Below are 57,671 nucleotides of genomic sequence, written 5' to 3' on the forward strand. Positions count from 1 at the left end.
CTTTATGCTTATTATTTAGATATAATACTGCTCCGCTGCGGAAACACTCAATAATCATAATCTGCAGTACTTTGACCAATAAACTGGTCGACCTAGGTGATAAACGGCTTTGTAAGGTGACATAACCAACCCATGAGTTGGTACAACTTAAACATAACCAATATAACGTGCCACTAGAAGCACACTTGATGTTTAAGTATTTGTTTACTGTTTACCATTTGGATTTCAGACATGTCATTACCACACGTAATTTTAACCGTTCTAAGTACACGCGACGCTACTGGTTACGATATCACAAAAGAATTCTCTGCAAGCATCGGTTACTTCTGGAAAGCTAGCCATCAACAAGTTTACCGCGAGCTAAATAAAATGGCTCAGAACGAACAGGTAACTTGCGTGCTTGAACCTCAAGAAGGCAAACCTGATCGTAAAGTTTACTCTATCACCGATGCTGGCCGCAGTGCTCTAGGTGAATGGTTTGAACAGCCGACTGCACACCCAACTGTTCGTGACGAGTTCTCAGCTAAGCTAATGGCTTGCGCTGTACAACCTTCTGACGCGTACCGTGTACAACTTTCTGAACTTGTAGAAGAATCTCGCAAATTGGTTTCTCATTACCGTGAAATCGAAGCGGCTTACTACTTAACACCAGCAACGCTAGACAAGCAAGCTCGTCTTGAGCGTCTAACACTTCGTCGCAACCTACTTATCCGTGAAGCATGGATTGTATGGGCTGAAGAAGTACTGCTTGAACTTGGCGCTCTTGCTTAAGTTAAGCTAGAAACTAGAAACTAGAAACTAGAAACTAGAAACTAGAAACTAGAAACTAGAAACTAGAAACTAGAAAAGTAAAAGGCTTGAACTCCAAGAGTCCAAGCCTTTTTTGTATCTGTAGGATTTGAATTTTACAGCGATGTTTTTACAAGAGCTTAGGCTTTACTTCTTGGTTTTTACTTAAAGCGCAGCAACCTGTGGGCGTACACCTAACGTATGGCACAGTGCGTAGGTCATTTCTGCACGGTTTAGGGTATAGAAGTGGAAGTCTTTCACACCTTCACGACTCAGTGTACGAACCATATCAATCGCTTGGCTAGCACCAACAAGCTGACGAGTGGTTGGATCATCATCCAAACCTTCAAATTGCTTCGCCATCCAACCCGGTACTTTCACGTTATTCATCGCAGCAAAGCGAGACGCTTGCTTGAAGTTAGAGACCGGTAAGATACCCGGTACAATCTCAACATCAACGCCAGCCGCTACACAACGGTCACGGAAACGTAGGTAGCTTTCCACATCAAAGAAAAACTGGGTAATAGCTCGGTTAGCACCGGCATCTACTTTGCGTTTTAGGTTGATAAGATCCGATTGAGCGCTTTTTGCTTCAGGGTGAACTTCAGGGAATGCCGCCACTGAGATATCAAAGTCGTGGCGAGATTTCAGTAGCTCAACTAAGTCAGATGCGTACATTTCTGGTGCACCACCGCCTGGTGGAATATCACCACGCAGCGCAACGATACTTTCAATACCATTTGCCCAGTAGTCGTCAGCAATTTGGATTAGCTCTTCACGGCTCGCATCAATACACGTTAGGTGCGGTGCAGCAACAAGACCGGTTTGGTTTTTGATCTCTTTAATGATTGAGTGGGTACGGTCACGCTCACCTGAGTTTGCACCGTAGGTCACTGAAACAAATTTTGGTTGCAGCGTTTTAAGACGGTGAACAGAATTCCACAGAGTCTCTTCCATCTTTTCACTGCTTGGCGGAAAAAACTCAAATGACACATTGATGTTGTCAGAAAGCTCAGCGATGTTCTGATTTAAAGCGTCGATATGACTAGCGTGTGTGTATCCCATCTTACTCTCCCTGTGGCAAAAGCAACCACTAAAATCTCAAACCCTCAAACGACGTTTAGACGTCTATATGTCCACAGAATGTATTGAATACGATTTAATGTCAACAGATCCATTATGAATTTTTCTCAAGTAGATCGTGAGCAAAACTCAAGTCGTTAGATTCGTCGCAAAGCAGAAATAAGGAAGAGAAAAGGCCGAGAAACACATCGTGCTTTCAGCCTTATTTATCTTAGTGAATAGTATGCTATTTACGTTTCATAGCAAATGATCTGAGTATTAGAACAAGCTCGACATTCGGTTCAAATCAGACTGAATTGCGCCAGCCGTTACTTCACGTCCAGCGCCTGGGCCACGAATAACCAATGGGTTATCTTTGTACCATTTGCTCTCAATCGCAAAGATGTTGTCGCAAGGCAGCAAGTTCGCCAGAGCGTGCTCTTTCGATAACGCTTCAACACCCACCGTTGCTTTGCCGTTCTTTTCTAAACGCGCGACGTAACGTAGTACCTTTTGCTGAGAATGCGCTTTCTCCAAACGCTCCGCCAACTCTTCACTCAGAACAGAGGCTTTATCAAAGAAGTCATCCACCGATAGGTCTTGCAGCTCTTCCGGGACCAGTGATTCCACTTTTACGTTTTCAGGTTCAATATCTAAACCCGACTCACGAGCCAGAATTACCAATTTACGCATCACATCGGAACCGTCGAGGTCAGCACGAGGGTCTGGTTCTGTAAGGCCTTGTTGCCATGCTAAATCCACCAGCTCGCTGAAAGGTACCGTGCCATCAAACTGTTGGAATAACCAAGACAACGTGCCAGAGAAGATACCCGACAACGCAATAATGTCATCGCCACTTTCACGCAGGTCACGTACCGTGTGGTTAATCGGTAAACCGGCACCAACAGTCGCGTTGTACAACCAATGACGACTGATCTTAGCAAATGCATCTTGTACCTGATGGTAATACTCGCTTGATGCGGAACCTGCCACCTTGTTCGCCGAGATCAAGTGAATGCCTTGCTGAGCAATCTGCAGATACTTTTCTGCAAGTGCTTGGCTCGCAGTCACATCGAGTACAACTGCTTCGTCGTATCCCTGAATAGATCCCAAACGCTCTAGCCAGTCGTTACCATTGTTAGCAATGGCTTCGTCATCAAAGCGCTCACCGACAGAGGTTGTATCGATGCCTTGGTCGTCGAACCAATAGGTTTGGCTATCCACCACGGCAACCAATTCAAAATTCATTCCGCGGCGCTTTTCAAGTTCAGCCTTTTGCTCTGCAAACAGACTCAGCCAGCTTGAACCAATGTTACCCTTGCCACACAAAGCAATCGCAACACGCTTCTGCGCTTGGAATAGTTGAGAGTGAATGCCCTTCACTAAGCTTGATGTTTCACTCTTACGGATCACCGCCACTAAGCTCAGGCCAGAGTTCGCTTCTGAGATGAACTCAACCGATGAACTCTTTAATTGCTGATAAAAACCGTAGCAGTGGTTCGGGTTCTTCGTCACACCCGCACCAACGGCAGCAATCAGAGAGAAGCCTTCTTTCAGCTTAATCTCAGCGTCAATTGCGTGATCTTGTAGATATTCCAGAGCACCACCCGCAATCTCTTCTGTGTAAGCAAGACGCAAACAGTGTTGATCAGGTTCTAGCTCATAAGCCAGCGGCTCTAGTTGAGCACGCTTAAGCCCTTCAAGCACTTCACTTTCTATACGGTCGAAATCATGTCCGTGGCCAAAGGTCAGTTGCACGATAAGCACTTCATCTAGAGAAGTAATGATTTTTGCACCGCGACCTGATGCCAGAACACGCTCAATCTGAGTTGAACCTGACTCTGGCTGGTAGCTGCAACGTAAGCTAAGGTCCATCGCACTTTGTGCGACAGGTTGTAACGTGCGGCTATGAAGCACAGGGGCGGCTAGACGAGCGAGTTCACTGGCTTCATCAAGGCGAAGCAGAGGCAATAGACACGCATCCGACACCAAACGTGGGTCAGCACTGTATACGCCAGCTACGTCACTCCAAATGGTTACGCGATCCACTTCAGCTAAAGCGCCAATCACAGTTGCTGAATAGTCTGAACCGTTGCGACCAAGCAATACGGTTTCACCATCGCTGTTTTGTGCCATAAAGCCGGTAATCACCACACGACAATGGGCATGCTGCGCTAATGCCTCTTTAATCAGAGGGTAAGAACGTGCACGATCCACTTCTGGCTGAGCGCCCACCTCTGCACGTAAGTAAGCACGAGCATCTTGCGCGACGGCTCGTAAATCATGTTGGCACAACAAAGCAGCTAACAGACGTGAAGACCAAACCTCACCATGTCCAAGCACTTTTGCTTTTTGAGATTCGCTTAAAGGAGCTGTTAGCTCACCCAAAGCGGTAAACTCTTGTTGAATGGTGTCCGTAAGTTGTGCAGCAGATTCCCCCTCAAGCAGTGCTTCAATCAGTTCAAGCTGGAACTGACGAAGTGCTTGTAGGCATTCATGAGCAATACGACCATCTTTATCAAGCGCTTCTACAAACTCAATCAAACGGTTAGTGGTTTTGCCTGCTGCCGACACAACCACTAAGTCTGTTGCTGATGAATACTCTCTAAGAATGTTCACCACACGCAGGTAACACTCAGGGTCAGCTAAACTGCTACCACCAAATTTATGTAGCTGGCGAAAGGTTGCCATTATTACCCCTCCCCTTCAGCGATAAAGCGTTGTGTCTTTTCAAACGCATGATTGAGGTCATCAATCAGGTCCTCTGCATCTTCAAGGCCAACAGAAAGACGCAGCAACTGTTGAGAAACGCCCGCTTCTGCCAGCGCTTCTTCACCCATCGCACGATGAGTCATCGACGCAGGGTGACAAATCAGGCTCTCTACACCGCCAAGTGATTCCGCTAAAGAGAACAGCTCTAACTCGCCAACAAAGTATTTGAGTGCCTCGAATGAAGCTGCAAACTCAAAGCTCAACATTGATCCAAAGCCTGACTGTTGCTTCTTCGCGATCTTGTGACCTGGATGTTCAGGAAGGCTTGGGTGATAAATCGCACCGACAAGATCTTGCTGTTGCAGCGCAGTCAAAATTTCACGCGAACTCTCTTCGTGAACGCGCATACGCGCACCTAGCGTGCGAATACCACGTAGCGTCATGTAACTATCAAATGGAGTACCGGTCGCACCAATACAGTTGCCCCACCATGCTAGCTCTTCAGCATGCTCTTCTGTTTTAGTGATCACCACACCACCAATAACATCCGAGTGGCCGTTGATGTATTTGGTCGTTGAGTGGATAACAAAGTCAGCCCCCAGCTCTAAAGGCTTTTGGAACACAGGAGTCAAAAACGTGTTGTCGACAGCAACTAGCGCACCTACACCTTTCGCCTTGCGGCAGGTTTCTGCAATATCAACCACGCGAACCAACGGGTTTGATGGTGTCTCCAATAAGATCAACTTTGGCTTAAGTGCGATCGCCGCATCTAATGCCTTTTGATCCGATTGATCAACAAACAGAACTTTGAAGTCACCTTTAAGAGAGCGAGTGTTAAACAGACGGTAAGTACCACCGTAGCAGTCGTGTGGTGCAACGATCAGATCATCGCTACCTAAGAAAGCTGAAACCCATAAGTTCAGTGCAGAAGTACCACAGTTAGTGACTACCGCGCCTTTGCCCGATTCAAGCTCAAACAGTGCTGTTTCTAATAAACCACGGTTTGGGTTACCAGAACGGGTATAATCATACTTTGGCACTTCACCAAAAGCGGGAAACCCATAGTTAGTCGAAAGATAAATAGGTGGGACAACGGCATGGTGTTGTGTGTCTGACTCGATACCAGTACGTACTGCGATTGTTGCTGGCTTCCGGCTGCTCATAGGTGCTTCCTTACAAGTTTGCGTCTGAGAGTCACAGCTGCTTGTCGGCATTTTGCGGCTGTGTTAGATATATGTTATTCACTTTACTTTCATAAATGTGAGACGTCAACACTTCTAGACGTCTACATGTCTTTGCTTATGGCGGTAAATCCCGCTAAAATCACCACTATTAATTTAATATAACAACTAAAGTGATGAAGGTACGCAATGGCCGACTGGAATGGTGAATACATAAGCCCATATGCTGAGCATGGAAAGAAAAGCGAACAAGTAAAGAAGATTACAGTTTCTATCCCTTTAAAAGTGCTAAAGGTGCTTACTGACGAGCGTACTCGCCGCCAGATCAACAACCTGCGCCACGCAACAAATAGTGAGCTACTGTGTGAAGCTTTTCTACATGCCTACACAGGCCAACCACTGCCAACGGATGAAGACCTTCGTAAAGACCGCCCAGATGATATTCCTGCAGAAGTGAAAAAGCTGATGACAGAGATGGGTATCGAGTTCGAAGCGTTTGACGAAGAATAACAATAACTCAGTCACTGCCTTCAATATTGATTCGCTTTAGCTGAATGTTCACATTACTGATTCGTCTTTTTAGTGTTCTGTGAATAAAAGATATAAAAAAACCGACTCCTGATGAGTCGGTTTTTTGTTATTTTGTTTAGCTTCTATGCCATGTAGTTAGCAGGCATTTCGATACGTGCAACGCCAGATTCAACGGCCGCTTCTGCTACTGCTTTCGCTACGCGAGGAAGTAGACGTGGATCCATTGGCTTAGGAATGATGTAACCCTTACCGAACTCAAGTGACGTCTCACCCGCTGCTTTTAGTACTTCCACAGGTACTTCTTCTTTCGCTAGGTCACGAATCGCTTTTACTGCCGCTAGTTTCATCTCGTCATTGATTTCGCTTGCACGCACATCAAGTGCACCACGGAAAATGAATGGGAAACAAAGTACGTTGTTTACTTGGTTAGGGTAATCACTGCGTCCTGTACCCATAATAAGGTCAGAACGAACTTCGTGAGCAAGCTCTGGCTTGATCTCTGGATCTGGGTTTGAACATGCAAACACAACTGGCTTATCAGCCATCAGCGTTAGTGCTTCTGCTGGTAGCAGGTTAGGACCTGATACGCCCAAGAATAGGTCAGCACCTTCGATAACATCTTCAAGCGTACGCTTATCTGTGTTGTTTGCGAATAGCTCTTTGTATTCGTTCAGATCATCACGACGAGTGTGGATCACACCTTTACGGTCAAGCATGTAGATTTTCTCACGCTGAGCGCCACACTTAATAAGTAGTTCCATACAAGCAACCGCTGCGGCGCCAGCACCTAAACAAACGATCTTACATTCTTCTAGCTTCTTACCTTGAAGCTCAATCGCGTTCAGCATACCTGCTGCTGTTACGATCGCTGTACCATGTTGGTCATCGTGGAATACAGGCACATCACAACGCTCAATCAGACGACGTTCAATCTCGAAACAGTCTGGTGCTTTGATGTCTTCTAGGTTAATACCGCCGAATGTATCTGCGATGTTCGCAACCGTATCGACAAACTCATCGATTGTGCGGTGTTTTACTTCAATATCGATAGAATCTAAACCAGCGAAACGCTTAAACAGTAGCGCTTTACCTTCCATAACCGGTTTAGAAGCAATTGGACCAAGGTTACCTAGGCCAAGAATCGCTGTACCGTTAGAGATAACTGCAACCATGTTGCCTTTACCTGTGTACTTGTAAACGTTATCTACATTCTGTGCGATCTCACGAACTGGCTCAGCCACGCCTGGGCTGTATGCAAGTGCTAGGTCTTCTGCAGAGTTTGCAGGCTTCGTCAGCTCAATGGCAATTTTGCCTGGAACTGGGAACTCATGATAATCAAGAGCTTGCTGACGGAATTGTTCTTGAGGTGATAATTCTTGAGAGGATTGATCTTGGCGGCTGTCTTCAGACATAGGTGTAGGTTCCTAGGATATTATTATTAGGGGGATCTTGTTCATGTTAATGGATGTACTTCAAAGTTCCTAGTTGGTAAAGGCCTCTGTCTCATTAAAAAACGAGATTTCACTACTAATAAGACCAGTGAGCAGTTGAAATTACTATCGCTTGTTGAACTTTCGAGCGGATTTGCAGTGATGAGTAATAAGCTAAGAATTACCCTTCAATATTGAGGTAAGCCGCTTAATACGGAAGAGAATGAAAGCTTGAAGTGAAAGCTTGAAGTGAAAGCTTGTGTTTTCTCGAATTTCAGGCAACAAAAAAGGACACCGAAGTGTCCTTTTTATGTCTAAATAGCGAGAATTACTTCTTGCTAGAAAGAGCACCGAAACGCTTGTTGAAGCGATCAACACGGCCGCCTGTATCTACGATACGTTGCTTACCAGTGTAGAACGGGTGACATTTGTCACATACGTCTAGGTGGATTGATTCTTTTGCTAGCGTTGAGTTGAACTCAAAAGTGTTGCCGCAAGAACAAGTAGCAGTAACTGCTTTGTATTCTGGGTGGATTCCAGCTTTCATGGGATAACCTCAAGTAGGCCGTGTCGCTATACGATTCTAAGCCGCACACCACACGTAGTTTAAAAAAGAAATAAAGACACCGCTTATCACTAAAGCGCGATCAAGCCATACCTTTAAGGCGCAGTATAGTAATGAATCTGTGAGGTAGGATCAACTGATTTGATACATTTTTCGCCAATATTGATATTATTTTCTTCATCAGTTGAAATTCTTTGGCAGCAGCGACTTTCAGGTACTCACTTCCCCTTGTCAGCTAAACTGTTTCTCGAATTTGAGCGCCTTATCCTTTAGACTGTTCGCTCTCGTCAACTCAGATAAAGCCGTCCCTTTATGCGTCCAATGATTGCCCGTGTGGCGCTGCCTGTTCCACTCGACAAGCAGTTCGATTACAAGATTCCAAGCCTCCTATTTCCGATTATTGGTGGTCGAGTCTCTGTGCCTTTTGGACGACAAACCTTAACTGGGATTGTCACGGCTCTGGTTAACGAATCAGAATTCGAGCTAGACAAGCTCAAACCCATTAAAGCGTTATTAGACAATCAGCCTGTTTGGCCGGAATCTGTCTATTCACTATTAATGTGGTGCAGTCAGTTTTATCATTACCCTCTTGGCGAAACCTTTGCTAACGCCCTTCCAAGCGCTCTAAGAAAAGGTAAAGCCGCCGACTTCGCGACGCTGGTTGAGTGGCAGTTAACGCCATCAGGTAAAGACCAACTGATGCAAGGCTTTGGCCGTGCGGTCAAGCAAGCCAAAGTGATGCACATGCTTGAGCACGGACCGGTTCCCCATCAAGAGTTCATTGATGAAGAAGTTGGCAGCGCCGTACTCAAGGCGCTAGAAGAGAAAGGTTGGATTGAATCGGTAGAGAAAAAGCCAAAGCGTCAGCCGTGGCCAGTTGAACTTGAGAACGACCAAGACAAACCTAAGATCAATGCTGAACAAGCCATCGCGATCGCAACAGTAAATAGCCAGACCGACTTTGGTTGTTTTTTATTAGAGGGAGTCACTGGCTCAGGTAAGACCGAGGTTTACCTGAATATGATTAAGCCGATCCTCGACCAAGGTAAACAAGCGTTAGTGTTAGTGCCTGAGATTGGCCTAACCCCTCAAACCATTAACCGCTTTAAGCGACGCTTTAATGTGCCTGTTGAAGTTATCCACTCAGGTTTAAACGATTCTGAGCGACTGAATGCTTGGTTATCAGCGCGTGATAAAATAGCGGGTATCGTGATTGGTACTCGCTCGGCTCTGTTCACGCCGTTTGCTGACCTAGGCATTATCATTGTCGATGAAGAACACGACGCATCTTATAAACAACAAGATAGCCTGCGCTACCACGCTCGCGATGTGGCCATTATGCGTGCTCATAAAGCGCAGATTCCGGTTGTGTTAGGCTCGGCGACTCCGGCCTTTGAAACTCTGCACAACGCTCAGATCGGCAAATACAGTTATCTCACCCTTACTTCACGCGCAGGTAGCGCATTGCCAACCACCAATAAGGTGTTGGATGTTAAGGGTGAATATTTAGAAAGTGGCTTGTCTGCGTCGTTGATTGCAGAGATGCAAAGGCACCTCAAAGCAGGCAACCAAGTGATGCTGTTTCTCAATCGTCGTGGATTCTCTCCCGCATTGATGTGTCACGATTGTGGCTGGACAGCCGAATGTAAACGTTGTGACGCTTACTACACCTATCACCAATACAGCAACGAAATGCGCTGCCACCATTGTGGCTCGCAGCAGCATCTTGTGCATAACTGCCAAGGCTGTGGGTCTGCGAACCTAGTGACGGTAGGTGTGGGTACCGAACAACTTGAAGCGCAACTTGGCCAACTATTCCCTGAATACAAAACTATTCGTATTGACCGCGACAGCACCCGCCGCAAAGGCAGTTTAGAAAGTGCGTTAGAGTCGATTAGAAAGGGGGAATACCAAATTCTTATAGGCACGCAGATGCTTGCTAAAGGTCACCACTTCCCGGACGTGACACTTGTGGCGCTATTGGATGTCGATGGCTCTTTATATAGCAGTGATTTTCGAGCGTCTGAACGTCTTGCCCAGCTATTCATCCAAGTAGCAGGGCGCGCAGGTCGTGCAAGCAAGCCCGGTGAGGTGATATTACAAACTCATCATCCAGAACACGGGTTGCTGCAAGCCTTGCTGCACAAAGACTATAACCACTTTGCTCAGACAGCACTGGCAGAGCGAAAACAGGCAATGTTACCGCCTTATACCTTTATGACGCTGTTTAGAGCAGAAGCCAATGACACGCGCTTGGTGGAAGAGTTCTTGCGTCAAGTTCGTCACACGTTGGAATCGCATCCACTGTTTGACCAATATTGCATGGTGCTAGGGCCAACCCCTGCCCCATTAGCAAAACGAGCAGGCAAATCGCGCTGGCAGTTAATCTTACAGACTCAAACTCGCTCGTTAATGCAGAAGCTATTAATGAGCGCTAAGCCGGCAATTAATATGTTACCGGCCGCGAAAAAAGTTCGTTGGTCACTCGACATAGAGCCACAAGATCTGAGCTAAACCCCTCCGGGTTAAAACTAATGATAAATTTGTTCACAAATATTTCATATTTCTCGTGAGCAACTTCACACTAGTCATGTGATTTTTGTTAATCTAGCCGTAACTTTACGCGGATTAAACGAATAAAATATTGCAATAAAAAAAGTGTTAGCAACACTTTCATAATATCTATTCGATTACATTTATTATTCACGCCTTAGATGCTTAGGCGACAAAGGAACTTAAAAGAGGGTTTAATTTATGGCGACAATGAAGGATGTTGCCCAGCTAGCAGGCGTCTCAACAGCCACAGTATCACGTGCATTGATGAACCCTGAGAAAGTCTCAGTTTCGACTCGTAAACGAGTGGAAACAGCAGTACTTGAAGCTGGATACTCACCCAATACATTAGCTAGAAATTTACGTCGCAACGAATCAAAAACCATCATCACAATCGTTCCTGATATCTGTGACCCGTATTTTGCAGAAATCATTCGTGGTATCGAAGATGCTGCTGTCGAAAATGATTACCTCGTCCTACTGGGTGATAGCGGCCAACAGAAAAAACGCGAGTCTTCGTTTGTTAACTTAGTTTTCACCAAACAAGCAGACGGCATGCTGCTACTAGGCACCGACCACCCGTTCGATGTCAGCAAGTCTGAACAAAAGAACCTGCCTCCGATGGTAATGGCGTGTGAGTTTGCCCCTGAGCTTGAACTTCCTACCGTACACATCGATAACCTGACCTCTGCATTTGAAGCAGTGAACTACCTAGCTCAGTTAGGCCATAAGCGTATCGCTCAAATATCAGGGCCAGTATCGGCAACGCTGTGTAAGTTCCGCCAACAAGGCTATCAACAAGCGCTGCGTCGTGCTGGAGTATCAATGAACCCTGCCTATAGTACAGTCGGCGACTTTACCTTTGAAGCCGGAGCTCAAGCGGTTCGTCAACTGTTAGCACTACCAGAGCAGCCAACCGCTATTTTCTGTCACAACGATGCGATGGCCATTGGCGCGATTCAAGAAGCGAAGAAGCTGGGCTTACGCGTTCCTCAAGACCTATCGATTGTCGGCTTCGATGACATCCAATTCGCTCAATACTGCGATCCACCGCTCACCACCATTTCTCAGCCTCGTTATGAGATTGGACACCAAGCGATGTTGATGATGCTTGATCTACTGAAAGGCAAGGATGTGCAAGCAGGTTCGCGTCTACTTGAAGCTAAATTAGTGGTTCGAGGCAGTACAGCACCACCTCGAATGTGAGCCTAAACAATACCCTTACAAATCTGCGGCACATTTTGATGTGCCGCTTCCATTTCTGCACTATTATCCTCGCGCAATCTGGATTACCATGAGGGCAGAATCAGCAACTATTGAATTGTCTTGTGGCTAATAGAGATTATGTAAAGCGCGGTCGTGGTACGAAAAAGCCGACCAAAAAACAAGTCCCTCACCGTAAACCATGGCGTAGTGGTCTTTTGGCGTTCCTCCTTGTTGGCGGGTTTGGTTACGGACTTTACCTATTAAATAATGATCCTGAGCCACCAGCACCGGCTCCAGTCGTCAGCAAACCCAAACCTAAGCCAAAACCAGCCAGAGTGATTCCGCCGCCTCCAGAAGAAAAGTGGGACTACGTTGAAACACTGCCAAGTCGCGAAATTGAAGTAAAAGCCAAAGAGCAAGAGATCTCGAAGATCCCTTACATCATGCAATGTGGCGCCTACAAAACTTCAGCTCAGGCAGAAGCACGTAAGTTGGATATCGCCTTCCAAGGTATCTCGAGTGAAATCCGTAAGAAAGATGGCAGCAGCTGGTACCGCGTGGTACTCGGACCATACAAACTTAAGCGTGATGCAGAGCGAGACCGCCATAAGCTGCAGCGTGCTAAAATCGAGCCTTGCGCTATCTGGAAAGATACCGAGTAGTTTTAAATTTAGCGGCTGTCTTAGTAAAAGCCGAAAACCAAACACCGAAAGCCTCCCACTGTGGAGGTTTTCTTCCCCCCCTCCGTTCAGCCAAATTTCCTTACAACTTCCACCGATAAGTTGTGCGACATCACTCACTCTTCCTTGAATTATCCGAGCACCATCCTCATATACTTTTTATACCCAAAGATAAGAAATATTAAGAGGCCCTACTCGTGACTACCATTGTATCTGTACGTCGTAATAATAAAGTCGTCATCGCGGGTGATGGACAAGTATCTCTAGGCAACACTGTAATGAAGGGCAATGCCCGTAAAGTGCGTCGCCTATACAATGACAAAGTACTGGCTGGTTTTGCTGGCGGTACCGCTGATGCTTTCACGCTATTCGAAAAATTTGAAAGCAAGCTGCACATGCACCAAGGCCATCTGACCAAAGCTGCCGTTGAGCTAGCGAAGGATTGGCGTAGTGACCGTGCTCTACGTAAATTAGAAGCACTACTAGCGGTAGCTGACGAAACCGCTTCACTGATCATCACAGGTAACGGTGATGTTGTTCAACCAGAGAACGACCTAATCGCTATCGGTTCAGGCGGTAACTTCGCTCAAGCAGCGGCTACGGCACTATTAGAAAATACTGATTTAGATGCACGTGAAATCGCAGAAAAGTCGCTGAATATTGCTGGCGATATCTGTGTATTCACCAACCATCACCACACTGTTGAAGAACTAGAAAGCACCGTTGAGCTGCCAAAGCCAGAGTAACAAACGCTTCTACCCAAAACTTGTATCAACAGTGATTAAAGAATTAAGGAAAAACCATGTCTGAGATGACTCCTCGAGAAATTGTTCACGAACTCAATCGCCACATTATCGGCCAAGACAACGCTAAGCGTTCAGTAGCTATCGCACTGCGTAACCGCTGGCGTCGTATGCAGCTTGAAGAGAGCCTGCGTGTTGAAGTATCGCCTAAGAACATCCTGATGATCGGTCCAACTGGTGTTGGTAAAACAGAGATTGCTCGCCGTCTAGCGAAGCTAGCAAATGCACCGTTCATCAAAGTAGAAGCAACCAAGTTCACTGAAGTTGGCTACGTTGGTAAAGAAGTTGAGACCATCATCCGCGACCTAACGGATGTTGCGATCAAGATGACGCACCAACAAGCGATGGAAAAAGTAAAATACCGCGCAGAAGAACAAGCTGAAGAGCGCATCCTTGACGCCCTACTACCACCAGCACGCGATGCTTGGGGTCATAACCAGCAATCAAGCGAAGATTCTACTTCTTCAAACACTCGCCAAATCTTCCGCAAAAAACTACGTGAAGGTAAGCTAGACGACAAAGAGATCGAAGTCGATGTAGCAGCACCACAAATGGGCGTTGAAATCATGTCACCTCCAGGCATGGAAGAGATGACGAACCAGCTACAAGGCATGTTCCAAAACCTAGCTGGCGACACCAAGAAAAAGCGTAAGATGAAAATCAAAGACGCATTCAAAGCCCTAACTGAAGAAGAAGCCGCTAAACTTGTGAACCAGGAAGAGCTGAAAGAGAACGCGATCTTCAACGCTGAAAACAACGGTATCGTATTCATCGATGAGATCGACAAAATCTGTAAGCGTGGCGACAGCTCAGGCCCAGACGTATCTCGTGAAGGTGTTCAGCGTGACCTACTGCCTCTTATCGAGGGTAGCACAGTATCGACTAAGCACGGCATGGTGAAAACGGACCACATCCTATTCATCACATCAGGTGCATTCCAAGTGGCTAAGCCATCAGACCTGATCCCTGAACTACAAGGTCGTCTACCAATTCGTGTTGAGCTTGAAGCGCTTTCAGCGAATGACTTCAAACGCATTCTAACTGAGCCAAAAGCGTCGCTGACAGAGCAATACATAGCCCTAATGAAGACAGAAGATGTGAACATTGAGTTTACTGAAGACGGCATCAACCAGATCGCTGATGCAGCATGGCGCGTAAACGAAACCACTGAGAACATCGGTGCACGTCGTCTACATACTGTAATGGAGCGTTTGATGGATGAGATTTCATTCGATGCAACAGACAAAGCTGGTAGCACGCTAGTGATCGATGAAGCTTACGTGAACTCGAAACTTGGTGAATTCGTTGAAGACGAAGACCTAAGCCGCTTCATCCTGTAGCACACGAAACTCCAACTTATTGCTCTATCTCAAAGAAATAGCAGCTAATAAGCGAATTCAAGGCCCACTTTCGAGTGGGCTTTTTATTACCTGAAAAATGGGCGTATACTCAAATCATCGCATGAAACCAATACTTACAATATAGGCGCCCAGCTAATCAAGGTGTCCTTACAACGAAATAGACTTACGATGAAACAATCTCTAATGATTTGGCTTGATGCCGCACGACCAAAAACTCTGCCTCTCGCACTCGTCTCTATTCTTACAGGAAGTAGTTTAGCGTTCGCCAATGGTCAGTTCTCTTTATCGATCGCTCTGTTGGCTTTTTTAACCGCCACCCTATTACAGATTTTGTCGAACCTGGCGAATGACTACGGTGATGCAGTAAAAGGCACAGACAACGAAAATCGCTTAGGTCCAATGCGCGCCATGCAATCCGGTGCGGTGACAGCTCAAACCATGAAGCAAGCAATCATTCTCAACATCGTGTTTACTATGATTGCTGGACTGATTTTGATTTTCCATGCCTTAACGTCAATTGAGAGCATTCTGTCTTTCATCGCGTTAGGCGTACTAGCTATTGTTGCCGCTATCGCTTACACCGTGGGTAATAAGCCTTATGGTTATATCGGCCTTGGTGACTTATCAGTGTTTATCTTCTTTGGCTTGTTAGGCGTTTCAGGTACTTACTTCCTACATACTGGTCATGTTGAACCCAGCCTCTTCCTTCCTGCATTAGGCTGTGGATTGATGGCGGTTGCAGTACTCAATATCAACAATATGCGTGATATCGAAAACGACAGTGAATGTGGTAAACGCACCATGGCGGTTCGCTTGGGGCAACGTAAAGCTAAGCAATACCATTTTGCCCTGCTTGGTTGTGCACTTGTCTCTTTCGCGATTTACCTATTGATTCAAGAAAAACCCGTTTGGATCAGCCTGCCGTTTTTACTCAGTATTATTATTGTCTACAAACATGGTAAAGCGGTTTGGGAAACAGAAAAACCAGCTCAAATTGCACCTATGATGCCTGTTATCGTGAAATGCTCGCTGGTCACTAACCTATTGTTTGCAGGGGTTGTCGTAGCTCAAACTCTATTGAGTTAATTGAGACTAATCATTGCAAAGGGATCAAGCACCGATATACTCAAAGTAAGCTCATTGTTCAAAAGGTATACTAATGGAATACAACACTTCAGCACTGTGCGACATATATTTGGATCAAGTTGATGTCGTGGAGCCAATGTTCAGCAACTTTGGTGGACGAGCCTCTTTCGCAGGACAGATCACGACATTAAAGTGCTTTGAAGACAACGCTTTGATTCGCTCGGTACTAGAGCAAGACGGCCTAGGGCGTGTGTTGTTAATCGATGGTGGTGGTTCACTGCGTAAAGCGCTGTTCGATGCCGAGATGGCCCTACTTGCCGAAGACAATGAGTGGGAAGGTATTGTGGTGTATGGCTGCGTTCGCGAAGTCGATGAGCTGGAAGACATGAACCTAGGCATTCAAGCTCTGGCTTCCATTCCCGTTGGAGCAAGCCAAGATGGTGTCGGTGAGTTAGATGTACCCGTTAACTTTGGCAGCGTAACCTTCTTACCGGAAGATTACCTCTACGCCGACAATACGGGCATTATTCTTTCGGCTGAGCCTTTGGATGTTGAACTTGATCTCGATGCTGATGAAGAAGATGTCGAGTAATTCTTGCTCTTCAAAAGTCACCCACAATAACCTAGAACACAAACAGAAACGCCCGCTACTGAGTAGCGGGTGTTTTTTTAATCTGAAGAGTGAATTACTCTACTTCATCCATTTTACCAAGAAGGTTACGGATGCGATCTTGCCATGCAGAGTGCTCTTCTTGCATCTGCTGAGTTTTTTGCTCTAGCTCTTGACGGCTTGCTTTAAGTTCACCAGCTTCTGTTGCTAGTGCTTGTTTCTCTTCTTTAAGCTCTTCCACTTCCATTTGAAGAAGTGCAATCGTATCTACTGCTGTTTGAATTTTTGCTTCTAGCTGCTCTAGTACTTCAAAAGACATTCTGGCCTACCTTTAAGTTATCCATTTGATGGTGAAGGTTCACTCCACTTATTCCCCATTCTACTCAGCAGAGCAAGGATAAACACTCAATATATTCGATATTTTGCGCCATTCGATGAAAAAAACAGCGCTTTTTACCGAATATTGACGTTAATTCTTGCAGACACACTCGTAAAGCAATTATTTTGATGAATATTAGTGAGTTTTCACTGCTCATTGATCAAAAGCAATCTGCAAAAAGCAAAAAGGCAAACGTTTCCTTTTGGATATGGTAATATCCGCCGCGAAATTTCTATTCCCCCTTTGAAAATTTTGGAGTCCGCATGAAACGCGATTTAGCAATGTCATTCTCTCGTGTCACAGAAGGTGCAGCACTGGCTGGTTACAAGTGGCTTGGCCGTGGCGATAAAAACGCTGCAGATGGCGCTGCTGTAGAAGTCATGCGTAGCCTACTAAACAAAACCGAAATCAGCGGTGAAATTGTTATTGGTGAAGGCGAAATCGATGATGCGCCTATGCTATACATCGGTGAAAACGTAGGTGTGGGCGGTGACGCTGTCGACATCGCAGTTGACCCAATTGAAGGGACGCGCATGACAGCAATGGGCCAATCAAATGCATTGGCTGTACTGGCTGCAGGCGAGAAAGGTAGCTTCCTAAAAGCGCCTGATATGTACATGGAGAAATTAGTGGTAGGCCCTGGTGCTAAAGGCGCTATCGACTTAGCTCTGCCGTTAAAAGAAAACCTAGTAAACATTGCTAAGGCTCTGGGTAAAACACTCGACACATTGGTGGTAACCACACTGGCAAAGCCACGTCACGACCAAGTGATTGCAGAGATGCAAGCGATGGGCGTTCGTGTATTCGCAGTGCCAGATGGTGATGTAGCAGCATCTATCCTAACCTGTATGCCAGACAGCGAAGTCGACGTAATGTACTGCATCGGCGGCGCACCTGAAGGTGTAGTTTCTGCCGCGGTTATTCGCGCGCTAGACGGTGACATGCACGGTCGTCTACTGCCTCGTCACGAAGTGAAAGGCGATACAGAAGAGAACCGTAAACACGGTGAACTTGAGCTAGAGCGTTGCGCTGAAATGGGCGTAACAGCTGGTATCGTGTTAAAGATGGACGACATGGCTCGCAGCGACAACGTTGTATTCTCAGCAACGGGCATCACGAAGGGTGACCTGCTAGAAGGTATTTCTCGTCAAGGCAATATCGCGACAACCGAAACCCTGCTGATCCGTGGCCGCTGCCGTACCATTCGCCGCATCAAATCAATCCACTACCTAGAGCGTAAAGACCCAGAAGTGGTTGGTCATATCCTGTAATCCTCATATCGAGTGAAACAGAATAGTCAAAGGCTGATACCAAGTATCAGCCTTTTGTTTTATTGACCTGTCAGATTCTCACCCTTGCTATTGATAGGTCAGTAAGTGTCAAAATAGTAAATGGTTTGCTTTATAAACACCTTGCCTCATAATAGTAAGGTTCATGAGGTAGGGATAGTATGAAAACAAGCGACAAAATCTTACAGACCATTAAGCGTCAAGGCGCGGTAACGGCCAAACAACTGTCAGAAGAGTTTGGCATGACGACAATGGGTGCAAGGCAACATCTGCAAAGCCTGGAAGATGATGGCATTCTCGCGTTTCATGACGTCAAAGTGAAAGTCGGTCGTCCGACCCGTCACTGGTCTCTTACTCAGCACGGCCATAGTCAATTTTCAGACCGTCATGGTGAACTTACGATTCAAGTCATTGATGCCGTAGAGAATCTATTCGGAAAAGAAGGCTTAGCTAAAGTCGCTGCCGAACGTGAACAACACACCTTAAAACAGTATCAATCTGCCCTGTCTGATTGTGACAATCTAATCAGTAAGTTAGAAAAGCTCACCCAACTTCGTGAAGACGAAGGTTATATGGCAGAGTTGAAAGAGCAGGATGATCACTACATCTTGATTGAAAACCACTGCCCTATTTGTAAGGCGGCGACTCGTTGCCCGAGCTTGTGTCAATCTGAACTCAACGTGTTCACCGAACTACTAAAAGATGAGTGCCACGTCAGCCGAACTGAGCATATTATTGCTGGCGAACGACGCTGTACCTACACCCTAGTACCTGTCACTACCGCTTAACGCTAAGTGATTGATCTTGTCTCAATATTGAGAAACCAAAAGATCGAACAAAATTTATACAGAAATCTTTCTTAAGCTTAAAGCATATGAAACATGCTTAATGCTAAGGAAGGAATGATGGCACATCCACAACCAGAGCAAAAACTGCCCCCTTTTGATGAACTGGTTCAACTTGCTCAAAACGATCCTAAAGCATTCAACCAATTCAAACACGAGATGTGTGAGCAGATGATCTGCTCCGCTTCTGAAAGTATGCAGGGCAGACTTCGCGCTCAACAAAGCCACCTCGATTTAGTCGTCAGCCGTTGTAAAAACCCTCACCACGTCAATGTCGTGCTAATGCAAGAGCTGCGCTGTCAGGTTTGTAAGTTCCAAGACGCACTCCAAGGGCGCTGTACCTTAGAAGAGTCTCAACCAGAAAATGTGGTTCCATTCAGACCTAACACTGAACCAAAAATGTATTAGTTCAGACAGTCCCAGAAAGCAAAAAAGGGAGCCTGATGCTCCCTTCATATTAATTACTGTGAACCCTTATACTGGATCTTCACCGTAATCGTTGCGGCCTTCAGTGCCTTTCAACAAACCACATTCAATCAAAATCCATAAGCCACACACTAATGCTGCAACCGTTACCACCATGTGCATTGGTGATACCGAATCCGCTGTTGTTGCAGCAGCAGGTGAAGCCAAGCGCCCTAGTACCAACGGAACATTCAATAGTAGCCAGTAGTTAGACTTGTTACGGTCATGCCAACGCTTGGCCGTTACCGCTAAGTCTGGAATCACCAGGAGCAACAAGAAGATTGGCAGTAGGATATAAGAATACGCTGGAAACAGTACCGAAATACCGGAGGCAAAACCGGTGATCGCGACATAGTAGAAAATATTCCACATCCAGTAAGTCTTACGACCAATTCTCCCTTTGAAAGAGAGCAGTAAATCTTTCATCGACATCTAAAAATACTCAAAAATTAATACGCTACCAAAAAGTTAGCAGCTAAAGTTAGGGTCTGCTGACCTTTCGCGGTTAAATTTTGTTCGAGATAGAATCGTTTTAGGCGCGGCAAGAAGTATGTAGCTTAGTCACTCTAAGTAAATTCTTCTTAACAAAGCATAAAACGATTCTAGCCGAACCCTTCGGGCAGCCTTTGTGGTTCATTTCTACTGCGTTATCGGCTTCTCATGTAGGCTAACTACACATCAAACCCTCTGCCTTGTAGAAATTTCCCACAAAACGCTGCAAAAATCAGCTCGAAAGAACAGCAGACCCTAGTTAATCACTTTCTTAAGCGAATCAGTTAATCACTTTCTGAAAACAACTTTTGTCCATATCGCGAATATTAACCGTTAGGCTTCGAATATGGCTCGCCTGTTCTTGTAAGATTTGCATTAACGAGCGTGACAATTCCCGTTTCTGTTCTTCGGTACGCCCAGAAAGTAACTCAAAGCTGATATGAATAAAGTCCACACTGTCTTCTTCATCACCCACTAGCCAGTTATGACAACGCAGAGAACGTGATTTCACAGACGGAACATCAAACAAGCCACAGTTTAATGTAACTTGATGAAGATCTTCTAGTAAACCTTGGATATTCACTCGTTCGTCCACTGAATTTGAGTACTCTAGAACTAGATTCGGCATTATTACTTCCTATTGTTAACGCAAACGTTTGTCCCTTAATACCAACTAACGATGAAAAAACCGAGAAGTTAGCTATTATTCTGTCTGTCGGATCACTGATATAAGGTCAGTATCTACTCTGACCAATCAATAAGATCCCATAAAGACATGACCACAATCATGATCTAACGCGTTTTATCTGTTATATTCTTACGAAGATTTTTTACATTAATTGATTAAATACGGAGATATTCCTATGCGTCGTCCTGTAGTGATGGGTAACTGGAAACTTAACGGTAGCAAAGCAATGGTAACTGAGCTGCTAACTGGTCTTAACGCTGAACTTGAAGGCGTTGAAGGTGTAGACGTAGCAGTAGCTCCACCAGCACTTTACATCGATCTAGCTGAGCGTCTAATCGCTGAAGGCGGTAACAAAATCATCCTAGGTGCTCAAAACACTGACCTAAACAACAGCGGTGCTTTCACTGGCGACATGTCTCCAGAAATGCTGAAAGACTTCGGTGCGACTCACATCATCATCGGTCACTCTGAGCGTCGTGAATACCACAACGAATCAGACGAGTTCATCGCTAAGAAATTCAAATTCCTACAAGAGAACGGCCTGAAGCCTGTTTTCTGTATCGGTGAATCTGACGAGCAAAACGAAGCTGGCGAAACTGAAGCAGTATGTGCACGTCAAATCAACGCAGTTATCGACGCTTACGGTGTTGAAGCTCTAAACGGCGCAATCATCGCTTACGAACCAATCTGGGCTATCGGTACTGGTAAAGCAGCAACAGCTGAAGATGCACAACGCATCCACGCTTCTATCCGTGCAATGATCGCTGAAAAAGACGCAGCAGTAGCTGAGCAAGTAATCATCCAATACGGTGGTTCTGTTAAGCCTGAAAACGCTGAAGCTTACTTCGCACAACCAGACATCGATGGTGCTCTAGTTGGCGGTGCAGCTCTAAACGCAGCTGGTTTCGCAGCTATCGCTAAAGCAGCTGCTAAAGCAAAAGCTTAATTTAGACATCACTGTTTAAATTGAATAAGAGGTCAACTTAGGTTGGCCTTTTTTATTGCTTGTTACTTATGAATCCAAGCAAACAGATACAAAAAACCGCTGATAAATCAGCGGTTTTTAAATTCTATAAGCTTACGCTCGGCGTGGCTTAGAACAACTCTTCTGCTACGCGGAACAGCTCAGAACGGTCTGGGTTCTGCATGTTTTCGATACAATCGATGATGTCGTGGTGAACAAGCTCTTCTTTCTCGATACCAACACAACGGCCACCGTGACCTTCTTGAAGAAGGTGAACAGCGTAGTTACCCATGCGAGAAGCAAGTACACGGTCAAACGCAGTAGGACGACCACCACGTTGGATGTGACCAAGAACCGTTGCACGAGTTTCACGACCCGTTGCTGCTTCGATCTCTTTAGCCAGCTCGTTCGCATCCATCATTAGCTCGGTTAGAGCGATGATTGCGTGCTTCTTACCTTTAGCAATGCCATCTTGGATGTTGCCGATTAGCTGCTCTTTATCTAGACCAGTCTCAGGTGTGATGATGTACTCACAACCACCTGCGATTGCTGACATAAGCGTAAGATCACCACAGTGACGGCCCATGATTTCAACAATAGAAATACGTTGGTGAGAAGAAGACGTGTCACGTAGGCGGTCGATAGAATCAATAACAGTGTTAAGCGCTGTTAGGTAACCGATTGTGTAGTCAGTACCAGCGATGTCGTTATCGATTGTGCCTGGAAGACCGATACATGGGTAACCCATTTCAGTCAGCTTCTTAGCACCCATGTAAGAACCGTCACCACCAATAACAACAAGTGCTTCGATACCGTGTTCTTTTAGGTTCTCGATACCTTTCTCACGAACAGCAACGTCTTTGAACTCAGGGAAACGTGCAGAGCCTAAGAAAGTACCACCACGGTTGATCACATCAGACACGCTTGAACGGTCAAGCTTTACGATACGGTTCTCAACAAGGCCTTGGTAGCCATCGTAAATACCGTAAACTTCAATGCCAAGTGATAACGCGGTACGAACTACGCCACGAACTGCTGCGTTCATGCCCGGAGCGTCACCACCACTGGTCAAAACACCGATCTTCTTAATCATGCTCACCCTCGATTTTTGGGAATCTATTATTCAATTCTTGTTCTTGCTGATTGTATATCAACAAGATTTTAAATCTATATTTGTGCGTTATGTTACATTTCCTCAACAGGAATAGCACTTAAATCGCGAAAAATTATGTAACATTTCTACTTCTGTAAGAGTATTACAGTTTTACTCAGTAACTTTGTTGATTCACATCAGAATCAACATTAATTGTTACTAAGGTGGTTTTTGAATCACCAAAGCGTTCGCAATTTCTACTCACTCTAGTTCAAAAGCCACCCACTTACCATTTGCTGCCTAGTTTTCGTGCTCGTTACCACGAATGAAATTTTTGTTGCTTCTCAGGCCCAAACACCACCGAATACGGGTCTTGGTGAATTAATACATCAGCATCAGGGAACACTGAGATAAGCTTAGCCTCTACTTCGTCAGAAATGCGATGCGCTTCAATAAGTGGCATCTCGTCTTCCAACTCTAAGTGCAATTGAATGAAACGAATCGGACCAGAACGACGAGTTCTAAGCTGATGTACACCGAGCACCCCTTCCACACTCAACGACGTCTCTTTTATCTGCTTTAGCTCTTCATCAGGCAGCTTGTGATCAAGCAGAGATTGAATCGCCTCCATTGCCATTTGATAAGCGCTATAAAGAATATAAATACCAATGCCTACCGCAAATACGGAGTCTGCCTGACCAATGCCAAACCAGCTTAACCCTAGGGCCAGCATGATGGCCGCGTTCATATACAGGTCAGATTGGTAATGCAGTGAATCCGCAGCAATAGCCTGGCTGCCCGTTTTCTTGACCACGTGTTTTTGGAATCGAACCAGACCAAACGTCATCACTATCGCAAACAAGCTGACGTAAATACCGATTTCCGGCGAGTTGAGCTCATGAGGTCTAAAGAAGCGCTCGATACCATTAAGAATGAGGAAACAGGCAGAGCCCGAGATAAACATCGCCTGTGCTAATGCCGCGAGTGATTCCGCCTTACCGTGACCAAAGGTATGTTCTTTGTCGGCAGGCTGAAGAGAGTATCGGACCACCAATAAGTTAACGACCGAAGCGGCAATATCTAACATGGAATCGACCACGGAAGCCAACAGGCTCACCGAACCTGTCACCCACCACGCCGCGACTTTCACTATTAACAAAATAGTGGCAATGGTGGTCGCAGCCCAAGCGGCCAGCGTAACTAAACGTGCGTATTCTTGTTTCATAACTTGGCTATAAAGTGACTGATAGTACAAAGTATAACCTGCAAACCATCAATTGAATATGACAGCTAGGATGTAAGACATTCATTTTTAGGGATCAAAAAAGCGGCTCTCGGCCGCTTCTTTTTAAACACTTTCATTCAAGCTTGCTTTACCCAGCTTTGAATTACTTGTCTCTGTTCATGTGCTTTTCCATCTTTTCAGCACATTTTTCCATGCGCTCTTGCTGGATTTCTTTCAGTTGAGTTTTTTGCTCAGGCGTTAGCACGCTCATCATTTCGTGTTGCTTCTTAAGCATTGCTACGCGGCGCTCAGTTTGCTTCTCAACCATTTGGCTTGCTAGATCATTTGCCGCTGCTTCGTCGAAGTTGTCAGCTAGTACCAACGCTTGAACTTTCTCGTGGTGCGCTTTCATTTGCGCCATTTTGTCTGACTTGTTGCCCGCGTGTTTTGCTTTCATCTCAGCACGGTTCGCTTCACGCATCTCTTTTAACTGCTCTTTTTGTGCGTCAGTTAGGTCTAGTTGGCGCATCACTTTCTTGTCGAAGCCACCACATTTGCCGTGCATGCCTTTGTGGTCGCCCTTGTCACCGCCGCCAAATGCGTACGCACTTGCTGTACCTAACATAAGTGGAAGTGCCGCAGCTGCCAGTACAAGTTTCTTCGTCATTTTCATAATTGTTGCCTCAATTCGGTATAATAAGTCATGTATTGCGTCTGTATCTCAGCGCTTGAATATAGATTAGTCTTTCCCTCGTAAAGTGACGTTTAGAAAGCGTAAAGAATCGTAAAGAGTGAAAGCTGACGAATAATTAGCAGTATTATTAACCTGTAACTAACCGATTAAGGCTTTCCCATGGCGAACATTCTTCTTATTGATGACGACACTGAGCTAACGAGCTTACTTAAAGACATTCTTAGCTTTGAGGGCTTCACCGTTTTTGAAGCCAATGACGGCTACGCTGGGCTCGAAGCGATCAATGATGAGATTGATTTGATTCTTTTGGATGTGATGATGCCGCGTCTGAATGGCATGGAAACACTCAAAAAGCTAAGAGAGCATTGGGAAACGCCTGTGCTGATGCTGACAGCGAAAGGGGAAGAGATCGACCGTGTGATCGGCCTGGAGCTCGGTGCGGATGACTACTTGCCAAAGCCATTCAGTGACCGCGAGCTACTCGCACGTATTCGCGCCATCTTGCGCCGTACGCAAACCACGAGCACTCCAAAAGCCGCCAGCGATAGAATCCAATACCAAGACATTGAAGTATTCCCTGGCAAACAAGAAGCGTACTGCAATGGCGAGATCATCGACCTCACCACTACCGAGTTCGCTCTACTAAGCCACCTTATTCAAAACCCGGGGCAAGTGATCACCAAGGAAGCGTTGAGCCTAGATGTACTTGGCAAAAGGCTTGCCGCATTTGACCGTGCGATAGACATGCACATCTCTAACCTACGTAAGAAGATTCCAGAACGCAGCGATGGCAAATCACGCATCAAAACCTTGCGTGGTCGTGGCTACCTATTGGTAGAGGAGGATTAATGCGCATCCCTAAAATCACTAGCTTATATGGACGTATCTTTGCCATCTTTTGGTTCACCATGTTACTGGTGCTTTTATCCGTACTCTCACTACCACATCTAGACCCGCGAGTAGCGCGTGATGTGCCCGCTGATCATCTCAGCAAACTGGAACGTATCGCCAAGGCTACAGAGCAACGCTACGCCAGAGAGCCTAACCTCGGCAAAATTGTCTTCCAACTTGAGGCGCCACGTAGCCGCAAAGATTCTCGTGCACGTATCTATCTGACCGATCTTGAAGGTGCAGTCCTAACCTCAAAAAGACATTCAGACTACAAACTTAAGGCGATTCGCAACTTTGTAACCTCAATTGATAACCCAGAAGTGCCAAAGCAGAAGCTTTACGGGCACTACATGGTTGCTGGCCCTGTGCCAATCAAACTGGCAGGTGAAGAGCTACTGATGTACGCCGGAGTAAAGTGGAATCAGCCACCGCCGTTCTTACTGCGACTATTTGATAGACCACTGCAGCTGTTGCTTGCCGTGATGCTGGCCAGTACCCCGCTATTGCTTTGGTTGGCTTGGGCACTCAGCCAGCCAGCTCGCCGACTTGAGCGTGCTGCACAACGTGTAGCGAAAGGCGAATTCGAGGTCGATCCTACCCTTGAAAAAGGCACATCAGAATTCAGACAAGCGGGCGAAAGCTTTAACCAAATGGTTGAGGCAGTAAACCAGATGATCTCAGGGCAACAGCGCTTGCTTTCTGATATATCACACGAGCTACGTTCACCTTTAACACGGCTTCGTATGGCCAACGCACTAGCGATTCGTAAACAAGGTGAGAGCCCAGAACTCGAGCGTATCGATACAGAAGCACAACGCTTGGAACAGATGATCAGTGAACTACTGACCCTCTCACGCATGCAGGTTGATAGCCACATTACTCGTGAAGTTCAGCCAATATCGAGCTTATGGGAAGAGATCTTAAAAGACGCACAATTTGAAGCAGAACAGATGGGTAAAGAGCTGACATTCTCAGAAATCCCTGAGCGTTCAATTTCAGGTAATCCTAAGCTGCTGATGAGTGCCTTAGACAACATTACGCGCAACGCCATTTACTACGGTAAAGACCAAGTCGATGTGCAGTTCCACGTGGTGCAAGATCAGCTGACTATTTGCGTCAATGACAACGGTGATGGTGTGCCTGATGATGAACTCGATTCTATCTTCAGACCTTTCTACCGTGTTTCTACCGCTCGTGACCGTAATTCTGGTGGCACTGGACTTGGGCTGACTATTACCGAGAGTGCGATTCGTCAACATAGCGGAACGATTACCGCGAGCCGCAGTAAGCTCGGCGGATTACAGCTCGAAATTACTCTGCCTATCCTACCACTGTAATACCCCCACAAAGATCACAGTTGATAATGATTGTTATTATCATTATGGTAAATTCCCTAATTAAGGAGGATTTACCATGTCTCACATTTTCCCTGAACTGCCCTACGCCTACGACGCTCTAGAACCCTACATCGATGCTAAAACGATGGAAGTGCACTACAGCAAGCACCATAGAACCTATTACGATAAGTTTGTCGCTGCGGTGTCTGGTAGCGAGCTTGAACAGCAATCTCTCACTGAAATCTTCGCTAATATTTCTCAGCACAGCCCTGCCGTGCGCAACAATGGTGGCGGCTACTACAACCATATCTTGTATTGGAACTGTATGTCGCAAGACGGCGGTGGCGAACCAACTGGCGAGCTTAGTGAGGCTATTAAAAGCACATTCGGAGATTTCGCAGCATTCCAAGATCAGTTCGCTCAAGCGGCAATCAACACCTTCGGTTCAGGTTTTGCTTGGTTAGTAGTAGAAGAAGGACAACTGAAGATCATCTCAACCTCAAACCAAGACAATCCTTGGATGGATACGGTGGCCAGCAACGGTGAACCGATACTCGCGTTAGATGTGTGGGAGCATGCCTACTACATCAGCTATCAAAACCGCCGACCTGACTACATCAACGCTTGGTGGAACGTGGTCAACTGGAGTGCAGTATCAGAAAACTACGCGCAGGCACTCACCAACCAAGCCTAAGTGGATGGTGGCAAACTGTACTCACACTGCTTGCCACCGTATACTCTGGCTATCTTTGATTACTCTTGTGAACCCACATGTTTGATATCGCTCTATACGAACCAGAAATTGCACCCAATACGGGTAACATCATCCGCCTATGTGCTAACTGCGGCGCAAACCTGCACCTGATTGAGCCACTTGGCTTTGATTTTGAAGAGAAGAAAGTGCGTCGTGCTGGTTTGGATTATCACGACCTAGCGCGAGTGAAACGTCACAAGAACCTAGAAGCTTTTATTGAGTATCTAGAGAACGAACGTGAAGGTGATTACCGTATCTTTGCGTGTACCACCAAAACCACAGGTCATCACGTGGATGCCAAGTTCCAACAAGGTGATGTATTGATGTTCGGCCCTGAGACACGCGGCCTACCTGCTGAGTTCATCGAAAGCATGCCGATGGAACAACGTATTCGTATTCCAATGATGCCAGACGCACGCAGCCTGAACCTATCCAATGCTGTAGCAATCATCGCGTTTGAAGCATGGCGACAAATGGGCTTTGAAGGCGCGGTATAACCAAACCCTCAAACACCTATTATCTGCAATCGCTAATACGCAATAAAAAAGGCTCTTACCATTATCTCTTTCTTGCGAAGGATAAAGGTAAGAGCCTTTTCAGTTGTTGTCTTTCTATCTAAGCAACGGAATTAGTTTAAGCGGTTACGATCGTTATCGTCGTCTTTCTTCTCAAACTCACCTTCAAAGGTGTTACCGCCTTTTGATTGGTCAAATGGGTCGCGGTTAAATGGATCATCTCCAAATGGACTCTGACCAAAGCCAGCTTGTCCACCAGCGTGGAAACCGCCAGACATATTTTTAACCACCATTTTTTCCATCATTTTCTTAGCAATCATGGCTCTTGGTGCTGGCAACAATACCAACATACCCAGAACGTCTGTCATAAAGCCTGGAGTCAGCAGCAATACGCCAGCCACCGCCAGCATCACGCCTTCAAGGATCTGCTGTGCCGGCATCTCGCCTTGCTGTAGTCGACCTTGAACGGACATCAGTGTTTGAATGCCTTGGCTACGAACCAACGATGCACCGACAAATGCCGTGATCAAAACCAATGCAATAGTTGGCCACAATCCTAAGAAGCCACCAACTTGAATAAATAGCCCAATCTCAATGATGGGTACGAAGATAAATAGTAATAATAAGATAGGAAACACACGCCCTCCTTTGTTGCTTTCAGTTTACGCTGAAAGGTCTACCAATCTCAAATTTATCCTGTAAATAAGCGTGTTTATTGACCCAAATTAACTTTGCAAAATATTGACTAAACAAAAACGAAAAAGGTGATCAACTTACTATTTTTATGCGCTAGGTACAGTATCATGTGCCACATAAGTCAGGACGGATTTATCAGCCCAATATTCTAGCGAACGGAGTATTTGCACACAGAATAGGCTAATAACTAACTATATAATCAGAATTATTCTCTAAGGATCCTGTTATGGCTACTCTATCAGAAGCACAAGTTGATGCTCCTCAAGCTACTCGTCTCGAAGAAGATCTTTTAGGTCAACGTCATGTTCCGGCTGATGCTTACTACGGCATCCACACTCTACGCGCAGTTGAAAACTTCAACATCTCAAATGTAACGATCTCAGATGTACCTGAATTCGTTCGCGGTATGGTGATGACAAAAAAAGCAGCGGCTTTAGCAAACAAAGAGTTAGGTGTAATTCCTAGCGAAGTGGCTAAATACATCATCCAAGCTTGTGACCTAATTCTGGACACCGGCAAGTGCATGGATCAGTTCCCATCAGACGTTTTCCAAGGTGGTGCTGGTACTTCTGTAAACATGAACGCGAACGAAGTTGTAGCGAACGTTGCACTTGAGCTAATGGGCAAAGAAAAAGGCCAGTACGAGTTCATCAACCCGAACGACCACGTAAACCGCAGTCAATCAACTAACTGTGCTTACCCAACTGGCTTCCGTATCTCTGTTTACAACAGCGTACTAAAACTGATCGATGCAATTGAATACCTTAAAGGTGCATTCGAGCTTAAGAGCCAAGAATTCAACACCGTTTTGAAGATGGGTCGTACTCAACTTCAAGATGCAGTTCCAATGACGGTTGGCCAAGAGTTCCACGCTTGGGCGGTAACCATCAATGAAGAAATCAAAAACCTAGAATACACATCTAAGCTACTGCTTGAAGTTAACCTAGGCGCAACGGCAATCGGTACTGGTCTAAACGCTGCACCAGGTTACCAAGGCCTTGCTGTTAAACACCTAGCTGAAGTAACTGGCCTAGATTGTGTTCCAGCTGAAGACCTAATCGAAGCAACATCTGACTGTGGCGCATACGTAATGACGCACGGCGCGCTTAAGCGTCTAGCAGTTAAGCTGTCTAAGATTTGTAACGACCTACGTCTACTGTCTTCTGGTCCTCGCGCAGGCTTGAACGAGCTGAACCTACCTGAGCTTCAAGCAGGCTCTTCAATCATGCCAGCTAAAGTAAACCCAGTTGTACCTGAAGTAGTAAACCAAGTTTGCTTCAAAGTTCTAGGTAACGACAACACCGTTTCTTTCGCAGCTGAAGGTGGTCAACTTCAACTGAACGTTATGGAACCTGTTATTGCACAAAGCATGTTTGAGTCTCTAGACATCCTAACCAATGCTTGTGTGAACCTACGCGACAAGTGTGTAGACGGCATTACGGTAAACAAAGAAATCTGTGAAGCGCACGTATTTAACTCTATCGGTATCGTAACTTACCTAAACCCATACATTGGCCACCACGAAGGTGACATTGTTGGTAAGATCTGTGCAGAAACAGGTAAGAGTGTTCGTGATGTGGTTCTAGAGCGCGGTTTATTGACCGAAGAAGAACTTGATGACATTTTCTCTGTTGAAAATTTGATGCATCCTCAGTATAAAGCAAAACGCTACGAGTAACGCTAGCGAGAAAGGGCTCCAAACGGAGCCCTTTTTTAGGCTCCAATACGGTTAACCATGTTTATTTTGTGGTTTTCTGTCTGTTGCGCTTTTGTTCAAATGAATCTAAACCATAGAACTATTATCTGAACATTCTCTCGACGAGTGGTCACATAATAAAATCTACATGAGGTGTTAATTATGATTGCAGTAGAACTGTTTATCGTCCTGCTCTTTATCTTCTTAGGGGCCAGAATTGGCGGCATCGGTATCGGCTTTGCCGGTGGTGCTGGTGTTATTGCTCTTTCACTTATTCTTGGCGTACCAACAAGCCAATCTTTTATCCCAATTGATGTAATCCTGATCATCATGTCGGTTATCACCGCAATTGCTGCAATGCAGGTTGCTGGCGGTATGGACTGGTTGGTGCAAATTGCAGAAAACTTTTTGCGTAAGCACCCAGAACGCATCACCTTTTACGCGCCGATTGTGACCTTTTTAATGACGCTAATGGCGGGTACTGGCCACACAGCATTCTCAACTCTGCCAGTTATTGCCGAAGTAGCGAAAGGCCAAGGTGTACGTCCTTCTCGCCCACTGTCTATTGCTGTTGTTGCGTCTCAAATTGCTATCACGGCTTCGCCAATCTCGGCAGCAGTTGTAGCTTTCGCAGCCATGCTTGCACCATTCGGTGTTGATTACCTAACACTACTGATGGTTTGTATCCCGACAACCTTCATCGCTTGTATGGTTGGTGCAGTTGTTGCTAACTACATGGGTAGCGAACTAAAAGACGATCCTGTTTACCAAGAGCGTCTAGAGAAAGGTCTCATCAAGCTAGCAACAGATGAGAAGCGCGAGATCCTTCCTACAGCGAAGAAAGCGACATACATCTTCCTAGCGGCGATTGGTTTTGTTGTTTGTTACGCAGCGGCTATCTCTAGCTCTGTTGGCCTAATCGAAAACCCTGCACTAGGTCGTAACGAAGCGATCATGTCGGTAATGTTGGCAGCAGCAGCAGCAATCGTAATGTTCACTAAGATCGATGCGGCGAAAATTTCTTCAGCACCGACATTCCGCTCTGGTATGACTGCGTGTGTATGTGTACTTGGTGTGGCTTGGTTAGGTTCTACGTTTGTAAACGCACACGTTGCTGAAATCAAAGACGTTGCTGGTACGCTACTGGCTGACTACCCATGGATGCTGGCTCTTGTTCTGTTCTTCGCTTCTATGCTGCTTTACTCTCAAGGCGCAACAACGGTTGCATTAATGCCTGCGGCACTAGCAATTGGCGTAGCACCACTAACAGCCGTTGCTTCTTTCGCTGCGGTAAGTGCACTGTTCGTTCTTCCAACTTACCCTACGCTACTGGCTGCGGTTGAGATGGATGACACAGGCTCAACGCGTATCGGTAACCTAGTATTCAACCACCCGTTCTTCATTCCAGGTGTGGTAACAATAAGTAGTGCGGTAGCACTAGGCTTCGCATTCGGTGGTCTGTTTATCTAAAAACCACTGATGATATGACTCTAAAAGGAAGCTTCGGCTTCCTTTTTTGTTTATGGCTTAATGTGATTTTTGATGCCCGTCAAATAACCATGACAAACTTTAAAACGCGTTCAAAAATAAAGTTTGAATAAAATTCCAAGACTATCCAACCCATTCTCTATCGATACCTATCAAATCAACCTTCCCCTATTTACCAACTAACCAAACCGAATATTAATTCAAGCTAATTAACCAAAAAACCTTACGATTTTTCTCACATTTTTTAGCCCTTTTACTGGCCACTATTTTTGTGAACAGCACCAAACTTAAATGATTAAGTAACGAATAAAATAACCGCAGCTAAATTAAATACAACTTCATCTGGATTAGTAAATATCAAATAACTTTAATTTAAAACCCGCAATTTATATCGTTGGGTAATTTATAAGTGTCAGTGTATTTACAGTCTATAAATCATTAGTCGCTAATTCACATCACTTCTATTTAAGATGATGTAAGGAGATAGCCATGACAACTCAAACGATGCCAAGCGAGAAAAAAAAGGGCGGCTTCTTTGCCAACTTTAAATTCCCTTCTGCTTATACCATTCTATTTATTTTAATTGCATTCGTTGCTCTACTGACCTGGATTGTTCCAGCGGGCCAATATGATCGAGCAATGAATGAAGAATTAGGCCGAGAAGTGCCGGTAACCGGAACCTATCAAGCGGTTGAAGGTAACCCTCAAGGCGTGATTGACGTGCTGCTAGCGCCGATTGATGGCTTCTACGACCACAATAGCTATGAAGCTGCTGCAATCGACGTTTCACTGTTCATTCTGATCATTGGTGGCTTCTTAGGGCTCGTCACCAAGACTGGTGCAATTGATGCTGGTATCGAACGCGTCACCGCGCGCCTCGAAGGGCGAGAAGAGTTGATGATACCAATACTGATGGCACTGTTTGCTGCTGGCGGTACTGTCTATGGTATGGCGGAAGAATCACTCCCATTCTATACACTTCTTGTGCCTGTCATGATGGCGGCTCGCTTTGACCCTCTAGTGGCAGCAGCAACTGTACTTCTAGGCGCAGGCATAGGGGTGCTAGGTTCCACCATTAACCCATTCGCAACGGTTATCGCAGCTAACGCCTCTGGCATCCCATTTACCGACGGTATCGTGCTACGTGTGGCAATGCTGATTATTGGTTGGGGCATCTGTGTCGCTTACGTCATGCGTTACGCAAGAATGGTGCAAGCGGACCCAAGCAAGTCGATTGTGTATGACAAGTACGAAGAAAACAAAGCGCACTTCCTTGGTAACTCAAGCGGAGAAAAACTGGAATTCACTGCGACTCGTAAACTGATTCTGACTATTTTTGGTGGCTCATTCGCGGTAATGATTTACGGTGTATCAGTTGCTGGATGGTGGATGGCAGAGATCTCTGCAATGTTCCTAGCAGCGACCATCATTGTTGGTATTGTGGCTCGCATGAGCGAAGAAGAGTTTACCTCAAGCTTCATTGACGGCGCACGTGACCTGCTCGGTGTAGCGCTAATCATAGGTATTGCACGTGGTATTGTGGTGGTGATGGACCGCGGTATGATCACCGATACGATTCTATTCTCTGCAGAGCAAATGGTCACAGGGCTCTCATCCGTTATCTTTATTAACGTGATGTTCTTCCTAGAGATTCTATTGTCATTCTTAGTGCCATCAACATCTGGCCTAGCGGTACTGACCATGCCTATCATGGCGCCATTGGCTGACTTTGCTGGTGTTGGTAGAGACCTTGTGATCACCGCTTACCAATCGGCTTCAGGCTTAGTAAACCTTATTACCCCAACCTCTGCGGTGGTAATGGGTGGCTTGGCGATAGCTCGTGTGCCTTACGTACGCTGGGTGAAATGGGTCATGCCATTGATCGGTATCTTAACCGTGTTCTGCATCGTTGTACTGAGTATTGGTGCGCTTATCTAGCATCCCTTCAGCAAACACACTTCCATTCAAAGCCGCTTCCATAGCGGCTTTTTTAGCTCTATCGCTAGCTCAGTCAGCTTTACCGTTACTGCAGCCCATAGCGAACTCAGCAGCTCCCGAGAAGCCCCATCTCAACACTCCTACTCATCTGCACACATCACAGACAAAGTTAACAATACCACTCATTATTTACCAAGGTGATATATGGCGAAATATTTAGTCATTTATTAGCGTTAATTATATTTACAGGTTTATTAAAAGTAACAGCAAAAGATAAATAAACGACTAAACCTAATTAAAAACACCTTCATAAGCCCTATTTTAAAATGTGACCCAAATAACTTTATACGAATTTAATTTGTTAACAGATAATTAATTCCACATTCAAAATTAAATATCTAAATAAAAACACTGCATACTTCCACCTTAAGCTCACTTTTATCAGTTAAAGTACATTGCATATAAACCCTCACTATTTAGATTTTACTAATCTGGATTAAAAAAACATGAATAATGTTCCCCCAGGATTAACTATTTAGAAGCAATCGATGATAGGTCAAAGTGCATAAAATTTGTTAAAACCCTTGTTTTTAAAGGGCTGAGGGATAAAAAATGATTTGTGATAGATCTCTAAGAATACCTGAGCAGCAGGCGTAATATTAATTCCAGACAAGAGATATGAATAAATAATTCATTCTTCTCACCTGAAAATAAATAATTACTCTTAGCAATAAAAGTAATTCAAATATATAAGAGAGAGACGATCATGAGTAAGTTCTATGTAGGTTCTGAAATAGGTCAATTGCGTCGTGTTCTAGTTCATCGCCCAAGACGCGCACTGACTCACTTAACACCATCTAACTGTCACGATTTGCTGTTTGATGACGTACTGGCTGTTGAGCGCGCAGGTAAAGAGCATGACGTATTCACTCAAACGCTACGTGATCAGGGTGTTGAGGTTCTTCTTCTTACTGACCTACTAGCAGATACGCTAGCCGTGCCGGAAGCGAAAGATTGGCTACTGAACTGCCAAGTGTCTGATTACCGTTTGGGTAAAACTTTTGCTAACGACGTACGCTGCTACTTAGGCGACTTACCAAACCTAGAGCTTGCAAAAATCCTAACCGGTGGTCTGTCTTACGCTGAAATGCCGATGAAGTCTTCTTCAATGATGCAAGGCATGTTCACACCAACCGACTTCATTATTGAGCCTTTACCAAACCACCTATTTACTCGCGACACCTCTTGCTGGGTTTACGGTGGTGTATCAATCAACCCAATGGCGAAACCAGCACGTCAACGCGAAACCAACCACGTGCGTGCGATTTACCGTTGGCACCCAACCTTCGCAGGCCAAGACTTCATTAAATACTTCGGCGATGAAGAGAGCATCAACTACGACAACTCAACGATTGAAGGTGGCGACGTACTTGTTATCGGACGCGGCACAGTGCTTATCGGTATGTCGGAACGTACTACGCCACAAGGTGTTGAGCACTTGGCGTCTAGCCTGTTCAAACACGGTCAAGCGAAGCAAGTTATCGCTATGCAGCTACCAAAACACCGCTCTTGCATGCACCTAGACACGGTAATGACACACATGAACGAAGATACGTTCTCTGTTTACCCTGAAGTGGTGAGTAAAGATGTGAAGTGCTGGAACCTAACCGGTGATGAGTCTGGAGCCGTGAAAGTGAAAGAAGAAGGCTACTTCGTTACCGCGATCGAAAAAGCACTGGGCGTAGACAAGCTAAACCTGATCACTACTGGTGGTGACAACTTCCATGCAGAGCGTGAGCAGTGGAATGATGCGAACAACGTTCTTACGGTGAAACCTGGCGTCGTTATTGGCTACGAAGGTAACACCTACACCAACGAGAAATACGACAAAGCTGGCATCACAGTACTGCCAATTCCTGGAGACGAGCTTGGTCGTGGTCGCGGTGGCGCACGTTGCATGAGCTGCCCTATTGAGCGTGATGGTATCTAATCACTAAGACGAAACGGCCAAGTTAAAGCACTTAAATAACCTCAACTTGGCCACAATGAGAGAACACAATTATGACTAAACAAACTGTTGTTGTTGCACTCGGTGGTAACGCCCTACTTCGTCGCGGTGAGCCGTTAGAAGCTGACGTTCAGCGCCGTAATATTGAAACAGCGGTGAAAACCATCTCGGAAATCGCCAAAGAGTACAACGTGGTGTTAGTGCACGGTAATGGCCCACAAGTTGGCTTACTTGCTCTGCAAGGTTTGGAGTACAAAAAAGTAAATCCATACCCACTGGATGTATTGGGCAGCGAAACACAAGGCATGATCGGTTACATGCTGATGCAAGAGTTCAAAAACTATCTGCCGAACCGCAACATCTCATGCATGTTGACCCAAATGACGGTTGATCCAAATGACCCTGCATTTGCCGATCCGACCAAACCGATTGGCCCAATCTACGAAGAAGCAGAAGCGCGTGAATTGGCAGAGAAGTTCCACTGGATCGTAAAACCAGACGGCCAACACTTCCGTCGCGTTGTGCCAAGCCCAAGACCAACCGGCATCGTTGAACATGAAGCGATCACCCAACTTATCGAAGCGGGCCACCTAGTGATCTGTACTGGCGGTGGCGGCATTCCAGTGAAAAAAGAGCATGGCAAATTGGTTGGTGTCGAAGCGGTTATCGACAAAGACATGTCAGCTGCTTTCTTAGCAAAACAATTGAATGCCGACGCACTACTGATTTTGACTGATGCAGACGCGGTTTACCTAGATTGGGGCAAACCGACTCAACACGCACTGCGCAGCACTACGCCAGGTGAACTAGCGAAGTTTGAATTTGATGCCGGATCCATGGGACCAAAAATTGAAGCATCGTGCGAATTCATCCAACAAGGTGGCAAAGTCGTCGGTATCGGTGCGCTCGAAGATGGTTTGCAAATTCTGCAAGGCCAAGCGGGTACCAACATCACCAAAGATTAATCCACTCGTGAGCTTTTCAAGCCTTGCGAGAAAACTGAATCACCGTTTGAACTGAAATTAATACACAAAAATTGAATCGCGCTTTCTTGAATTTTCTTTCCCTGTAACAAGAAAGCGCCTAAATCTAAGAAGGAATACATCATGGCTTTTAACCTACGCAATCGTAACTTCCTAAAACTACTAGATTTCACTCCACGCGAAATTCAACACTTGTTAGATCTTTCAATGGAGCTTAAAAAAGCGAAGTACAACGGTTACGAACAGCCAAAACTGACTGGCAAAAATATCGCACTTATCTTTGAGAAAACCTCAACTCGTACTCGCTGTGCATTCGAAGTGGCAGCATTCGACCAAGGTGCTCGCGTCTCTTACTTAGGCCCATCTGGTTCTCAAATTGGCCATAAAGAATCGATGAAAGATACCGCTCGCGTTCTTGGCCGTATGTACGATGGCATTGAATACCGCGGCTTCGGTCAAGAGATTGTCGAAGAGCTAGGCGCTTACGCTGGTGTACCTGTATGGAATGGTCTGACTGACGAATTCCACCCAACTCAAATCTTGGCAGACTTCCTGACCATGACTGAATACGGCCGTGGTAAGCAGCTGCATGAAATCAAGTTTGCTTACCTAGGTGATGCTCGCAATAACATGGGTAATTCTCTAATGGTTGGCGCAGCGAAAATGGGCATGGACATTCGCCTTGTTGCTCCTAAGCAATTCTGGCCAGAAGAAGGGCTATTGGCTCAATGCCGTGAAATCGCAGAGCACACTGGCGGCAAAATCACCCTAACTGAAGATGTTCAAGAAGGCGTGCAAGGTTGTGACTTCCTATACACCGACGTTTGGGTATCGATGGGTGAAGCGAAAGAAGCATGGGCTGAGCGTATCAACCTAATGATGCCTTACCAAGTGAACATGGAAATGCTAAAAGCAACCGGTAACCCACACGTGAAATTCATGCACTGTCTGCCAGCTTTCCATGGCGAAGATACCACGGTAGGCAAACAACTTGCGGCTGAATATCCACAACTAAAAGACGGTGTGGAAGTGACTGATGAAGTGGTCGAGTCTGAATACTCTATCGTGTTCGATGAAGCTGAAAACCGCATGCACACCATCAAAGCTGTGATGGTTGCAACACTAGGTAGCTAATAAGCCAAACAGCTAAAAAGCTTACAAGCAAAGCACTCTCTTATTTACAAACAAGTCGATAATTTGAGTGCAATAACAGGGAAATGCGGGTGGCGTGCATGGGACTTTTCCCTTGGATAAAACCCGCATTTTTTTTCATTCGTTTGAAAAGATTATTGCCTAAAAAAGTCGAAGTTTTGCTGCTTCAACAAAGGCTTAAAAAGAAGTAAAAACACGGGCTAATTTGGCATAAATATCCATAAAATGAATACTTTACATAAACTATTGCGCGCTGTTTTTATCTGAGTATAATCCTCCGCAATTTGTCTAAAGAGAGCAAAAAATGAACCGCAGTTTTGTCGCACATGATTGTCAAACTACACGCCAGAGAGTGGCGTTGGTGTCATTTTTATTTTGTTCTATTGATCGTTTCGAAGCCTCCTATTTTTAGGGGGCTTTTTTTTGTCCGCAATTTGACTGTATGCATAGAAGGAAGACCCGTTATGGCGCATTCGTTATTTAACAAGCACATCATCTCCATTCCTGAGCTCTCTCGTGATGAACTGGAGCTTATCGTCGATACCGCAGCAAGGCTCAAGGCTGAACCAAATCCAGAGTTGCTGAAAAATAAAGTCGTTGCGAGCTGCTTCTTTGAGCCTTCAACTCGAACTCGCCTCTCATTCGAAACCGCAGTTCAACGCCTTGGTGGCACAGTCATCGGTTTTGATAATGGCGGTAACACATCACTGGCTAAGAAAGGCGAAACACTTGCCGATTCAGTTCAAGTGATTTCATCGTACGTTGATGCCTTTGTGATGCGTCACCCACAAGAAGGGGCTGCGCGCTTGGCGTCTGAGTTCTCTAACGGTGTGCCAGTGGTGAACGGCGGTGATGGCGCGAACCAACACCCAACTCAAACCCTGCTAGACCTGTTCTCGATTTACGAAACACAAGGCACTCTCGACAACCTCAATGTGGCGTTCGTCGGCGACCTAAAATATGGCCGCACCGTGCACTCACTGACGCAAGCACTATCAAAATTCAATAACGTGCGTTTCTTCTTTATCGCACCTGAAGTATTAGCGATGCCGGATTACATCTGTGAAGAACTGGAAGAGATGGGCATTCAATACAGCACACACAGCAGCATTGAAGAAGTGGTACCGGAACTGGATGTGCTATACATGACTCGCGTACAGAAAGAGCGCTTTGATGCATCAGAATACGCACACATGAAATCGGCTTACATCCTCACCGCCGACACATTGAAAGACGCCCGCCAAAACATGAAAGTGCTTCACCCACTGCCACGCGTTGACGAGATCACCACCGACGTTGATAAAACACCACACGCTTACTACTTCGAGCAAGCTGAAAATGGTGTATACGCTCGCGAAGCCCTATTAGCTCTAGTTCTAAACGACACTTTATAAGCAGGAGACAAAGTCATGGTTAAACAAACTCAGCTACAAGTAGAAGCGATCCGTAACGGCAGCGTCATTGACCACATCCCTGCTCACCTTGGTATCAAAATCCTTAAACTGTTCAAGATGCACAAAACCGAACAGCGCATCACCATGGGATTAAATCTGCCATCATCTGCCTTGGGGCACAAAGATCTGATCAAGATTGAGAACATCTTTCTAACCAAAGAGCAGGCGAACCAATTGGCTCTGTATGCACCACAAGCAACGGTCAATCAGATTGAAGAGTACAAGGTCGTAAACAAACTGACGCTTGTACTGCCAGAGCAAATCAACAGCGTATTCTCATGCCCAAATAGCAACTGTATTTCACACGGTGAACCCGTTGAAAGTAGCTTTAAAGTTCAGCTAAAACAGGAAAATGTGCAGCTAAAATGCCATTACTGTGAAAAAGTATTCTCTCGCGAGATCATGAGTGAGATTCGCTAACCCTTATCTTCATTAGTGCCTAGGTCAAAACCATTCCAAGCACATGGATATTTATTCCCAATGCGGAATAAATATCCACTCACCTCAAGAATAAAGCACCAAAATACAAGCAAATAAACAGAATTTTGTTTGGTGATCACCTTCAAAAAGATAACTATCCTTTAGTGGTAGACTGGATGCATAGATGATCATACATCTCGCATACCCGCCCTTCTTTACTTCAGGATTCGTCGGTAAGCCCTAATTAACAAATCGTACTCTACGGCTTTGGGAGTGCGCACGACGCTATGGACAAGCGGTATCACTGTTGACCTTAAGGAGTTGTTCATGAACCCGATCACTGAGCACGGTTGCTTGTATTCAGCTGAAGATAAAACACTGACTGCAGCGTGCAAACGCTTACTACAACAACAAAGCTTCTCAACCCAAAACCAGCTGCGCGAAAAGCTGGTCGAGATCGGCTATACCGGTATTAGCCAATCGACGGTATCTCGTATTTTGTCACAGCTCGGCGTAGTCAAAATCCAGAATGCCTGTGGTAAAAAAGTCTACTGTATTACGGTTGAAAGCGCGCCTGTACGTGTCGATGCGTCCATCTCTTCGCAAATCGAATTAATCACTCATAACCAAGCAATGGTGATAGTTAAAACCCACCCAGGTTGTGCGCAGTTAGTTGCAAGATTAGTAGATATCGACCCACATACTGAGATTATCGGTACTGTTGGCGGCAACGACACCGTGTTAATTATTCCAAAAGACACAACCAATATTGATGCTTGCGAGCAAGTGGTAAAAGCACGCCTAGGTGTCGCTTAAATGTGTTACTGGCAAGGGCCCCCTATGCCTGCTGCAAGGCTGACCCTCTCCCGATTACCCAAGAAAGTGGATTTCCCGCCCTAAGGGATATTTGCTAACCAATGAAACTAATAGCAAACTATTACGGTCTGATTGAGTTAAGATACCCATAACTCCATTAAATGACTAAATAGTATGCGACGACTTGCCACATTACTTTTTGTTTGTATTTCCCTATTCACCCAGCCTGCGTGGGCGCTTTTTGGAAATGACAACGCCGAGCCTAGCTTCGGAGGCAATAACAACGGTTTTGTTCCTGTAGACCAAGCTTTCCCTTTCAATTACTACCAGCAAGATGGCAAGGTGCTTCTCGACTGGCAGGTAAAAGAAGGCTACTACCTCTATCAACATAGCCTCTCTTTTAGCGGCCAAAATCTCGCTATCGGCAATGTTGAGTTAGAAGATGGTAAGCCACACCAAGATGAATTCTTTGGTGAGGTAAGTGTTTACACTCAGCCGCTATTCGTGCAAGTTCCCCTGCAAAGTTACCAAGATGGCTCACAGTTGATCGTTAAGTATCAAGGCTGTGCAGAGGCTGGCTTCTGCTACCCTCCAGAAACTCGTGTCATTGACATTGCACCGTTTGAAGCAATGGGTTCAAGCGACACTACCAGTAACCAAACGAACATTTCTCCACAAGTTGCTTCTCCAAAAGCAGATGTGACAAATAACACGACACCACAATCAAGCGCACCCGTTTCAAAAGAAGCGAGCCTAGCCGATAAACTCGGTGACAGTTGGTGGACCCCATTACTGTTCTTGGCGCTCGGTGTTGGCTTAGCCTTCACACCGTGTGTTCTGCCTATGTATCCAATCCTAACGGGCATTGTGTTAGGTGGTGGCAAGCTCAGCCAAGGTCGTGCGCTGATGTTGTCCTTCATCTACGTGCAGGGTATGGCGCTAACTTACACACTATTAGGGTTAGTGGTTGCGTCTGCAGGTATGCAATTCCAAGCTGCGATGCAGCACCCTTACGTGTTGATTGCGTTGAGCGTTCTATTCGTAGCGTTAGCGATGTCGATGTTTGGCGTGTATAACCTACAACTGCCGAGCAGTGTCCAAACCTGGCTCAACAACCAAAGCAACAAACAGCAAGGCGGTAATACCTTGGGTGTGTTCGCGATGGGTGCGATCTCTGGTTTGGTATGTTCACCTTGTACTACAGCGCCACTCTCAGGTGCGCTGCTGTATGTTGCTCAAAGTGGCGACCTATTAACGGGTGCGATAGCTCTGTACGCGTTAGCTATGGGTATGGGCATTCCACTAATCTTGGTGGCGGTATTCGGCAATAAGCTACTGCCAAAAGCAGGCAGCTGGATGGATAAAGTTAAGGTCGTATTCGGCTTTATCTTGTTGGCAGCACCAATCCTCCTGCTAGAGCGCATCATCCCAGAGCTGTGGGCAACCGTGCTTTGGTCTGCCCTTGGGTTCATCGCCTTCGGTTGGTTGTATCACAGCAAGAACGCACTACCATTTGGTGGTTGGAAGCAAAGTGCAGTAGGTATTATCGCGATGCTTGGTCTGTTTGCTTCTGCTCAACCAGCACTGAATTACTGGTTTTCGGAAAAAAGCGTTGTTGTGGAACAACAGATCCAGTTTGCACGCATCAATACCGTTGAAGAGCTTGAAATACAGCTCATTGAAGCGAAGAAACTGGGTAAACCGGTAATGCTCGATTTCTACGCCGACTGGTGTGTAGCTTGTAAGGAGTTTGAGAAGTACACCTTCCATCAAGCAGACGTCGAGAACAAGCTGTCTGACTTCGTGTTACTTCAAGCAGACGTGACGCGAAACATGCCCCAAGACATTGAATTGCTGAAGCAACTGCAGGTACTTGGCTTACCAACCATTGAGTTCTGGGATAGCGAGGGTAACCATGTTCCAAATGCTCGTGTGACTGGTTTTATGCCTGCCGATGTATTCTTAAAACACATGCAAGACCACCAGCTATAACGGCAACATTAGTCTAAATATAGCGCCAGACAAAGCCGCACCGCCCCTCATAACGAGATAGCAGTGCGGCTTTTTTGTTATAGCAAGAAACGCTTTCTTTTAAAGCGGATAAAAGTCGATATGGTTCAGACTTTTAATGCATAGATATTGTCCACATACTCAATCAGGATGATAATAAATATTAACTAAATTGTTAAAAGTATGGACGTCATGGACTCGACCTACACCATCATCATTGCTGATGACCACCCTCTCTTCCGCAACGCCCTATTTCAGTCGGTTCATATGGCGATCAGCGGTGCGAACCTACTTGAGGCCGACTCTCTCGACGCGTTACTGACCCTGCTTAAAAAAGAAGATGAACCCGACCTACTGCTTCTCGACCTAAAAATGCCGGGAGCCAATGGAATGTCTGGTCTGATTCAACTTCGTGCGGAATACCCGGATCTACCGATTGTCGTGATCTCGGCAAGTGAAGACGCTAGCGTGGTCACTCAAGTGAAAAGCCATGGTGCGTTTGGCTTTATTCCAAAGTCGAGTGACATGCGTGAATTGGTGAGTGCACTGAATCAAGTGCTGAATGGCGACCCTTTCTTCCCTGAAGGGTTGATCACTAACAATGCGGCTTGTAGCGACCTTGCAGAAAAAATTGCAACACTGACGCCGCAACAATACAAGGTGCTAGGGATGCTTTCCGACGGCCTGCTGAACAAGCAAATCGCCTACGAATTGAATGTTTCGGAAGCGACCATCAAGGCGCACATGACAGCCATCTTCCGAAAACTGGACGTAAAAAACCGAACTCAAGCGGTTATCTTACTGCAAGAAGTCCACAATTAAGCGCCGCTGATATCCTCTTCTAAAGTCGTCTTAGGCAAACATAAACCCAACTTGACGACTTTATGATCTTCTATCTCTGCAACCACCCAATTGATGTCATGCCACTCGAAACTATCACCCAATACTGGATGAGGACCAAGTTCGTGTTCAGCCAACTCTTTTAGCGTCATGTCACGCTCTTCTTCAGAACCAAGCTCAATGCCATAACAGTCACTCACCGCAGCAATCGACAAACTAACCTCAAGGAAGAAATCACCAAAGAATCGTGCAGCCTCTTCAGCTTCCGGCGCCTCACTGAACAGCTCACTTAAACTGTCTAGGTCTTTGTCTTGGCCAAGCACACAAAGAATATCGTTCGCTTCTAACACAGTGCTACCCGATGGGTGAAGTAAAGCGTCCTGTCGAAACAGTGCGGTAATACGTGTGCCTTCTGGCATTGACAAGCGCTTGAGCGGCTCACCGACACACCACTTCTCTTCTTTCAGCTTGTAGACAAACATCTCCCACTCGCTGGTCGGGTAGATCTCGATACCAGTACGTGAAATAGGTGTCGGCGTTGGTGGCAAGGTGACTTGAGCCAGCCTCGCAACCTTCATCAAGCTGCCACCTTGAACTATCAGCGAGACCATAACCACGAAGAAGGCGATATTGAAATACAGCTGAGCATTAGGCAGACCTGCCATCATCGGGAATACCGCCAAAATGATTGGTACCGCACCACGTAAACCCACCCAAGAAACAAACCAGCGCTCCTTGGTAGTAAAACGTCGAAACGGCAGCAAACCTAACCAAACCGACAACGGACGAGCAAACAGAATCATACCGAAAGCCAGTGCCAAGGCAGGGAGTGCAATCTCCATCAATGTCGATGGTGTTACCAAGAGGCCGAGAACCAAGAACATCACAATCTGGCTTAGCCAGGTCATTCCATCAAGAACATTGAGAATCGAGTGTCGAGAGCGTGTTGGACGGTTACCAATAAACAAACCCACTAGATAAATCGATAAGATACCACTGCCGCCAAGCATGTTAGAGAAAGCAAACAGAGCCACACCGCCACTCAGTACCAGAATCGAGTAAAGGCCATCAGCCAGCTGCACTCGGTTAATTAGACTCCACAGAACCCAACCGCCACCAAGCCCGATAAGGGTACCGATACCAAATTGCATCGCGAAGCTTTTCAGTAGGAAGTTCATCCCCATCTCGGCATCAGGGGTGCCAAGCAGCGCGATTAAGGTCACCGTTAGGAAGACCGCCATAGGATCATTAGTACCGGACTCAATCTCTAGGGTTGAACCAACACGCTCGTTGAGGCTTTGTCCTTTGAGCAGAGAAAATACCGCAGCGGCATCGGTCGAGCCCACAATCGCGCCCACTAGAATGCCTTGCATCAGTGATAAGTCGAATAGCCAAGCCGCCATTAAGCCGGTGAGAGTAGCTGTACAAGCTACACCTATGGTAGCTAACGACAGCGAGGGCCAAAACGCGACCTTAAAACTCGCCACCTTAGTGCGCATACCACCATCAAGCAGTATCACGGCAAGCGCGAGGTTACTCACCAAGTAAGTTAATGAATAGTCGTCAAAATTGATGCCGCCGGGGCCATCTTCGCCCGCCAACATACCAACAAACAAAAAGATCAAAAGAATCGGAACGCCCAATCGTGAGGACACTTGTGAGAAAAGCACACTGATGGCGATAAGCACGGCACCAGTTAAAAATAAGTGATTAATAGTTATTGCGTCCAATTCGTTCCCCCAAAGAATAAAACTCGTGATTAAAGCATGTCGAATTTCTGCTATTAAGCAAGAAAAGGGCTCTAAAAGCAGCGTAATTACTATAACAAACTTATATTTCCCTTCGTGTCATATGCAGGACTAAATAATGATTCTCTGTCATTTAGTTGTTAAATTTTATTACTCCCTCACTAATTCATCCCTTTTTGTTAGACCTTTGGCTAATTTAACAACATTGTAACATCACATTTTTATATGGTTTTGTCTCCTAACTCCCATATTTCAGTGGATTAGGGCTAATACCGTCCCGACTAAAGTTGCACAGATCCCTTGACTTATCCTTGCTACATTTCAAATCGTAACATTACGTTAACACAGCAACATTCTACGGAAACGGAATAAAGGAGAAGGCAATGGCGTTCGAATCTACGGAACATGCTCAAGCCTACTGGAAGGAAAACTTGGGAATTATGGGAACACTGCTCGCGATCTGGTTCGCAGTGTCTTACGGCGCAGGCATCTTATTTGTTGATGCCCTCAACACCGTTCAGTTTGGCGGGTTCAAGCTCGGCTTTTGGTTCGCTCAACAAGGCTCGATCTACACCTTCGTGGCGCTGATATTCATTTACGTTGTCCGCATGAATGCGCTCGACAAAAAATACAACGTACAGGAAGACTAGAGGCTAGAACATGGATATTCAAACTTGGACGTTTATTCTCGTCGGTATCACTTTCGCACTGTATATCGGCATCGCAATCTGGGCTCGCGCAGGGTCTACCAGTGAATTCTACGTTGCGGGTGGTGGTGTACACCCAGTAGCAAACGGTATGGCGACAGCCGCTGACTGGATGTCAGCAGCGTCATTCATCTCAATGGCAGGTATCATCTCATTCGTTGGTTACGACGGTGCGGTTTACCTAATGGGTTGGACAGGTGGTTATGTACTACTTGCGTTATGTTTAGCACCTTACCTACGTAAGTTCGGTCAGTTTACGGTTCCTGATTTTATCGGCGAACGTTACTACTCGAAAACAGCGCGTATGGTAGCGGTATTCTGTGCAATCTTCGTATCATTCACATACGTTGCAGGCCAGATGCGTGGTGTAGGCGTAGTATTCTCTCGTTTCCTAGAGGTCGACATTAACCTAGGTATCATCATTGGTATGGGTATTGTGTTCTTCTACGCAGTACTTGGTGGCATGAAAGGCATCACTTATACGCAGGTAGCTCAATTCTGTGTCCTCATTTTCGCCTTCCTTGTTCCAGCAATCTTTACGTCAATCATGATGACAGGTAACCCGCTTCCACAAGTTGGTATGGGTTCAACGATTTCAGGCACAGACGTTTACCTACTCGATAAACTGGATGGACTCACCGAAGAACTCGGATTTACCGCCTATACCGAAGGTAACAAGAGCATGGTGGATGTATTCTTCATCTGTGCGGCTCTAATGGTGGGTACTGCAGGTCTTCCACACGTAATCATCCGTTTCTTCACGGTACCTAAAGTACGTGATGCGCGTATCTCAGCGGGTTGGGCACTACTGTTCATCTCATTGCTATACACAACAGCACCAGGCGTTGCAGCATTCGCTCGTGTAAACATGATCGAAACGATTAATGGCCCAGACATGCAAGGTGTCGCAGCAGCAGACGCACCTAGCTGGTACAAAAACTGGGAAAGCACTGGCCTAGTAGGTTGGGAAGATAAGAACGGCGATGGCAAGATGTTCTACTCGGGCGATGAACGCAACGAGATGAAGATCAACCGTGACATCATCGTACTGGCTTCTCCAGAGCTAGCGAAACTACCAAACTGGGTTGTAGCTCTATTGGCAGCCGGTGGCCTAGCAGCCGCACTATCAACAGCCGCAGGTCTACTATTGGTTATCTCAACATCGATTTCGCATGACTTGTTGAAGAAAGGCTTCAGACCAAACATGACCGACAAGCAGGAGCTACTAGCCGCTCGTTTGGCAGCAATGGTCGCGATTATAGGTGCAGGTTACTTGGGTATTAACCCACCAGGCTTCGTAGCTCAGGTAGTAGCGTTTGCCTTCGGCTTAGCCGCAGCATCCTTCTTCCCAGCAATTATCCTAGGTATCTTCTACAAGAAGATGAACAAGGAAGGTGCGATTGCAGGTATGTTGACAGGTATTGCCTTCACAGCAAGCTACATCATCTACTTCAAGTTCATTAACCCAGCAGCAAGCACACCTGAAAACTGGTGGTTTGGTATCAGCCCAGAAGGCATCGGTACGCTAGGTATGTGTCTAAACTTCGTAGTATCAATTGCGGTAAACAAAGTGACTGCTGAAGTACCACAAGACGTACAAGAGATGGTTGAAAACATCCGTTACCCTAAGGGTGCTGGTGAAGCTCACGACCACTAAACGCGACTACTAAACCGAGATGTTTAGCAAAAAATGACTCAGTACTTACATTGTAGGGATTAGGTACTGAATCTCAGAAAGCCGATACGTTATGTATCGGCTTTTTTCTTTTGCCTACCGTTTTATAAAAACAGAAACAAAGGGTTGTTTTTAAAACCTCGTTTGATAATAATTATCATTAACATCCAATAGAGAGATGAAAATGATGATGAAAGAGCAGCAGGTTCTCTATTCGAGGTTCTACAAAGCGCAGGATCGCTTTACCGCCTCAGAGCAAGTTCACGGTCACGAGCCGTTTGTCATTCGAGACTACATCGAGTGTGCACAAACGCTTGCCGCATACTACGAAAAACACGCCGCCCAAGAAAATATCTTGCTGTGCGAGCTGTACCTGCGCCAAGTTTTCTTCCATCTGATTGAAGCGATTGAGTCACCTGAGCGCAGTTTTACCTTTCGTCATATCTGCCTAGACTCAATTCACTCACCGCTATTTTATCTAAAACGCCACTACTGCCAGCAACCACATGGCCAGGCGCGCTTTTTGAATCTCAGCCAGACACTACAACAAGTCCAAGCCCCACTTGGCTAACAAGGATAGAAGATGACCCTACAATATCGAATTGAAAAAGACAGCATGGGGGAAGTAAAAGTCCCTGCTGATGCGCTGTATCAAGCACAAACTCAACGTGCCGCAGATAACTTCGCGTTTAGCTCCCACAAAATGCCCACCAGCTTTATTCAAGCACTGGCATTAATTAAACAAGCCGCTGCTGACACCAATGCTCAATTAGGCTTATTGGAAGGCGATATTGCCAATGCGATCGCTGACGCGAGCCAAGAGATCATTGATGGTAAACATCTCGATCAATTCCCGATCGATGTTTATCAAACCGGCTCTGGTACTAGCTCTAACATGAACGCCAACGAAGTGATTGCGACACTCGCATCAAGAAGTTTGCAAGGCGACGTGAACCCAAACGATCACGTCAATATGGGCCAAAGCAGTAACGATGTGGTGCCAACCGCGATTCAAGTCAGTGTCGCACTCACTGCGGAAAACAAGCTGCTACCAGCACTAAGTCACCTCTCTGAAGCGCTGAGCGTGAAACAGCAAGAGCTTGCTGAGGTCGTGAAAACCGGCCGTACTCACCTAATGGATGCGATGCCGATTACCTTTGCTCAAGAGTTGGGTGGCTGGAAGTTCCAGATTGAACACGCTAAACAAGCGATTGAAAGCACCCTGCCCGCTATTAAAGCGCTTGCTCAAGGTGGAACGGCGGTAGGTACAGGCATCAATGCTGAGCCTCGCTTTGCCGATAAGTTTGCAAGTAACCTGTCGCAGTCGACAAAGATCAGCTTTAACTCGAGTGAAAACTTCTTTTTCAACCTCAGCAGTCAAGACGCGATCGTTGCCTTTTCGGGTCAGCTCAAAACTGCAGCAGTTGCGATCATGAAGATCGCAAACGATCTTCGCTGGATGAACTCTGGCCCATTAGCTGGCTTAGGAGAAATTGAATTGCAGGCGCTACAACCAGGCTCATCTATTATGCCCGGTAAAGTGAACCCTGTGATTCCAGAAGCCGCAGCGATGGCGGCAGCGCAGGTGATTGGGAATGACACTACTATTACGGTAGCCGGCCAGTCTGGCAACTTCCAACTTAATGTGATGCTGCCAGTCATTGCTCATAACGTATTAGAAAGTATCGAGCTTTTAGCTAATAGCTCTGTTGCGCTGGCAGATAAAGCCATCGCTACTTTCACAGTGCGCCAAGACAATCTTGATTTAGCACTTTCAAAGAATCCAATTCTGGTGACGGCGCTTAATCCTGTGATTGGTTACTTAAAAGCTGCTGATATTGCGAAGAAAGCCTACAAAGAAGGTTTTCCTATCCTTGATGTTGCAGAAAGAGAAACCGATCTAAGCCGAGAAGAACTCAGCAAGCTGCTTGACCCAACCGCTCTCACTCAAGGTGGTATCGCAGGTTAAAGCCAGTAACTCATAACAAGTCTACCGGATCGAAAAAGGCCTCATCAGAGGCCTTTTTAGGATCTAATAATGACTTAAATTAACTCACGCGATTCAATACTGCTCTGAGTTTTAGTGGTTTCACTGGCTTGGCAATAAAGCTAAAGCTGTTGGCCTTTATCGCCGCCAACATGTCATCGGTTCTATCGGCACTGATGATGACTCCCTCAAAAGAGTCACCAAGGCGTAAACGACACTGCTGCAACACCTCAAGTCCTGTTCTGCCATTATCGAGGCGGTAATCAGAGAAGATCACATCGGGTTTCCAGTCACCATCCAGGCACTTCAAACTCTCAACTAAATCAACTGCGGTCTTAACCTCACAGCCCCAGCGACCTATCAGGTTCTCCATACCCACTAAAATCTCTCGTTCATTATCAACACACAAGATTTTAAGGTGCTCGATATCACTGCTCGCCACTGGCGCAGCAGCTTGCACAACCGGAGCCACTTGTTCCGCTCTTGCTAAGGTAATAGAAAAGACACTGCCTCGTCCCGGCCATGAACGCATCGATATTTGATGACCAAGCACATGAGCAATACCTTTCGAAATCGCGAGACCAAGCCCTAACCCTTGATCGGAACGCACTTGGCTACCACGAGTGAACTCTTCGAAGATCTCTTGTTGCTTGTCTTCATCAATACCTGTTCCGTTATCCCACACATCGATTCGCACCTGCCCGTTGAGTCGTCTTGCTCCGAGCACTACTTTCCCTTCAGGGTTATAGCGGAAGGCGTTAGTCAAAAAGTTCTGAATCACTCGTCTCAGCAATTTAGGGTCAGATTGAATAAACAGAGATGATGGGATCATCTTGAAATCAATTTTTTGCTGCGTCGCTAAGGCGCTAAATTCCGCATTCAAGTTAGCAAGCACATCGTGCACCGCAATGGCATGAATGTTGGTTTCCAGCTTGCCGGACTCTAATCGTGAGATATCCAGCAAGTCGCCAATCAAGTCCTCGGCCGCACCCAATGCACTTTCAATGTGGGACGAAAGCTGCTTCACCTCTTGCTCTTTTGCTACCTCCGAAAGGGACGAAGCAAACAGCCGAGCCGCATTCAATGGCTGCATCAAATCGTGGCTCACCGCCGCTAAGAAACGACTCTTAGATTGGGATTCTTGATCAGATATCTGCGTTGCTTTAACCAAGCGATGGTTCAGCTTTTCAAGCTCTTGAGTTCGTTCGTGTACTCTTGATTCCAAGCTTTCATTCGCGTCTTTTAACGCCTGTTCTGCTTGTCTAAATACCGTAATATCGGTAAAGCTCATCACAAAGCCGCCGCTTGGCATTGGGTTACCTTGCACCTCAATCACTCGACCATCAGGACGAATGCGAGAAGAGGTGTGTCGTGTACCCTGCTCCAAATGATAAACACGGCGACGCACGTGATCTTCAGGGTCACCCGGACCACACAAACCTTGCTGCGCATTATGACGAATCACATCGGAGATAGGCCTACCCACTTGAATCAGGCCAGCTGGGAATTCAAACAGTTCTAAGTACCGCTGATTCCATGCCACCAGCCTCATCTGTTTGTCCACCACCGCAATTCCTTGGCCAATGTGCTCAATCGCCCCTTGCAGTAGGCCACGGCTGAAATCGTACAGCTCAGAGGCTTCATCAACGATGGTCGCGACTTCTTCAAGCTGCATATTTCTGCCTTGTAAAGCAGAAGTAAGTACTAACTTCGCAGATGAAGCACCAAACACACCCGCCAGTACGCGCTCAGCATGTCGAATCAAGCTTGCAGGGGCTTGCTGATTAGGAAGCAGTGGCTGACCTTGCTGCTGCCAGTAACTTTGGATAGCGCTTTTCGCTCGCTTTCGACCGACAAAACGCGACGCCAACATCTCTAGCTCCGCAACTGTCACACGGTTTTGATAGAGGCTAATGTTTTCATTTTCAGGTAGTGGCGTACCAACGAATGCCGCCGATTGTAAGCGCTCACTTAGGCTTGGTCTGGTCGAAATAGAAACCACGGCATAACACAAAGTATTGAGCACAATACTCAGCACTATCCCCCAATTTGAACTGCTGATATTCCAACTACTGAGCAGCTCTGGCGGCGTGATGATCCACAACAATAGGTTACTTTCACTGTCACCAGCCAACATACTGGTTTGACTCATCAGGGTAATTAGCCAAATCACCGAACCAACCATTAAACCAACATAAACACCCTTGCGGTTGCCCGGGCGCCAGTACAAACCACCAATCAGTGCCGGTGCAAATTGAGCAATCGCAGCAAACGAAAGGAAGCCGATGGCGGATAAGGAATGAATGGTATCGAGCGCCTGATAGAACAACCAAGCACCAAGTAGAAGCAGTAAAATAAGCCCGCGACGAATCACCAATAGCAACCCAGAGAAATGGCGATGAGTCCTTTGAGTTAGTCGCATACGGCGTAGCAATAGTGGCATCACTAGATCGTTCGACACCATGATCGCCAACGCGATGGTCGATACGATCACCATGCCACTTGCCGCTGAAGTACCGCCAAGGAACGCAAGCAAGGCAATGTGATTGGCGCCTTCAGCCATCGGCAGGCTAATCACATACGTATCTGCAGGCATGCTTGGAAGCAGCCCTTGCCCCGCCCATGCAATCGGCAGAACAAACAGCCCCATCAAAATCAGATAAAGCGGAAATAACCAACGAGCGGTGTGCAGATCTTGAGGGCGCTCATTCTCAACAACCATGGTATGGAACTGACGCGGTAAGCAGACAATCGCCAACATGGTCAAAACGGTATGGATAATTAAGGTCGGAATATTCGGCGATTCGTAAGTGCTCGCCGCCACGTCGAGCAAGTCAATCTTATCGCTGCTCATCGCCAAATACATGATAAACAAGCCAACAATCAAAAATGCCGCTAACTTAACGATGGACTCAAACGCCACCGCCATCATCATGCCACGATGATGCTCCGTGTTATCTATGTGCCTGGTACCAAACAACATGGTGAAAATAGCTAGCGCACCAACCACAAACCAAGAAACATGGTAATCCTGGTAACCAAAATCTTGCGCCAAACTCGGGGCGACAATATCTAGCCCCATGGTGATGCCACGCAGCTGTAAGGCGATGTAAGGAAGAATGCCGATCACAGCGATAACCGTCACTGCTACCGCTAAACCTTGAGATTTGCCATATCGAGCCGCAATGAAATCAGCTATTGAAGTAATGTGTTCCCGTTTCGCTATCAGAATCAGTCGCGCTAAGATCCGCCACCCAAGAGTGAAGACCAGAATCGGTGCAAGATAGATGGGTAAGAAAGACCAAGGGTTATTACTCGCCTGACCCACCGTTCCATAGAAGGTCCACGAGGTACAATACACCGCAATAGAAAGGCTATAAATCCACGGTCGCCAACGCGATAGCCAACGAACCTGCCTGTCTCCATACCAAGCGATCAGAAATAACACACCCAAGTAGGCTAAAGAGACTGGAATTACTACCCATCCTTGCATTGAAAACCCTTTCTTCATCCATAAAAAAACCTCTCCATAAGGGAGAGGTTTCATTTAACTAAGGATGAGTCATTAACTCAATCGCATCGCTTAAATTCTGTGCTTTAGACTCTAATAATCACGATTGGTTATCAGCTATGAACTTCTGACTCAGGTTGATTAACTTCAACCACAGAGCTTCTTTCATCAAGCTTGATAAACAGGGCAATTGCACCCATCGCAGCCATTCCCCAGAAGATATTCGCGCCCCACAATTCGTAGCCCCAACCACTTAAGGTCGTCATTAACGCGATAAAGGCGCCAAGTGGTATCGCATTGTACAGAGCTTGCAGTGCCACCATTTTGTTCGACTCTTGAGACTGAATGTATTGAATCGCAGCGATATGTGCCATGGCAAACGTCACCCCGTGCAGCAACTGAACCAATATCAATACTGGAATCGCAGTCGTTGACGCAGTAATACCCCATCGAGCCATGACCCCAATGGCGGCAATCACAAACAGAGTACGCAACGCTAACCCAGCAAACAGTCGCTTGCTCAGAGCAAATACTGCCACTTCAGCAACCACGGCTAAGCTCCACAGATAACCGATGATCGCCTCAGAGTGACCTGCTTCTTTCCAGTAAATCGCACTAAAGCTGTAATACGCGGCGTGGCTTCCTTGAAGCAATGCCATCAATGCAAGAAACTTAACTACCGATGATTCACATAACAGTTGACCAAGTTTAGGTCTTTCAGCCACCTGCTCTGATTCTGTCACCGGCATCACATTCGGGTTTCTCATCGCAAACAACAGAGAAACCAACACACCTGCCAGCGCAGTATATAGAATCATATCTGTACCGAATTCAGCCACCAGATAACCAACTACGGTAGAGCCCGCAATAAATGCCACTGATCCCCAAAGACGCGTACGTCCGTAATCAAGCATATTAAGTCGGCTGTAATGGTTTGCCATTGCATCTGAAAGCGGGATCACAGGACCACAGCAAAGGTTGAAAAGTACCGTTGCCAACAACATCAGTACAAAGCTACCGCCGGTGAAAAAGTGGAAGCCAACAAATAGCAGTGCCGCAAAACTCAACCAGCGCAGAGCTGGCATCAGGTGTTCAACCTTGTGTATACGAGGTGTTATTAATAAATTTGCCACACAACGCGTCGCAAAACCCACACCAATCAATACGCCAATGTCCCCCGCAGAAACACCTTGGTCTTCAAACCATAACGCCCAAAATGGCAGATAAACGCCATAGGCAAAAAAGAAACCGAGAAAATACTGGGATATCCAGCCATAAGGGGAAGGTTTAAACATAGGCGACCTATAAAAATGTGCGGAACAAGGAAGCGCCAATTATGCCTAGGTCACAAAAGATGAAAAAGGGAATTATTGCGGGGATAGTATTCCCATATTCAATTAGTTCAGATATCGCATTTCAGCAAGATATCTAAGCTCTCCAAGTCGCCACTCTCTCACTTAGACTAAAGTCGTCTGGAGCTTCGCTAGTAATTTGTCAGACTGAAAAGAGACTCCCATTTCTTTTGCCATTGCTTATGCCTGATAAATTTAATATGCAGCACCCGCCCTTCGATAGCTTGTCTGAAACTGAACAGTTAACGCTGCGCTCGGCTTTGGACGTGGTTTACTACCGAGCACATGAAGTGATATTGGAAGCAGACCGCCCGAGTCGACACCTGCATATTCTGATTAAAGGTGCTGTTGAAGAGCGTTCCAGCAGCGATGGAGAGATCTATGCGCACTATGCAAATGACGATATTTTCGATGTGCGCAGCCAGTTCGAGCCTCATACAAAACATCAATATATCGCGCTGGAAGACACACTAAGTTACCTATTACCAAGCGACGTTTTTCTTGAGCTATACCACGCCAACGGCCAATTCGCCGCTTACTTTGATAGCAACCTCTCAACCCGAAAAGCATTGATTGAAGCTGCTCAGCAACAGCAGAATCTTGCCGAGTTCATACTGACCAAAGTCGATGATTCGATTTATCACCCACCACTGATACTTGACCCCGACCAACCTATCAATCAAGTGACTCAAACCCTTAAAGAGCAAGGCTTAGACTCGGCCTTGGTTCATTTGGAACATGATGATCCAAGAGCTTTTGGATCATCATGTTCCTTTCCGTATGGAATCGTCACGCGGACCAATTTATTGCACGCGGTGATGCTCGATAATTTCCCACTGGATGCGCCTGTCGGTGAGATCGCAACCTTCCCGGTGATGCACGTGAACCAAGGCGATTTCTTATTTAACGCCATGATTACCATGACCAGAAACCGAGTGAAAAGATTGATGGTTTGTAATGGTAAAAATGCAGTCGGCATGGTGGATATGACACAGATCCTCAGTGCATTTTCCACACACTCTCACGTTCTCACTTTGCGTATTGCTCGTGCCTCCAGCGTTGAAGAATTGGCAATGGCCTCCAACAAGCAACGTCAACTGGTCGAAAGCCTGCTCAATAATGGTATTCGCACACGTTTCATCATGGAGCTGATTTCTGCCGTCAATGAACAGATTATTGAAAAGGCATTTGAACTGGTGATTCCCCCTGCACTACACAACCATTGCTGCCTCATCGTGCTGGGTTCAGAGGGACGCGGAGAACAGATACTCAAAACCGATCAAGACAATGCGTTGATCATTCAAGACGGATTAGAGTGGCACCAATGCCAAAACGCCATGAATGATCTCACTCATACGTTGCAACAGTTAGGTTATCCACCGTGTCCTGGCAACGTAATGGTCAACAACCCTAAGTGGGTTCACTCTGAACAAGAATGGAAACAAACTCTCACCAGTTGGGTAAAAAAAGCGACGCAAGATACGGTGATGGATATTGCCATCATGGCGGATGCACATGCTGTTGCGGGCAATAGAGACCTGTTACTTCCCATTAAGCAGCACTTGAGTGATTTGATGCTCGGACAGGAATTGATTCTGATCGAGTTCTGCCGCCCTGCATTGAACTTCTCAGTGCCCCTCACTCTGTTTGGCAACGTGAAACAGTCCAAGTCGGGGCTAGACATCAAACAAGGCGGTATTTTCCCAATCGTACACGGTGTAAGAGCACTGAGCCTTGAACACGGCGTGACGGCAAATAATACCTTCGAGCGCATTGAACAACTGGTGAACAAGAAAGTGTTGGAGCAAAGCACCGCAGACAACCTCAGTGAAGCACTCAAGCAGTTCTTCAAGTGGCGCTTAGCACAACGCCTGTCACAACAGCACAGCAGTAACAAAATCGACGTCAAACTGATGGAACGAGCAGACCGAGATCTGCTTCGTCATAGCCTGCATGTGGTTAAGAAGTTCAAACAGTGGCTTGGATACCACTATCAGATAAGAGATTAGGCGCTTTACCGATGAATAGACTGGTTCGCTATTATTGGCATTACAAGCTCAAAGGCTCTCCCTATCAGCCTCTGTTTACTGCACCTATTCATCAAGAGTATGTCTCACTCGATTGTGAAACCACCAGCCTCAACCCTAATCAGGCTGAATTAGTCACCATTGCCGCGACCAAGATCATCGGCAACCGCATCATCACCAGCAAGCCCTTCGAAGTTAGGTTGCTAGCCCCTCAATCCCTCGACTGCAATTCAATCAAAATTCACCGTATTCGCCATCAAGATTTAAAACATGGCATCGAAGAGAAGCAGGCTCTAATTGAATTGCTTAACTTTATTGGTAATCGTCCTTTAGTCGGCTATCACATACGCTATGACAAAAAAATTCTCGACCGCGCCTGTTTGAAACAACTCGGATTCCCGCTGCCTAACCGATTAGTCGAAGTGAGTCAGCTCTATCAAGATAAATTAGAAAGACAATTGCCGAATGCCTACTTCGACCTCAGTATGAATGCGATTTGTCGCCAACTCGACTTACCAATTCCGGTCAATAAACATGATGCATTACAAGACGCGATCTCTGCTGCGCTGATCTTTGTTCGTCTGAAACATGGTGATCTACCCCGTTTCAACTCCTCATACACCTAATTCAACCCCTGCATCTCGACATAGAGAGCAACATCTCAAAAATGAACTTAACTCGCTATTTTGTAAGTGAAGAGCGGCGTCTCATCCTAAAGTCTAATTGTGGAAATCGCCGTCCTAGCCGAGAGTGATAACACAAAGACGGTTCTGTAATAGACCTAGAAACTGAACGAACACAAAGGAAGTTGCCAGTTCATTAGGAATGTAGGCACAAGGAGAGATGCAATGAGTGAAGCCCACGTTTATCCGGTAAAAGAAAATATTAAATCAACCACACACGCGGATAATGACACTTACCTAGCCATGTACCAGCAATCTGTTTCTGACCCTGAAGGCTTTT

Annotated in this window: 50 protein-coding genes (1 of these 50 only partly in view); 35 read left to right on the forward strand and 15 right to left on the reverse strand. The window is 46.1% G+C overall.

From position 1 onward, the window contains the following. The first annotated feature begins 231 nt into the window (after positions 1-231). Positions 232-771 (forward strand): PadR family transcriptional regulator, encoded by a 540-nt coding sequence (locus tag L1D11_RS10120; protein ID WP_239831677.1) that lies wholly within the window; start codon positions 232-234, stop codon positions 769-771. Between the two features lie 183 nt (positions 772-954). On the opposite strand, the gene metF is transcribed toward L1D11_RS10120, so the two are convergent. From metF to L1D11_RS10135, 3 genes are all read right to left on the reverse strand, one after another. Beyond that, a complete protein-coding gene (gene metF, locus L1D11_RS10125; RefSeq protein ID WP_004737146.1) occupies positions 955-1,854 on the reverse strand; it encodes a methylenetetrahydrofolate reductase in 900 nt (299 codons plus the stop codon). A 276-nt stretch (positions 1,855-2,130) separates the two neighbouring features. Then, positions 2,131-4,542, reverse strand: coding sequence for a bifunctional aspartate kinase/homoserine dehydrogenase II (locus L1D11_RS10130; RefSeq protein ID WP_239831679.1), 2,412 nt, complete (start codon positions 4,540-4,542; stop codon positions 2,131-2,133). Positions 4,543-4,544: 2 nt separating this feature from the next. Next, the gene (locus L1D11_RS10135) at positions 4,545-5,726 is read right to left on the reverse strand and encodes an O-succinylhomoserine (thiol)-lyase (RefSeq protein WP_239831680.1); all 1,182 of its coding nucleotides are present in this window, start codon (positions 5,724-5,726) and stop codon (positions 4,545-4,547) included. Positions 5,727-5,933: 207 nt separating this feature from the next. Here L1D11_RS10135 and metJ point away from each other — a divergent pair, with 207 nt between their 5' ends. Continuing rightward, entirely contained in the window at positions 5,934-6,254 is a 321-nt protein-coding gene (gene metJ / locus L1D11_RS10140) for a met regulon transcriptional regulator MetJ (RefSeq protein WP_004415993.1), read from the forward strand. 143 nt (positions 6,255-6,397) lie between these two features. Here the strand turns inward: metJ and L1D11_RS10145 are convergent, their stop codons facing one another. Both L1D11_RS10145 and rpmE read right to left on the reverse strand, forming a co-directional pair. Continuing rightward, positions 6,398-7,687, reverse strand: a complete 1,290-nt coding sequence (locus tag L1D11_RS10145; protein ID WP_239831681.1) for a malic enzyme-like NAD(P)-binding protein — start codon at positions 7,685-7,687, stop codon at positions 6,398-6,400. Positions 7,688-8,033: 346 nt separating this feature from the next. After that, on the reverse strand, positions 8,034-8,252 hold the full coding sequence (gene rpmE, locus L1D11_RS10150; RefSeq protein ID WP_004737142.1) for a 50S ribosomal protein L31: 219 nt from the start codon (positions 8,250-8,252) through the stop codon (positions 8,034-8,036). 330 nt (positions 8,253-8,582) lie between these two features. Between rpmE and priA the strand changes: the two genes are divergently transcribed. The 7 genes from priA (at position 8,583) to rraA (ending at position 16,551) form a co-directional block, all read left to right on the forward strand. After that, positions 8,583-10,784, forward strand: a complete 2,202-nt coding sequence (gene priA, locus L1D11_RS10155; protein WP_239831682.1) for a primosomal protein N' — start codon at positions 8,583-8,585, stop codon at positions 10,782-10,784. Positions 10,785-11,024: 240 nt separating this feature from the next. Further along, positions 11,025-12,029, forward strand: a complete 1,005-nt coding sequence (gene cytR / locus L1D11_RS10160; RefSeq protein ID WP_239831683.1) for a DNA-binding transcriptional regulator CytR — start codon at positions 11,025-11,027, stop codon at positions 12,027-12,029. Positions 12,030-12,151: 122 nt separating this feature from the next. After that, on the forward strand, positions 12,152-12,691 hold the full coding sequence (ftsN, locus tag L1D11_RS10165) for a cell division protein FtsN (protein ID WP_239831684.1): 540 nt from the start codon (positions 12,152-12,154) through the stop codon (positions 12,689-12,691). 215 nt (positions 12,692-12,906) lie between these two features. Beyond that, positions 12,907-13,455: an ATP-dependent protease subunit HslV gene (gene hslV, locus L1D11_RS10170; protein WP_239831685.1), complete on the forward strand. Its 549-nt coding sequence runs from the start codon at positions 12,907-12,909 to the stop codon at positions 13,453-13,455. Positions 13,456-13,511: 56 nt separating this feature from the next. Then, entirely contained in the window at positions 13,512-14,852 is a 1,341-nt protein-coding gene (hslU, locus tag L1D11_RS10175) for an HslU--HslV peptidase ATPase subunit (protein ID WP_239831686.1), read from the forward strand. 189 nt (positions 14,853-15,041) lie between these two features. Next, complete coding sequence (locus L1D11_RS10180) at positions 15,042-15,959, forward strand: 1,4-dihydroxy-2-naphthoate polyprenyltransferase (RefSeq protein ID WP_102424373.1); 918 nt, start codon at positions 15,042-15,044, stop codon at positions 15,957-15,959. A gap of 73 nt (positions 15,960-16,032) precedes the next feature. Further along, on the forward strand, positions 16,033-16,551 hold the full coding sequence (gene rraA / locus L1D11_RS10185) for a ribonuclease E activity regulator RraA (protein WP_239831687.1): 519 nt from the start codon (positions 16,033-16,035) through the stop codon (positions 16,549-16,551). Positions 16,552-16,645: 94 nt separating this feature from the next. Here the strand turns inward: rraA and zapB are convergent, their stop codons facing one another. Next, complete coding sequence (zapB, locus tag L1D11_RS10190; RefSeq protein WP_004737134.1) at positions 16,646-16,888, reverse strand: cell division protein ZapB; 243 nt, start codon at positions 16,886-16,888, stop codon at positions 16,646-16,648. A 323-nt stretch (positions 16,889-17,211) separates the two neighbouring features. Between zapB and glpX the strand changes: the two genes are divergently transcribed. The 3 genes from glpX (at position 17,212) to L1D11_RS10205 (ending at position 19,490) form a co-directional block, all read left to right on the forward strand. Next, positions 17,212-18,219: a class II fructose-bisphosphatase gene (glpX, locus tag L1D11_RS10195; protein WP_239831688.1), complete on the forward strand. Its 1,008-nt coding sequence runs from the start codon at positions 17,212-17,214 to the stop codon at positions 18,217-18,219. A gap of 179 nt (positions 18,220-18,398) precedes the next feature. After that, positions 18,399-19,025 (forward strand): metalloregulator ArsR/SmtB family transcription factor, encoded by a 627-nt coding sequence (locus tag L1D11_RS10200; protein ID WP_239831689.1) that lies wholly within the window; start codon positions 18,399-18,401, stop codon positions 19,023-19,025. Positions 19,026-19,142: 117 nt separating this feature from the next. Then, on the forward strand, positions 19,143-19,490 hold the full coding sequence (locus tag L1D11_RS10205; protein ID WP_239831690.1) for a DUF3135 domain-containing protein: 348 nt from the start codon (positions 19,143-19,145) through the stop codon (positions 19,488-19,490). Between the two features lie 66 nt (positions 19,491-19,556). On the opposite strand, the gene L1D11_RS10210 is transcribed toward L1D11_RS10205, so the two are convergent. Further along, positions 19,557-19,979 (reverse strand): DUF805 domain-containing protein, encoded by a 423-nt coding sequence (locus tag L1D11_RS10210; protein ID WP_239831691.1) that lies wholly within the window; start codon positions 19,977-19,979, stop codon positions 19,557-19,559. Positions 19,980-20,319: 340 nt separating this feature from the next. Continuing rightward, positions 20,320-20,667 carry a 5-carboxymethyl-2-hydroxymuconate isomerase gene (locus tag L1D11_RS10215; RefSeq protein WP_239831692.1) on the reverse strand — a complete coding sequence of 116 codons (348 nt, stop codon included), beginning with the start codon at positions 20,665-20,667 and terminating at the stop codon, positions 20,320-20,322. Positions 20,668-20,902: 235 nt separating this feature from the next. Between L1D11_RS10215 and tpiA the strand changes: the two genes are divergently transcribed. Further along, positions 20,903-21,673: a triose-phosphate isomerase gene (gene tpiA, locus L1D11_RS10220; protein ID WP_061033606.1), complete on the forward strand. Its 771-nt coding sequence runs from the start codon at positions 20,903-20,905 to the stop codon at positions 21,671-21,673. Positions 21,674-21,821: 148 nt separating this feature from the next. Here tpiA and pfkA read toward each other — a convergent pair whose 3' ends face one another. From pfkA to L1D11_RS10235, 3 genes are all read right to left on the reverse strand, one after another. After that, on the reverse strand, positions 21,822-22,784 hold the full coding sequence (gene pfkA, locus L1D11_RS10225; protein ID WP_063525232.1) for a 6-phosphofructokinase: 963 nt from the start codon (positions 22,782-22,784) through the stop codon (positions 21,822-21,824). 316 nt (positions 22,785-23,100) lie between these two features. Beyond that, positions 23,101-24,009 (reverse strand): CDF family cation-efflux transporter FieF, encoded by a 909-nt coding sequence (gene fieF, locus L1D11_RS10230; RefSeq protein WP_239831693.1) that lies wholly within the window; start codon positions 24,007-24,009, stop codon positions 23,101-23,103. A 163-nt stretch (positions 24,010-24,172) separates the two neighbouring features. Next, positions 24,173-24,682 (reverse strand): CpxP family protein, encoded by a 510-nt coding sequence (locus L1D11_RS10235; protein WP_239831694.1) that lies wholly within the window; start codon positions 24,680-24,682, stop codon positions 24,173-24,175. Positions 24,683-24,862: 180 nt separating this feature from the next. Here L1D11_RS10235 and L1D11_RS10240 point away from each other — a divergent pair, with 180 nt between their 5' ends. The 4 genes from L1D11_RS10240 (at position 24,863) to trmL (ending at position 28,182) form a co-directional block, all read left to right on the forward strand. Further along, entirely contained in the window at positions 24,863-25,552 is a 690-nt protein-coding gene (locus L1D11_RS10240) for a response regulator (protein WP_102424386.1), read from the forward strand. Next, positions 25,552-26,931 carry an envelope stress sensor histidine kinase CpxA gene (gene cpxA, locus L1D11_RS10245; RefSeq protein ID WP_239831695.1) on the forward strand — a complete coding sequence of 460 codons (1,380 nt, stop codon included), beginning with the start codon at positions 25,552-25,554 and terminating at the stop codon, positions 26,929-26,931. Before L1D11_RS10240 ends, cpxA begins: the two co-directional genes overlap by 1 nt. 76 nt (positions 26,932-27,007) lie before the next feature. After that, positions 27,008-27,625, forward strand: coding sequence for a superoxide dismutase (locus tag L1D11_RS10250; protein WP_239831696.1), 618 nt, complete (start codon positions 27,008-27,010; stop codon positions 27,623-27,625). A gap of 77 nt (positions 27,626-27,702) precedes the next feature. Continuing rightward, a complete protein-coding gene (trmL, locus tag L1D11_RS10255) occupies positions 27,703-28,182 on the forward strand; it encodes a tRNA (uridine(34)/cytosine(34)/5-carboxymethylaminomethyluridine(34)-2'-O)-methyltransferase TrmL (protein ID WP_004737121.1) in 480 nt (159 codons plus the stop codon). A 131-nt stretch (positions 28,183-28,313) separates the two neighbouring features. Here the strand turns inward: trmL and L1D11_RS10260 are convergent, their stop codons facing one another. Continuing rightward, positions 28,314-28,838 carry an FxsA family protein gene (locus L1D11_RS10260; protein ID WP_239831697.1) on the reverse strand — a complete coding sequence of 175 codons (525 nt, stop codon included), beginning with the start codon at positions 28,836-28,838 and terminating at the stop codon, positions 28,314-28,316. 284 nt (positions 28,839-29,122) lie between these two features. Here L1D11_RS10260 and aspA point away from each other — a divergent pair, with 284 nt between their 5' ends. The 11 genes from aspA (at position 29,123) to L1D11_RS10315 (ending at position 43,683) form a co-directional block, all read left to right on the forward strand. Further along, complete coding sequence (gene aspA, locus L1D11_RS10265; RefSeq protein WP_239831698.1) at positions 29,123-30,574, forward strand: aspartate ammonia-lyase; 1,452 nt, start codon at positions 29,123-29,125, stop codon at positions 30,572-30,574. 180 nt (positions 30,575-30,754) lie between these two features. After that, entirely contained in the window at positions 30,755-32,062 is a 1,308-nt protein-coding gene (locus L1D11_RS10270) for an anaerobic C4-dicarboxylate transporter (protein WP_239831699.1), read from the forward strand. 507 nt (positions 32,063-32,569) lie between these two features. Continuing rightward, on the forward strand, positions 32,570-34,018 hold the full coding sequence (locus L1D11_RS10275; RefSeq protein ID WP_008219590.1) for a YfcC family protein: 1,449 nt from the start codon (positions 32,570-32,572) through the stop codon (positions 34,016-34,018). Between the two features lie 766 nt (positions 34,019-34,784). After that, complete coding sequence (gene arcA, locus L1D11_RS10280; RefSeq protein WP_102424396.1) at positions 34,785-36,008, forward strand: arginine deiminase; 1,224 nt, start codon at positions 34,785-34,787, stop codon at positions 36,006-36,008. Between the two features lie 71 nt (positions 36,009-36,079). Next, the gene (gene arcC / locus L1D11_RS10285; RefSeq protein WP_008219582.1) at positions 36,080-36,991 is read left to right on the forward strand and encodes a carbamate kinase; all 912 of its coding nucleotides are present in this window, start codon (positions 36,080-36,082) and stop codon (positions 36,989-36,991) included. 141 nt (positions 36,992-37,132) lie between these two features. Beyond that, positions 37,133-38,143 carry an ornithine carbamoyltransferase gene (locus tag L1D11_RS10290; protein WP_004737112.1) on the forward strand — a complete coding sequence of 337 codons (1,011 nt, stop codon included), beginning with the start codon at positions 37,133-37,135 and terminating at the stop codon, positions 38,141-38,143. Positions 38,144-38,625: 482 nt separating this feature from the next. After that, positions 38,626-39,555 carry an aspartate carbamoyltransferase gene (gene pyrB / locus L1D11_RS10295; RefSeq protein ID WP_004737111.1) on the forward strand — a complete coding sequence of 310 codons (930 nt, stop codon included), beginning with the start codon at positions 38,626-38,628 and terminating at the stop codon, positions 39,553-39,555. A gap of 15 nt (positions 39,556-39,570) precedes the next feature. Then, positions 39,571-40,035: an aspartate carbamoyltransferase regulatory subunit gene (pyrI, locus tag L1D11_RS10300; protein ID WP_004737110.1), complete on the forward strand. Its 465-nt coding sequence runs from the start codon at positions 39,571-39,573 to the stop codon at positions 40,033-40,035. Between the two features lie 327 nt (positions 40,036-40,362). After that, complete coding sequence (locus tag L1D11_RS10305; RefSeq protein ID WP_004737108.1) at positions 40,363-40,851, forward strand: arginine repressor; 489 nt, start codon at positions 40,363-40,365, stop codon at positions 40,849-40,851. A gap of 174 nt (positions 40,852-41,025) precedes the next feature. Continuing rightward, the gene (locus L1D11_RS10310; protein ID WP_239831700.1) at positions 41,026-42,843 is read left to right on the forward strand and encodes a protein-disulfide reductase DsbD; all 1,818 of its coding nucleotides are present in this window, start codon (positions 41,026-41,028) and stop codon (positions 42,841-42,843) included. Between the two features lie 210 nt (positions 42,844-43,053). Next, positions 43,054-43,683 carry a response regulator transcription factor gene (locus L1D11_RS10315; RefSeq protein WP_076655813.1) on the forward strand — a complete coding sequence of 210 codons (630 nt, stop codon included), beginning with the start codon at positions 43,054-43,056 and terminating at the stop codon, positions 43,681-43,683. Here L1D11_RS10315 and L1D11_RS10320 read toward each other — a convergent pair. After that, positions 43,680-45,431, reverse strand: a complete 1,752-nt coding sequence (locus L1D11_RS10320; protein ID WP_239831701.1) for a potassium/proton antiporter — start codon at positions 45,429-45,431, stop codon at positions 43,680-43,682. The two genes, L1D11_RS10315 and L1D11_RS10320, sit on opposite strands and share 4 nt — an antisense overlap. A gap of 401 nt (positions 45,432-45,832) precedes the next feature. Here L1D11_RS10320 and L1D11_RS10325 point away from each other — a divergent pair, with 401 nt between their 5' ends. The 4 genes from L1D11_RS10325 to L1D11_RS10340 all read left to right on the forward strand — a co-directional run bounded on the left by L1D11_RS10325 (position 45,833) and on the right by L1D11_RS10340 (position 49,800). Next, on the forward strand, positions 45,833-46,099 hold the full coding sequence (locus tag L1D11_RS10325) for a DUF4212 domain-containing protein (RefSeq protein WP_008219570.1): 267 nt from the start codon (positions 45,833-45,835) through the stop codon (positions 46,097-46,099). A gap of 10 nt (positions 46,100-46,109) precedes the next feature. Next, on the forward strand, positions 46,110-47,813 hold the full coding sequence (locus L1D11_RS10330; RefSeq protein ID WP_239831702.1) for a sodium:solute symporter family protein: 1,704 nt from the start codon (positions 46,110-46,112) through the stop codon (positions 47,811-47,813). A gap of 202 nt (positions 47,814-48,015) precedes the next feature. Continuing rightward, positions 48,016-48,402: a hypothetical protein gene (locus L1D11_RS10335; RefSeq protein WP_239831703.1), complete on the forward strand. Its 387-nt coding sequence runs from the start codon at positions 48,016-48,018 to the stop codon at positions 48,400-48,402. 12 nt (positions 48,403-48,414) lie between these two features. Further along, entirely contained in the window at positions 48,415-49,800 is a 1,386-nt protein-coding gene (locus L1D11_RS10340; RefSeq protein ID WP_239862391.1) for a class II fumarate hydratase, read from the forward strand. A 79-nt stretch (positions 49,801-49,879) separates the two neighbouring features. Here the strand turns inward: L1D11_RS10340 and L1D11_RS10345 are convergent, their stop codons facing one another. Beyond that, positions 49,880-53,311 (reverse strand): PAS domain-containing hybrid sensor histidine kinase/response regulator, encoded by a 3,432-nt coding sequence (locus L1D11_RS10345; RefSeq protein WP_239862393.1) that lies wholly within the window; start codon positions 53,309-53,311, stop codon positions 49,880-49,882. Between the two features lie 131 nt (positions 53,312-53,442). Next, on the reverse strand, positions 53,443-54,624 hold the full coding sequence (locus tag L1D11_RS10350) for a 3-phenylpropionate MFS transporter (protein ID WP_239831706.1): 1,182 nt from the start codon (positions 54,622-54,624) through the stop codon (positions 53,443-53,445). Positions 54,625-54,857: 233 nt separating this feature from the next. On the opposite strand from L1D11_RS10350, the gene L1D11_RS10355 reads away from it, so the two are divergent. From L1D11_RS10355 to acs, 3 genes are all read left to right on the forward strand, one after another. Further along, positions 54,858-56,690, forward strand: a complete 1,833-nt coding sequence (locus tag L1D11_RS10355; protein WP_239862397.1) for a DUF294 nucleotidyltransferase-like domain-containing protein — start codon at positions 54,858-54,860, stop codon at positions 56,688-56,690. A gap of 11 nt (positions 56,691-56,701) precedes the next feature. Beyond that, entirely contained in the window at positions 56,702-57,334 is a 633-nt protein-coding gene (locus tag L1D11_RS10360; RefSeq protein WP_239831707.1) for a 3'-5' exonuclease, read from the forward strand. A 222-nt stretch (positions 57,335-57,556) separates the two neighbouring features. Beyond that, positions 57,557-57,671, forward strand: the start of a protein-coding gene (gene acs / locus L1D11_RS10365) for an acetate--CoA ligase (protein WP_009844693.1). 1,835 nt of this gene lie beyond the right edge of the window; the window shows 115 of its 1,950 coding nt (coding positions 1-115); the start codon lies at positions 57,557-57,559; its stop codon lies off the right edge, out of view.

Origin of the sequence: Vibrio sp. Isolate32 (assembly GCF_022397955.1) — a bacterium.
In the GTDB taxonomy this organism is placed as follows: Bacteria; Pseudomonadota; Gammaproteobacteria; order Enterobacterales; family Vibrionaceae; genus Vibrio.

What these genes read in the sequence shown, in the direction of transcription:
- L1D11_RS10345 (WP_239862393.1), bottom strand. Translation starts at nt 53,311, where the DNA reads ATGCAAGGATGGGTAGTAATTCCAGTCTCTTTAGCCTACTTGGGTGTG.
- L1D11_RS10130 (WP_239831679.1), bottom strand. Translation starts at nt 4,542, where the DNA reads ATGGCAACCTTTCGCCAGCTACATAAATTTGGTGGTAGCAGTTTAGCT.
- L1D11_RS10360 (WP_239831707.1), top strand. Translation starts at nt 56,702, where the DNA reads ATGAATAGACTGGTTCGCTATTATTGGCATTACAAGCTCAAAGGCTCT.
- L1D11_RS10135 (WP_239831680.1), bottom strand. Translation starts at nt 5,726, where the DNA reads ATGAGCAGCCGGAAGCCAGCAACAATCGCAGTACGTACTGGTATCGAG.
- L1D11_RS10235 (WP_239831694.1), bottom strand. Translation starts at nt 24,682, where the DNA reads ATGAAAATGACGAAGAAACTTGTACTGGCAGCTGCGGCACTTCCACTT.
- trmL (WP_004737121.1), top strand. Translation starts at nt 27,703, where the DNA reads ATGTTTGATATCGCTCTATACGAACCAGAAATTGCACCCAATACGGGT.
- L1D11_RS10290 (WP_004737112.1), top strand. Translation starts at nt 37,133, where the DNA reads ATGGCTTTTAACCTACGCAATCGTAACTTCCTAAAACTACTAGATTTC.
- L1D11_RS10325 (WP_008219570.1), top strand. Translation starts at nt 45,833, where the DNA reads ATGGCGTTCGAATCTACGGAACATGCTCAAGCCTACTGGAAGGAAAAC.
- L1D11_RS10305 (WP_004737108.1), top strand. Translation starts at nt 40,363, where the DNA reads ATGAACCCGATCACTGAGCACGGTTGCTTGTATTCAGCTGAAGATAAA.
- hslU (WP_239831686.1), top strand. Translation starts at nt 13,512, where the DNA reads ATGTCTGAGATGACTCCTCGAGAAATTGTTCACGAACTCAATCGCCAC.
- priA (WP_239831682.1), top strand. Translation starts at nt 8,583, where the DNA reads ATGCGTCCAATGATTGCCCGTGTGGCGCTGCCTGTTCCACTCGACAAG.
- arcC (WP_008219582.1), top strand. Translation starts at nt 36,080, where the DNA reads ATGACTAAACAAACTGTTGTTGTTGCACTCGGTGGTAACGCCCTACTT.
- L1D11_RS10275 (WP_008219590.1), top strand. Translation starts at nt 32,570, where the DNA reads ATGACAACTCAAACGATGCCAAGCGAGAAAAAAAAGGGCGGCTTCTTT.
- L1D11_RS10350 (WP_239831706.1), bottom strand. Translation starts at nt 54,624, where the DNA reads ATGTTTAAACCTTCCCCTTATGGCTGGATATCCCAGTATTTTCTCGGT.
- fieF (WP_239831693.1), bottom strand. Translation starts at nt 24,009, where the DNA reads ATGAAACAAGAATACGCACGTTTAGTTACGCTGGCCGCTTGGGCTGCG.
- zapB (WP_004737134.1), bottom strand. Translation starts at nt 16,888, where the DNA reads ATGTCTTTTGAAGTACTAGAGCAGCTAGAAGCAAAAATTCAAACAGCA.
- metJ (WP_004415993.1), top strand. Translation starts at nt 5,934, where the DNA reads ATGGCCGACTGGAATGGTGAATACATAAGCCCATATGCTGAGCATGGA.
- arcA (WP_102424396.1), top strand. Translation starts at nt 34,785, where the DNA reads ATGAGTAAGTTCTATGTAGGTTCTGAAATAGGTCAATTGCGTCGTGTT.
- L1D11_RS10180 (WP_102424373.1), top strand. Translation starts at nt 15,042, where the DNA reads ATGAAACAATCTCTAATGATTTGGCTTGATGCCGCACGACCAAAAACT.
- pyrB (WP_004737111.1), top strand. Translation starts at nt 38,626, where the DNA reads ATGGCGCATTCGTTATTTAACAAGCACATCATCTCCATTCCTGAGCTC.
- cpxA (WP_239831695.1), top strand. Translation starts at nt 25,552, where the DNA reads ATGCGCATCCCTAAAATCACTAGCTTATATGGACGTATCTTTGCCATC.
- tpiA (WP_061033606.1), top strand. Translation starts at nt 20,903, where the DNA reads ATGCGTCGTCCTGTAGTGATGGGTAACTGGAAACTTAACGGTAGCAAA.
- L1D11_RS10215 (WP_239831692.1), bottom strand. Translation starts at nt 20,667, where the DNA reads ATGCCGAATCTAGTTCTAGAGTACTCAAATTCAGTGGACGAACGAGTG.
- cytR (WP_239831683.1), top strand. Translation starts at nt 11,025, where the DNA reads ATGGCGACAATGAAGGATGTTGCCCAGCTAGCAGGCGTCTCAACAGCC.
- L1D11_RS10270 (WP_239831699.1), top strand. Translation starts at nt 30,755, where the DNA reads ATGATTGCAGTAGAACTGTTTATCGTCCTGCTCTTTATCTTCTTAGGG.
- L1D11_RS10145 (WP_239831681.1), bottom strand. Translation starts at nt 7,687, where the DNA reads ATGTCTGAAGACAGCCGCCAAGATCAATCCTCTCAAGAATTATCACCT.
- L1D11_RS10340 (WP_239862391.1), top strand. Translation starts at nt 48,415, where the DNA reads ATGACCCTACAATATCGAATTGAAAAAGACAGCATGGGGGAAGTAAAA.
- L1D11_RS10330 (WP_239831702.1), top strand. Translation starts at nt 46,110, where the DNA reads ATGGATATTCAAACTTGGACGTTTATTCTCGTCGGTATCACTTTCGCA.
- L1D11_RS10310 (WP_239831700.1), top strand. Translation starts at nt 41,026, where the DNA reads ATGCGACGACTTGCCACATTACTTTTTGTTTGTATTTCCCTATTCACC.
- metF (WP_004737146.1), bottom strand. Translation starts at nt 1,854, where the DNA reads ATGGGATACACACACGCTAGTCATATCGACGCTTTAAATCAGAACATC.
- L1D11_RS10210 (WP_239831691.1), bottom strand. Translation starts at nt 19,979, where the DNA reads ATGTCGATGAAAGATTTACTGCTCTCTTTCAAAGGGAGAATTGGTCGT.
- aspA (WP_239831698.1), top strand. Translation starts at nt 29,123, where the DNA reads ATGGCTACTCTATCAGAAGCACAAGTTGATGCTCCTCAAGCTACTCGT.
- L1D11_RS10200 (WP_239831689.1), top strand. Translation starts at nt 18,399, where the DNA reads ATGAAAACAAGCGACAAAATCTTACAGACCATTAAGCGTCAAGGCGCG.
- pyrI (WP_004737110.1), top strand. Translation starts at nt 39,571, where the DNA reads ATGGTTAAACAAACTCAGCTACAAGTAGAAGCGATCCGTAACGGCAGC.
- L1D11_RS10240 (WP_102424386.1), top strand. Translation starts at nt 24,863, where the DNA reads ATGGCGAACATTCTTCTTATTGATGACGACACTGAGCTAACGAGCTTA.
- L1D11_RS10335 (WP_239831703.1), top strand. Translation starts at nt 48,016, where the DNA reads ATGATGATGAAAGAGCAGCAGGTTCTCTATTCGAGGTTCTACAAAGCG.
- rraA (WP_239831687.1), top strand. Translation starts at nt 16,033, where the DNA reads ATGGAATACAACACTTCAGCACTGTGCGACATATATTTGGATCAAGTT.
- L1D11_RS10205 (WP_239831690.1), top strand. Translation starts at nt 19,143, where the DNA reads ATGGCACATCCACAACCAGAGCAAAAACTGCCCCCTTTTGATGAACTG.
- L1D11_RS10120 (WP_239831677.1), top strand. Translation starts at nt 232, where the DNA reads ATGTCATTACCACACGTAATTTTAACCGTTCTAAGTACACGCGACGCT.
- rpmE (WP_004737142.1), bottom strand. Translation starts at nt 8,252, where the DNA reads ATGAAAGCTGGAATCCACCCAGAATACAAAGCAGTTACTGCTACTTGT.
- L1D11_RS10315 (WP_076655813.1), top strand. Translation starts at nt 43,054, where the DNA reads ATGGACTCGACCTACACCATCATCATTGCTGATGACCACCCTCTCTTC.
- glpX (WP_239831688.1), top strand. Translation starts at nt 17,212, where the DNA reads ATGAAACGCGATTTAGCAATGTCATTCTCTCGTGTCACAGAAGGTGCA.
- pfkA (WP_063525232.1), bottom strand. Translation starts at nt 22,784, where the DNA reads ATGATTAAGAAGATCGGTGTTTTGACCAGTGGTGGTGACGCTCCGGGC.
- L1D11_RS10250 (WP_239831696.1), top strand. Translation starts at nt 27,008, where the DNA reads ATGTCTCACATTTTCCCTGAACTGCCCTACGCCTACGACGCTCTAGAA.